Annotated in this window: 40 protein-coding genes (1 of these 40 running past the window's edge); 17 read left to right on the forward strand and 23 right to left on the reverse strand. The window is 71.2% G+C overall.

Translation table 11 applies throughout. From position 1 onward, the window contains the following. The first annotated feature begins 213 nt into the window (after positions 1 to 213). The gene (locus IG88_RS0127360) at positions 214 to 1,188 is read left to right on the forward strand and encodes a DUF4349 domain-containing protein (protein WP_031046630.1); all 975 of its coding nucleotides are present in this window, start codon (positions 214 to 216) and stop codon (positions 1,186 to 1,188) included. Between the two features lie 58 nt (positions 1,189 to 1,246). Next, positions 1,247 to 2,644, forward strand: coding sequence for an FAD-dependent oxidoreductase (locus IG88_RS0127365; RefSeq protein WP_031046633.1), 1,398 nt, complete (start codon positions 1,247 to 1,249; stop codon positions 2,642 to 2,644). A 42-nt stretch (positions 2,645 to 2,686) separates the two neighbouring features. Here IG88_RS0127365 and IG88_RS0127370 read toward each other — a convergent pair whose 3' ends face one another. Continuing rightward, positions 2,687 to 3,031: a hypothetical protein gene (locus IG88_RS0127370; protein ID WP_031046635.1), complete on the reverse strand. Its 345-nt coding sequence runs from the start codon at positions 3,029 to 3,031 to the stop codon at positions 2,687 to 2,689. Positions 3,032 to 3,165: 134 nt separating this feature from the next. On the opposite strand from IG88_RS0127370, the gene IG88_RS0127375 reads away from it, so the two are divergent. Continuing rightward, positions 3,166 to 3,984 carry a rhomboid family intramembrane serine protease gene (locus IG88_RS0127375; protein WP_031046638.1) on the forward strand — a complete coding sequence of 273 codons (819 nt, stop codon included), beginning with the start codon at positions 3,166 to 3,168 and terminating at the stop codon, positions 3,982 to 3,984. A 7-nt stretch (positions 3,985 to 3,991) separates the two neighbouring features. Here IG88_RS0127375 and IG88_RS0127380 read toward each other — a convergent pair whose 3' ends face one another. The 5 genes from IG88_RS0127380 to IG88_RS0127400 are packed head-to-tail and all read right to left on the reverse strand — an operon-like array spanning position 3,992 to position 9,387. Continuing rightward, positions 3,992 to 5,191, reverse strand: a complete 1,200-nt coding sequence (locus IG88_RS0127380) for an MFS transporter (protein WP_031046640.1) — start codon at positions 5,189 to 5,191, stop codon at positions 3,992 to 3,994. Between the two features lie 6 nt (positions 5,192 to 5,197). Continuing rightward, complete coding sequence (locus IG88_RS0127385) at positions 5,198 to 5,776, reverse strand: GNAT family N-acetyltransferase (RefSeq protein ID WP_031046642.1); 579 nt, start codon at positions 5,774 to 5,776, stop codon at positions 5,198 to 5,200. Beyond that, positions 5,769 to 6,989 carry a type III PLP-dependent enzyme gene (locus tag IG88_RS0127390; RefSeq protein WP_234332319.1) on the reverse strand — a complete coding sequence of 407 codons (1,221 nt, stop codon included), beginning with the start codon at positions 6,987 to 6,989 and terminating at the stop codon, positions 5,769 to 5,771. Before IG88_RS0127390 ends, IG88_RS0127385 begins: the two co-directional genes overlap by 8 nt. Continuing rightward, positions 6,986 to 8,311 carry a DUF6271 family protein gene (locus tag IG88_RS0127395; protein WP_031046647.1) on the reverse strand — a complete coding sequence of 442 codons (1,326 nt, stop codon included), beginning with the start codon at positions 8,309 to 8,311 and terminating at the stop codon, positions 6,986 to 6,988. Before IG88_RS0127395 ends, IG88_RS0127390 begins: the two co-directional genes overlap by 4 nt. After that, positions 8,293 to 9,387, reverse strand: coding sequence for a phytanoyl-CoA dioxygenase family protein (locus IG88_RS0127400; protein WP_031046650.1), 1,095 nt, complete (start codon positions 9,385 to 9,387; stop codon positions 8,293 to 8,295). Before IG88_RS0127400 ends, IG88_RS0127395 begins: the two co-directional genes overlap by 19 nt. A 460-nt stretch (positions 9,388 to 9,847) precedes the next feature. Here IG88_RS0127400 and IG88_RS0127405 point away from each other — a divergent pair, with 460 nt between their 5' ends. Further along, complete coding sequence (locus IG88_RS0127405) at positions 9,848 to 11,368, forward strand: glycoside hydrolase family 3 protein (protein ID WP_031046653.1); 1,521 nt, start codon at positions 9,848 to 9,850, stop codon at positions 11,366 to 11,368. Positions 11,369 to 11,852: 484 nt separating this feature from the next. Here IG88_RS0127405 and hemE read toward each other — a convergent pair whose 3' ends face one another. Next, a complete protein-coding gene (gene hemE, locus IG88_RS0127410; RefSeq protein ID WP_031046656.1) occupies positions 11,853 to 12,920 on the reverse strand; it encodes a uroporphyrinogen decarboxylase in 1,068 nt (355 codons plus the stop codon). A gap of 150 nt (positions 12,921 to 13,070) precedes the next feature. Here hemE and IG88_RS0127415 point away from each other — a divergent pair, with 150 nt between their 5' ends. The 5 genes from IG88_RS0127415 to IG88_RS0127435 all read left to right on the forward strand — a co-directional run bounded on the left by IG88_RS0127415 (position 13,071) and on the right by IG88_RS0127435 (position 19,735). Beyond that, a complete protein-coding gene (locus tag IG88_RS0127415) occupies positions 13,071 to 13,769 on the forward strand; it encodes a DUF3000 domain-containing protein (protein ID WP_037836809.1) in 699 nt (232 codons plus the stop codon). Positions 13,770 to 14,059: 290 nt separating this feature from the next. Further along, on the forward strand, positions 14,060 to 14,722 hold the full coding sequence (locus tag IG88_RS0127420; protein WP_003972894.1) for a response regulator transcription factor: 663 nt from the start codon (positions 14,060 to 14,062) through the stop codon (positions 14,720 to 14,722). A gap of 178 nt (positions 14,723 to 14,900) precedes the next feature. Then, positions 14,901 to 16,187: a ribonuclease D gene (locus IG88_RS0127425; RefSeq protein ID WP_031046663.1), complete on the forward strand. Its 1,287-nt coding sequence runs from the start codon at positions 14,901 to 14,903 to the stop codon at positions 16,185 to 16,187. A gap of 204 nt (positions 16,188 to 16,391) precedes the next feature. Beyond that, on the forward strand, positions 16,392 to 17,609 hold the full coding sequence (locus IG88_RS0127430; RefSeq protein WP_031046666.1) for a thiolase family protein: 1,218 nt from the start codon (positions 16,392 to 16,394) through the stop codon (positions 17,607 to 17,609). After that, the gene (locus IG88_RS0127435) at positions 17,606 to 19,735 is read left to right on the forward strand and encodes a 3-hydroxyacyl-CoA dehydrogenase NAD-binding domain-containing protein (protein ID WP_031046669.1); all 2,130 of its coding nucleotides are present in this window, start codon (positions 17,606 to 17,608) and stop codon (positions 19,733 to 19,735) included. Before IG88_RS0127430 ends, IG88_RS0127435 begins: the two co-directional genes overlap by 4 nt. A 63-nt stretch (positions 19,736 to 19,798) precedes the next feature. Here IG88_RS0127435 and IG88_RS0127440 read toward each other — a convergent pair whose 3' ends face one another. Next, positions 19,799 to 21,310: a hypothetical protein gene (locus IG88_RS0127440; protein WP_031046672.1), complete on the reverse strand. Its 1,512-nt coding sequence runs from the start codon at positions 21,308 to 21,310 to the stop codon at positions 19,799 to 19,801. A 45-nt stretch (positions 21,311 to 21,355) separates the two neighbouring features. After that, complete coding sequence (locus IG88_RS0127445; protein WP_031046674.1) at positions 21,356 to 22,828, reverse strand: hypothetical protein; 1,473 nt, start codon at positions 22,826 to 22,828, stop codon at positions 21,356 to 21,358. A 71-nt stretch (positions 22,829 to 22,899) separates the two neighbouring features. Here IG88_RS0127445 and IG88_RS0127450 point away from each other — a divergent pair, with 71 nt between their 5' ends. Continuing rightward, positions 22,900 to 23,808 carry an endonuclease/exonuclease/phosphatase family protein gene (locus tag IG88_RS0127450; protein ID WP_031046677.1) on the forward strand — a complete coding sequence of 303 codons (909 nt, stop codon included), beginning with the start codon at positions 22,900 to 22,902 and terminating at the stop codon, positions 23,806 to 23,808. A gap of 80 nt (positions 23,809 to 23,888) precedes the next feature. On the opposite strand, the gene IG88_RS0127455 is transcribed toward IG88_RS0127450, so the two are convergent. Further along, a complete protein-coding gene (locus tag IG88_RS0127455) occupies positions 23,889 to 27,737 on the reverse strand; it encodes a bifunctional glycosyltransferase family 2 protein/CDP-glycerol:glycerophosphate glycerophosphotransferase (protein WP_234332320.1) in 3,849 nt (1,282 codons plus the stop codon). Between the two features lie 404 nt (positions 27,738 to 28,141). Between IG88_RS0127455 and IG88_RS0127460 the strand changes: the two genes are divergently transcribed. Continuing rightward, positions 28,142 to 29,230 carry an LCP family protein gene (locus IG88_RS0127460; RefSeq protein ID WP_031046682.1) on the forward strand — a complete coding sequence of 363 codons (1,089 nt, stop codon included), beginning with the start codon at positions 28,142 to 28,144 and terminating at the stop codon, positions 29,228 to 29,230. Between the two features lie 161 nt (positions 29,231 to 29,391). Here the strand turns inward: IG88_RS0127460 and IG88_RS0127465 are convergent, their stop codons facing one another. Then, the gene (locus IG88_RS0127465; RefSeq protein WP_031046684.1) at positions 29,392 to 30,516 is read right to left on the reverse strand and encodes a hypothetical protein; all 1,125 of its coding nucleotides are present in this window, start codon (positions 30,514 to 30,516) and stop codon (positions 29,392 to 29,394) included. Between the two features lie 129 nt (positions 30,517 to 30,645). Beyond that, a complete protein-coding gene (locus IG88_RS0127470) occupies positions 30,646 to 31,674 on the reverse strand; it encodes a hypothetical protein (RefSeq protein WP_031046687.1) in 1,029 nt (342 codons plus the stop codon). Positions 31,675 to 31,753: 79 nt separating this feature from the next. Here IG88_RS0127470 and IG88_RS0127475 point away from each other — a divergent pair, with 79 nt between their 5' ends. Next, positions 31,754 to 32,131: a hypothetical protein gene (locus IG88_RS0127475; protein WP_031046689.1), complete on the forward strand. Its 378-nt coding sequence runs from the start codon at positions 31,754 to 31,756 to the stop codon at positions 32,129 to 32,131. A gap of 50 nt (positions 32,132 to 32,181) precedes the next feature. On the opposite strand, the gene IG88_RS0127480 is transcribed toward IG88_RS0127475, so the two are convergent. After that, positions 32,182 to 33,693, reverse strand: coding sequence for an amino acid permease (locus IG88_RS0127480; protein WP_031046693.1), 1,512 nt, complete (start codon positions 33,691 to 33,693; stop codon positions 32,182 to 32,184). 151 nt (positions 33,694 to 33,844) lie between these two features. After that, positions 33,845 to 35,773 (reverse strand): 1-deoxy-D-xylulose-5-phosphate synthase, encoded by a 1,929-nt coding sequence (dxs, locus tag IG88_RS0127485; RefSeq protein WP_031046696.1) that lies wholly within the window; start codon positions 35,771 to 35,773, stop codon positions 33,845 to 33,847. Between the two features lie 382 nt (positions 35,774 to 36,155). Here dxs and IG88_RS0127490 point away from each other — a divergent pair, with 382 nt between their 5' ends. Further along, on the forward strand, positions 36,156 to 37,679 hold the full coding sequence (locus IG88_RS0127490; protein WP_031046698.1) for a chitinase: 1,524 nt from the start codon (positions 36,156 to 36,158) through the stop codon (positions 37,677 to 37,679). Between the two features lie 115 nt (positions 37,680 to 37,794). On the opposite strand, the gene IG88_RS0127495 is transcribed toward IG88_RS0127490, so the two are convergent. From IG88_RS0127495 to ngcE, 7 genes are all read right to left on the reverse strand, one after another. Beyond that, positions 37,795 to 39,087, reverse strand: coding sequence for a sugar ABC transporter permease (locus IG88_RS0127495; protein ID WP_031046700.1), 1,293 nt, complete (start codon positions 39,085 to 39,087; stop codon positions 37,795 to 37,797). Next, a complete protein-coding gene (locus tag IG88_RS0127500) occupies positions 39,084 to 39,875 on the reverse strand; it encodes an ATP-binding cassette domain-containing protein (protein ID WP_031046702.1) in 792 nt (263 codons plus the stop codon). The genes IG88_RS0127495 and IG88_RS0127500 overlap by 4 nt, the downstream gene beginning before the upstream one ends. Before the next feature lie 159 nt (positions 39,876 to 40,034). Beyond that, positions 40,035 to 41,138 carry a sugar ABC transporter substrate-binding protein gene (locus IG88_RS0127505; protein WP_031046703.1) on the reverse strand — a complete coding sequence of 368 codons (1,104 nt, stop codon included), beginning with the start codon at positions 41,136 to 41,138 and terminating at the stop codon, positions 40,035 to 40,037. A 133-nt stretch (positions 41,139 to 41,271) separates the two neighbouring features. After that, the gene (locus tag IG88_RS0127510) at positions 41,272 to 42,483 is read right to left on the reverse strand and encodes an ROK family transcriptional regulator (protein ID WP_031046706.1); all 1,212 of its coding nucleotides are present in this window, start codon (positions 42,481 to 42,483) and stop codon (positions 41,272 to 41,274) included. A 212-nt stretch (positions 42,484 to 42,695) separates the two neighbouring features. After that, the gene (locus IG88_RS0127515; RefSeq protein WP_031046708.1) at positions 42,696 to 43,619 is read right to left on the reverse strand and encodes a carbohydrate ABC transporter permease; all 924 of its coding nucleotides are present in this window, start codon (positions 43,617 to 43,619) and stop codon (positions 42,696 to 42,698) included. Positions 43,620 to 43,622: 3 nt separating this feature from the next. After that, complete coding sequence (locus tag IG88_RS0127520) at positions 43,623 to 44,549, reverse strand: carbohydrate ABC transporter permease (protein WP_031046711.1); 927 nt, start codon at positions 44,547 to 44,549, stop codon at positions 43,623 to 43,625. An 85-nt stretch (positions 44,550 to 44,634) separates the two neighbouring features. Beyond that, a complete protein-coding gene (gene ngcE / locus IG88_RS0127525) occupies positions 44,635 to 46,083 on the reverse strand; it encodes an N-acetylglucosamine/diacetylchitobiose ABC transporter substrate-binding protein (protein ID WP_031046713.1) in 1,449 nt (482 codons plus the stop codon). 445 nt (positions 46,084 to 46,528) lie between these two features. Here ngcE and IG88_RS0127530 point away from each other — a divergent pair, with 445 nt between their 5' ends. Next, positions 46,529 to 50,335 (forward strand): GH92 family glycosyl hydrolase, encoded by a 3,807-nt coding sequence (locus IG88_RS0127530; protein ID WP_031046716.1) that lies wholly within the window; start codon positions 46,529 to 46,531, stop codon positions 50,333 to 50,335. Between the two features lie 230 nt (positions 50,336 to 50,565). Continuing rightward, a complete protein-coding gene (locus IG88_RS0127535; protein WP_031046718.1) occupies positions 50,566 to 51,495 on the forward strand; it encodes an FG-GAP repeat domain-containing protein in 930 nt (309 codons plus the stop codon). A gap of 87 nt (positions 51,496 to 51,582) precedes the next feature. On the opposite strand, the gene acnA is transcribed toward IG88_RS0127535, so the two are convergent. Next, positions 51,583 to 54,300 carry an aconitate hydratase AcnA gene (gene acnA / locus IG88_RS0127540; RefSeq protein ID WP_031046720.1) on the reverse strand — a complete coding sequence of 906 codons (2,718 nt, stop codon included), beginning with the start codon at positions 54,298 to 54,300 and terminating at the stop codon, positions 51,583 to 51,585. A 318-nt stretch (positions 54,301 to 54,618) separates the two neighbouring features. Between acnA and IG88_RS0127545 the strand changes: the two genes are divergently transcribed. Next, positions 54,619 to 56,148 (forward strand): helix-turn-helix domain-containing protein, encoded by a 1,530-nt coding sequence (locus IG88_RS0127545; protein WP_030404418.1) that lies wholly within the window; start codon positions 54,619 to 54,621, stop codon positions 56,146 to 56,148. Positions 56,149 to 56,245: 97 nt separating this feature from the next. On the opposite strand, the gene IG88_RS0127550 is transcribed toward IG88_RS0127545, so the two are convergent. Beyond that, positions 56,246 to 57,412, reverse strand: a complete 1,167-nt coding sequence (locus IG88_RS0127550; RefSeq protein WP_031046722.1) for a DUF6183 family protein — start codon at positions 57,410 to 57,412, stop codon at positions 56,246 to 56,248. Positions 57,413 to 57,476: 64 nt separating this feature from the next. Between IG88_RS0127550 and IG88_RS39140 the strand changes: the two genes are divergently transcribed. Continuing rightward, positions 57,477 to 57,671: the beginning of a DUF6531 domain-containing protein gene (locus tag IG88_RS39140; protein WP_234332322.1), read on the forward strand. It continues 3,744 nt past the right edge of the window; 195 of the gene's 3,939 nt are visible here — the first part of the coding sequence; it begins with the start codon at positions 57,477 to 57,479; its stop codon lies beyond the right edge, outside the window.

Below are 57,671 nucleotides of genomic sequence, written 5' to 3' on the forward strand. Positions count from 1 at the left end.
GCCCCGAAGCCCGCCCGCACGCGCCCCCGCCCCCGAGCCGTCCCGGCGCCCGCCCTCCTGCCCTGCCCGGCCCGGCATCCGCACCGGCCCCGGTCTCGCCCCCCGGGGGCCGTGAGTCCGGACCGTGATCTGTTCGGAACCGTTCCGCGCCGTCCCGGGGGCGTCTTCGTGCGTCGTAGAGACATCAGTCGCCACGAACCCGGGGGTCCCACGATGCAGGCACGACGACAGGAACCGAGAAGACCGGCGGCCCGGGGGCCCGTTTCGCGTGCCCGTGCCGTGAGCGGTCTGCTGCTGGTCGCCGCGCTCGCCCTCAGCGGCTGCAGCGCCTCGGACGCCGGCTCCGACTCCGGCTCCCACGCGGGCGGCAGGGCCGAGGCGGCCGCGCCGCAGAAGGACTCGCAGGGGACCGGATCGCGGGCCGACGGCCGGGCCGGTGCCGCCGGGAGGGGTGCGAGCGCGCCGTCGGAACCCGTCCCGAACCACATCGTCCGCACCGTCTCGCTGAGCGTGCAGGTCGAGGACACGCCGAAGGCGCTCGCCGCGGCCCGCACCGCGGCCGAGGACGCGGGCGGCTACGTCGGTGACGAGTCCACCACCCGCGACGCGGAGGGCCACGAGCGGACCCGGGTGACACTGCGCGTGCCCGTGGAGCGCTACGAGGGCGTGCTCGACGAACTGGCGGGCGCCGGGAAGCTGCTCAGCCGCGAGGCCAAGGCCGAGGACGTCACCGACCAGGTGGTGGACGTGGACAGCCGCGTCAAGTCGCAGCGCGCCAGTGTGGCCCGTGTCCGGGAGCTGATGGACCGGGCGACGGAGCTGGACGACGTGGTGACCCTGGAGGGCGAGCTGAGCACCCGTCAGGCGGAGCTGGAGGCGCTGCTCGCCCGGCAGGCGTCCCTGAAGGACCGCACGAGCCTGGCCACCGTCACCCTCTCCCTGTCGGAGACCCCGGTGCAGCGCGCCGGGGAGAAGGAGGACGAGGACCCCGGGTTCCTGGACGCGCTGGCCGGCGGCTGGCACGCCTTCGTGACGATGCTGCGCTGGCTGGCGGTGGTGCTCGGCGCGGTGCTGCCGTTCGCGGCGGTGGCGGCGCTGCTGGCGCTGCTGTGGCTGCGGGTCGTACGCCCCCGGCTGCCGCGCAGGCCGGAGACACCGCGCGGCGGGGAGACCGGGGCGCGGGACTGAATCGCACGCGGAGGGTGCCGAAGGGCCGTGAGGGGTCCCGTCCACGTAGCGTGTGCGCATGGACATGAGCACCGGGGGCGGGAAGCGGGAACGGCTGGTCGTGATCGGCGGGGACGCCGCGGGGATGTCCGCGGCGTCCCAGGCGCGCCGGCTGAAGGGCCCGGACGAGCTGGAGATCGTGGCCTTCGAGCGCGGGCACTTCGCCTCGTTCTCGGCATGCGGCATCCCCTACTGGGTCGGCGGCGACGTGGCCGGCCGGGACGACCTGATCGCCCGTACGCCCGAGGAGCACCGCGCCCGGGACATCGACCTCAGGATGCGCACCGAGGTCACGGAGATCGACGTGGCCGGCGGGCGGGTACGCGCGCGTGACGTCGATTCCGGGGACGAGTCCTGGACGTCGTACGACAAGCTGGTGATCGGGACCGGGGCGCGGCCGGTCCGGCCCGAACTCCCGGGCGTCGACGCGCCCGGCGTGCACGGGGTGCAGACGCTGGACGACGGGCAGGCGCTGCTCGACACGCTGGCACGCACGCGTGGCCGCCGCGCGGTGGTCGTCGGCGCCGGGTACATCGGCGTGGAGATGGCCGAGGCGCTGATCAACCGCGGCTACGAGGTGACGGTCGTCAACCGCGGCCGGGAGCCGATGGCGACCCTGGACCCGGACATGGGCCGTCTGGTGCGCACGGCCATGGAGGGCCTCGGCATCACCATGGTGAACGGCGCCGAGGTCACCGAGGTGCTGACCGGGGACGACGGCCGGGTCCGGGCGGTGGCGACCCGGGACGACGAGTTCCCGGCGGACGTGGTGGTGCTCGGCATCGGCGTACGTCCCGAGACCGCGCTCGCCCGGGCCGCGGGGCTGCCGCTCGGCGCGCACGGCGGGCTGCTGACCGACCTGGCGATGCGGGTGCGCGGCCACGAGAACATCTGGGCGGGCGGCGACTGCGTGGAGGTGCTGGACCTGGTCTCCGGGCAGGAGCGGCACATTCCGCTGGGCACGCACGCCAACAAGCACGGGCAGGTGATCGGCACCAACGTGGGCGGCGGTTACGCCACCTTCCCGGGCGTGGTCGGCACGGCGGTCAGCAAGGTGTGCGACCTGGAGATCGCGCGGACCGGCCTCAGGGAGAAGGACGCGCTGCGGGCGGGCCTGCGGTTCGTGACGGCGACCATCGAGTCCACCAGCCGCGCGGGCTACTACCCGAACGCCTCCCCCATGACGGTGAAAATGCTGGCCGAGCGGCGCACCGGGCGGCTGCTCGGGGTGCAGATCGTCGGCCGCGAGGGCGCGGGCAAGCGGGTCGACATCGCCGCGGTGGCCCTCACGGCCGGGATGACGGTCGAGCAGATGACCGCCCTGGACCTCGGTTACGCGCCGCCGTTCTCCCCGGTGTGGGACCCGGTGCTGGTGGCCGCCCGCAAGGCGGTCCGGGCAGTGGAGCAGCGGGGCTGAGCGGGCGCCGGGCGCGCGGGCCGCGGGTGCGCCGACCCGTGGTCAGGCCGTCCCGTTGATGCGGTCGATGGCCTGCCGCGCCTGCTCGGCCGGGGGCCGGGCGGGCAGTGAGGACACGGGGGCCGGGCCGGTCGTCGGCGCCGGGGCGCTCACCGCGGGCGGCTGCTCGCCGGCCGGCCTGGCGTGGGTCGCGGCCCGCGTGGTGCGCAGCCGGCGGCTCACCGCCTCGTCCAGCGTGACCGGCCGCTGCGTCTGCGCGGCCAGCCTCCCCGCCTCCTGACCGAGCCGGGCGACGTCCTCCCAGGGCAGCCGCAGCACGAGGGCGACCTCGGCCTCGCCGTCGGGCAGGGCGTGCAGGGCCGGAGCCGGTGTGACCCGTTCGTTCATCGCCTGTTCCTCACGTCGTCCCCGCGTCCCGCCTTCCCGGGACCACGGGCGGTTGAGAGGGCATACGTACACACGGACGGAGGCGTTCAGCGGGCGAACCGGTTCACCGTCCGCCGGGCGGGCAGTAGTGACTCGTGGTCATCCCCGTCCATGACGTGAACCCGGCGCGCCGCACCCCGTGGGTGACGTACGCGCTGATCCTCGCGAACGTCCTGGTGTTCCTGTTCACCCCCGGCATGACCGGGTCGGTGACGGGTGGCGGCAGCCTGGCGCAGATGTGCGACCAGCAGGCGTTCCTGGACCACTGGGCGGCCGTGCCGCAGGAGCTGCTCCAGCACCGGATGCCGCGCCTGGTGCCCACCGGCGCGGTGGGGATCGGCCCGCAGGGACCCGGTTGCGTGGTCGCGCCGCCGGGTTACGACAAGTCGCCGGAGCTGAGCGTGCTGACGGCGATGTTCCTGCACGGCGGCTGGCTGCACCTGCTGGGCAACATGCTGTTCCTGTGGATCTTCGGCAACAACGTCGAGGACCGGATGGGCCACCTCCCCTTCCTGCTCTTCTACGGCGTCTGCGGCTACGCGGCGACGTACGGCTTCGCCCTTCTCAACGCGGACTCGGCCGAGCCGCTGATCGGTGCGTCGGGCGCGATCGCCGGGGTGCTCGGCGCCTATCTGGTGCTGTATCCCCGGGCCCGCGTGTGGGTCCTGGTGCCCTTCCTGATCTTCCTGCCGCTGCGGCTGCCGGCCTGGCTGGTGCTGGGCTTCTGGTTCGTGCTGCAGGCGGTCTACTCCTCCGGCGGCGCGGTCTCCGACGCGGGCACGGTGGCGTACGTGGCGCACGTCGTCGGCTTCGTCGTCGGCATGCTGATCGCCTGGCCGCTCAGGCGGGGCACGCCGCCCCCGCCCGAGCCGCGCGGGCTGCTGTTCGGCAGGCGGGCGCGTCCCGGGTGGTGAGCGGCCCTCAGGCGGGGGTGGTCGCCTCGCCCTGGGCGACGGGCTCGGGGGCGGTCCAGCGGATGCGGGTGCTGCACAGCGCGACGGCGCCCGCCGACGCGGCCACGGCGCCCATGCCCCACGCCAGGTCGCTGGCGCCGGCGATGAAGCCGATGAGCGGCGGACCGGCCAGCAGTCCGGTGGTGCCCATGGCGGCGACCAGCGTCAGCGCGTCCGAGCCCTGCCGGGCGGCGGCGGCGTAGACGCAGGGGGTCACGGCGGCGATGCCCAGGCCCATGCAGGCGAAGCCCGCGAGCGCCGGTGCGACCCCGCCGCTGACCAGGGCGAGGGCGAGGCCGGTGCCGGCGACGGCGCTGCCGAGGAGGACGACCCGTCCGTCGCCCCAGCGGCTGCGCCAGCCGTCGGCGAAGAGGCGGGCGACGACCATCATCCCGGACACCACGGCGATGCCGAGCGGGGCGAGTTCCGCCGACGCCCTGGCGATGTCCTTGAGGTACAGCGCGGACCAGTCGTTCATGGCGCCCTCGGCCACGGTGCCGAAGACCATGGCGCAGCACATCCACAGGGTCAGACGGGAAGGGAGCGTCCAGCGGCGGCGGTCCGGCTTCGGCTCGGCGGGGGTCTCCGCGGGGGCCGGGGCGTCCTCGTCGAGCAGCCCGGTGCGCGCGGCGGCGCCCAGCGCGAGGAGCAGGACGGCGGCGGCGGCGAAGTGCGCCGCGACCGATCCGGTGGCGGCGGTCATGCCGGAGGCGAGCAGCGCCGCGAGCAGGGAGCCCGCGCTGAAGACGGCGTGGAGTCTCGCCATCGTGTTGCGTTCGTGCCGTGCCTCCAGGGCCGCGCCCTGGGCGTTCATGGCCACGTTCAGGCAGCCCACGAGGACGCCGTCGGCGCACATCACCAGCAGGGCGACGGGGTAGTTGGGTGCCGCCGCCAGGGCGAGCAGCAGCAGGGCCAGGCCCAGTTGGGACAGCAGCGCGAGGCGGCGCGAGCCGATGCGGCGCATCAGCCAGGCGACCGCCGGGAAGGACACCGCGGCGCCGACCCCCGCGGCCATCAGGAGCACCCCGACCTCGGCCGCGCTCAGGTCCAGGTCGGTCTTGATGGCCGGGATGCGCGCGGCCCAGGTGGCGTACTGGAAGCCGAGGGACAGGAACAGCGCGGCGATCGCCAACTGGCCGCGCAGGAAGGGGTCGTGGAGACGGGACACGCGCAATCAGCTCACTTCGCGCAGGATGGGTGCGGGCGGGAGGGCGGAGGGACGGTCACGGGCCGGGCGGGCGGCGGCGACCGCCCGGGACATGTAGACGGCACCGCCGCCGTACGCGTCGTCGGGCACCACCCCCGGCTCGGGCACGAAGCCGCGGGCCGACCAGAACCGCTCGGTGCCGCCCACCGCGACCAGGGAGATCCGCCGGTCCCCGCGAGCCCGGGCGGTGCCGGTGAGGTGGCGCAGGAGGTGCCGGGCGAGTCCTCGGCGGCGCAGGCCCGGAGCGACCACGATGTCGTGCAGGTGGAGGTTCCCGAGGTTGCCGGGCGGGACGGCCTCCCGGACCGCCTCCGTCCGCGTCAGGTCCGGGTAGCGGTGCGGCGGGTACGGCAGCGCGAGCAGGTAGCCGGCCGTGCGGGCGCCGACGTCCACGACGAAGCAGGTGTCCGGCGACGCCGCCGCCCTGGACTGCAGCGCGGTCCGGCCCTCCGACAGGCCGAGGCCGCCGTAGGCGTCCCGCTCCAGCGTCACGACCGCGTCCCAGTCCCCGTCGGCGAGGGGGCGTACGCGCACGGTGTCAGTCATCGGCTCCGGTTCCCTCCGGGCGGTCCGCGAAGGCGTGCGGGAGCGGGGCGAAGCCGTTGAAGCCCAGGGTCGTGTAGCTGGTCGCGTACGCGCCGCAGGACAGCACCCAGACGGGGTCGCCCGAGGCCAGCGCCGCGGGCACCCGGACGAGCCCCGCCTCGTGGGAGTAGGCGTCGTCGCTGTCGCAGGTGGGTCCCGCGACCACGGCCGGGACGTGCGGACCGTCGGGGTCGTGGCCCGGGAAGACCAGCGGGTACTGGAGGGCGTCCATCTCGTACAGGCCGTTGAACTTGCCGCAGCTCAGGTACAGCCAGTGCTGCCGTTCGCCGTTGGCGGCCCGGCGTTCGGCGAGGCGGGTGACGTGGGCGCGGATCGCGCCGTGGTCGGCGACCAGGTGCCGTCCGGGTTCGACGACGAAGTCCAGGGGGCCGCCGTGGATCCGGCGCAGTTCGTCCATGCCCTCCCGGACCACCGCGAAGATCTTGTCGAGCGGTGGGTCGAGGCGGGCACCGCGCCGGTCGTGGTAGCCGAGGGCGGGCAGGCCGCCGCCGAGGTTGACGTGGTCGACGCGGATGCCGCGGCGGCCGAGGGCGCGCAGGACGTCGCCCAGGTCCTCGACGGCGCCGTGCCACGCCTCCCCGGTCATCTGCTGGGAGCCGACGTGCACGGACAGGCCCGCGGGTACGAGCCCGGCGTCCCGGGCCGCCGCCAGGACGCGGACGGCGTCGCCGGGCGGGCAGCCGAACTTGTTGCTCAGCCCCCACACCGCGCCCGCCCCGCCGGTCGCCACCCGGCAGAACACGCGGGCGCCGGGGGCGTGTTCGGCCAGGGCGGCCACGTCCTGGAGGCTGTCGGTGGCGAAGGTGCGCACGCCGAGCCGGTACGCGTCGGCGATGTTCCGGTCGGACTTGACGGTGTTGCCGTAGTGCACGCGGTGGGCCGGCATCCCGGCGCGCAGCGCCTGCTCGACCTCGCCGGGGCTCGCCGCGTCGGCACCGGCACCCCGGCGGGACAGCGCGGCGAGGACCCCGTCGAGCGGGCAGGCCTTCACCGCGAACCGCACCTGTACGCCGGGCAGTTCACGGCGCAGGGCGTCGAGACGGCTCCCGATGCCGGCCAGGTCGTACACGATCCGGTCGCCGGTGGCGGCGGCGAGGGCCGCGGCAAGCGGCTCCCCGAGGTCTGTACCGGGCACCGTGCTCGCGGCGCTCACCGCAGCGGTCCCGAGGGCGCGGCGAGGGGGGTGGCCCGGGCCGCGGTCACCAGGGTCTCCCACGCCTCCGTGAGGAGGGCGAAGTCGGCCATGTCGTCGCGTGCCTCGGCCAGGAGGCGGGCGCGGCGGCCGGACAGGTGGTCGGCGACGTCGGCGTACCGGCCGCCGAGCCGCCGGTAGGCGGTGTCGAGGGCGTCGAGCCTGCGGGTGTTCTCCGCGGTGTCGAGGCCGGTGCTCTCGCGGGCCAGGGCGGCGACGGCGTCGGGGCGGGCCCGGCCGTGCTCGTCCAGCAGCGTGTCCCCCGCCTCGGCCATGCGGTCGTAGACGTGGTGGAAGTAGAGCATCGACAGCAGGAACTTGGCGAAGCGGGTCTGGTAGGCGAGGAAGCCGGGGCCGGTCCTGCGTTCTCCGGTGTAGTAGTTGACGATGTTGCGGTTGTGCAGCACGCCGGGCAGCCCGGCGTCGTGCACGAGGTGGATGAGGAAGTAGTCACTGCCGATGGTGTCCCGGGCGGGCGGCAGCGGCACGCGTTCGCTGACCGTCGGGCCGTGGAAGGCGATGTTGCACATGTCCACGCGCATCGGGTCGACCACCGTCAGCAGCGCGTGGTCGGCCGTGAAGGGTTCCGTGCCGGCGCCGGCGAAGGACTCCTCGACCAGCTCCCGCTTCCGTTCGCCGGACCAGTGCTCGGGCGCCCAGAGGGAGACGACGTCGTGGTAGACACCGGGGTCGGCGTCCCGTATCTGCGCGATGTCGACGGAGAGTTCCCCCACGAAGGAGCCGCCCACCATGGCGACGCGGCGTTCGAGGAGCGGGGCCGGCAGCCGCGACTCGGTGACGCGGGGCACGGCGTCGGCGGCGCGCGCCCCGAGGGAGGCCAGTTCGTGGTGGACGGGGAAGACCGTACGGCCGTCCACGCGCTGGTAGCGGCTGTCGGAGTCCCTGCGGTGGACGGAGTCGCAGCCGAGCGCCGCCGCGATCAGGAAGGCGCGGTTGGTGCAGGCGCCGTAGGACAGTCCGTCGGGGAGCATCAGGTCGAGGAGCAGCCCGGGTTTGGCGTTGCCGGAGCGCGCGATGGTCCGGGTGAGGAAGTCGCGCTGGGCGGCCTCGTCGAGGTGGTGCGCGGTGACCCGGGGGTGGTCCGGCAGCCGCCGCAGGACCTCGGCGTGGGCGGCGCGGTCCGCGGGCGGGCAGGAGTCGAGGACCAGGAGATGGACATCGATGTCGAAGTGGCCCGCAGCGTAGGCGGCTTCCTCGCCCAGGGCCGCGACGGTGTCCGGGCAGCGCCGGTTGGTGGGGAGGGTCAGGCAGATACGGCGCATGCGGCGTCCCCGGTGGCTTCGTCGTTCGCCTCGTCGGTGTCGCCGCCGTCGGTGCCGGCGTCCGTGTGCCAGGACTCCAGGCCCAGCAACTTCGCCCCCAGCTCCGTCAGTTCGGCGGGGCCGTAGCGCTCGGACTCGGGCCGGCGGGCGTCGCCGAGGAGGGTGGCGTTCCAGTCGGGGGTGGCGAGGGTGCGCCAGGAGTCGACGCGGGAGTCGCGCAAGGTGCGGTGGGTCTCCAGCGCGGGCATCATCGACAGGTACTGCACCGCGCGGACGCCCTCGCCGGAGACGTTGGGGGCGACGCCGTGGGCCAGCAGGCCGTTCCAGATGAGCAGGTCGCCGGCCTCCAGGTCGGGCCGGACGACGGGCATGTCCTCGCGGTCGATCGCGGGGCGGATGGGGTCGCGGTCGTCGGGCTGGAGGGCCTTCCAGCGGTCGAAGCGCCGGAACAGCTCGGGGCAGCACTGGAATCCGCCGTGGTCCGGCTTGGTGTCGTTGAGCGCGATGATGCCCTGGACGCGCTGCGGCAGGACGCCCTGGGAGGTGTCGACGTCCCAGTGCAGCTCGATGTCGAAGCCACGGTCCGGCTTGTCGATCAGCGCGCGGTCGCGGTTGCCCACGTTGGGCGGGTTGAGGTTGAGCCGGTCCAGGGTGACCCACAGCTCCTCGCAGTCCCACACGTCGACGAAGGCGTCGTATACGCGCTGCGTCTGGCGGCTGTCCCAGATGAGCTGGTGGTGGTACGCCTCGACGAAGCCGTAGATGTGCAGTTCCCGGTCGAGGTCGGAGCGGTACTCGCGGTCCTGGTACCAGGTGTCGGGGCGGTCGGGGTCGAGCCCCTGGAACTCCCAGGCGAAGTCGAGCAGTCGGCGTGCGGAGCCGGCGGGTATCGCCTCCTTGACGACGACGTAGCCGTACGTCTGCCAGTGGGCGAAGTCCTCCTCGGACAGCACCCGCAGCGGACGCGTCTTGTCGAGGTCGCGCAGTTGCGTGCGGGCCAGGTAGGTGTCGGCGTCCGCGCTGAAGTAGGGGCGGTCGCAGGGGGCTCGGTGGAGGAAGGAATCGGGCGTTGCCATGCGGTGCTCCAGATCCTCGCCGTCGCCCCGTGCGGGCAACGGCGGTGCGTGCGACGGTGGTCGGCCGTCGCACATGAGGTCGGTGGTGGCAGCGGGTGCCCGCTCGCGGCACGGGGCGGGAGCGGGGGGACGGGGCGGATCGGACGGGGTGTTCCCCGGTCCGCGCCCCCGTCCGGAAATGGTCGTCTCGTCCGGGGTGGTCGTCACGGAAGTCGTCGCCACGACGGCGGTCTGCGCAGTCCGGTCGCGGCTGGTGTCCGGCGCGGTAACTGGAGTCGCATGGGCCCCTCGCCGAACTTGCGCCTCACAATGGACTAGACCAAGGGAAGGTGTCAACACCCCTCCGGAGCGGCGGAGTTGTTACTTCCGAGTTCGATTACCGGCACCCTTGACACGTCTGGTTAACCTGAACGCGCACCCGCTTGGTCTATACCAAGAGTCCATCCGAAAGGCGCGGCCGATGTCCTCCAGCAAGCACAGCAACGAGTTGCGCCGGCTCGCGCTCTCCGTCCTGCAGCCGGGTTTCGTGGGCACCGAGGCGCCCGACTGGATCCTGCGCGACATCGGCGACGGGCTGGCCTCCGTCGTGCTGTTCTCCCGCAACATCGTCTCCATCGAGCAGGTCGCCCGGCTGACCGCCCGGCTCCGCGCGGAGAACCCCGACCTGATCGTCGCGATCGACGAGGAGGCGGGCGACGTCACCCGTATCGAGTCGGCCACCGGCTCCTCCCGCCCGGGCAACTTCGCCCTCGGCACCGTCGACGACGCGGAGCTGACCGGGGCGGTCGCCGCCGACCTCGGCCGGCAACTGCGCGCCGCCGGGGTGAGCCTCGACTACGCGCCGAGCGCGGACGTCAACTCCAACCCGGACAACCCGATCATCGGCGTACGCTCCTTCGGTTCGGACCCCGACGTGGTCTGCCGGCACACCACCGCGTGGATCCGCGGCCTCCAGTCCTCCGGCGTCGCCGCCTGCGCCAAGCACTTCCCCGGCCACGGGGACGTCGCCGTCGACTCCCACCACGACCTGCCCGCGTACACGGCGGGGTTGGACGAGATCGCCGCCCAGGCGCTGCCCCCGTTCCGGGCCGCCCTCGCCGCCGGGGTGCGCGCGGTGATGAGCGGCCACCTGCTGGTGCCGGCCTACGACCCCGACCTCCCGGCCACGCTGAGCCCGCGGATCCTCCAGGGCCTGCTCCGCGAGGAGTTGGGCTTCGACGGCCTGATCGTGAGCGACGCCATCGAGATGGGCGCGGTCACCCGCCGGTACGGCATCGACGGCGCCACGGCGAAGGCCGTCGCGGCGGGGGTGGACGCCGTCTGCGTGGGCGGCGAGAGCGCCGAGGAGGCGACCGTCGCGCTGCTGGTCAAGGCACTGGTCACGGCGGTGACGGGCGGGGAGCTGCCCGAGGAGCGGCTGGCCGACGCGGCGGGCCGGGTACGGGAGTTCGCGCGCTGGTCGGCCGGGCTGCGGGTGGCCGGGGCCGCCGGGGATCCGGCCGGGGACGGCATCGGGCACGTCGCCGCGCGCCGGGCCGTGCGCCTCACCGGCGCCGCGCGGGCCGCGCTCCCGCTGACGGCACCGCCGCACGTGGTCGAGCTGGCCCCGGTGACCAACATGGCCATCGGCCAGGAGACCCCGTGGGGCGTGGCCGGCCCGCTGCGGGAGCGGCTGCCCGGCACGACCTCCGTGCGGGTGCGCGGGCAGGAGCTGGAGGAGGGGACGGTGGCGCTGGAGAGCTGCGCCCTCGAACCGGCCGCGGGGCGCCCGCTGGTGATCGTCGCCCGCGACGCGGCCCGGCACGCCTGGATGAGCCGCGCGGTGACCGGTCTGACCGCGGCCCGCCCGGACGCGATCGTCGTGGAGATGGGCCTGCCGGGCACCACCACGGCCGCACCGGCCCAGATCTTCACCCACGGCGCGAGCGCGGCCTCCGGCGTGGCCGCGGCGGAGGTCCTCACGGGGGCGAGCGCGAGCTGAGCGCGGCACTCCGGGAGATCGCACCCCGGTGGCGGCCGACCACACCGGACCCCACCCGCGGACCGAGCCGCAGCACCCACCGACCGGCACTCCCCGCCACGCCCGGGCGCCGAGCCGGGGCGGCCGCGGCGACGTGGCCACCCCACGGAACCGCGCGGGCGGTCCCGGATTCCCACGACTCCGGGCGTGGCCGCGCCGGAAGCCCTCACCGGGGCGACTGGAGGCCGAGCCAGGTCGGCCACCGACCACCGATCCGGTGCCTCCGGAAAACCGGACCCCGGTGGCCGACCACGCCGGACCCCACCCGCGGACCGAGCCGCAGCACCCACCGACCGGCACTCCCCGCCACACCCGGGCGCCGAGCCGGGGCAGCGGGCCGGGTCAGGTGGGCCGCAGAGCAGCGCGCCGCGTCACGCCCCCGCAGCCGCCGGGCCGGACGCGGGTGGCGTGGTCGCCCCGGGATGTCACACGGGTGGGCCCTGAATCAGCGGGCGGTCCGGGTGTGGACGTACTCCACGAGGCGGGTCAGCGTGTCCGGGTCGGTGGTCGGCAGGACGCCGTGGCCCAGGTTGAAGACGTGGCCCTCCAGGCTTGCCGCCGCGTCCAGGATCTCGCGGGTCTTGGTCTCGACCGCCTCCCGGCCGGCGAAGAGGACGGCCGGGTCCAGGTTGCCCTGGAGCGCCTTGCCGGGCCCGACGCGGCGGGCCGCCTCGTCCAGCGGGACGCGCCAGTCGACGCCGACGACGTCCGCCCCGGCCTCGCCGAGGAGGCCCAGCAGCTCGCCGGTGCCGACGCCGAAGTGGATGCGCGGCACCCCGTACCCGGAGACGGCCTCGAAGACCTTGCGGGAGGCGGGCAGCACCGAGCGGCGGTAGTCCGCCGGGGACAGCGCGCCGACCCAGGAGTCGAAGAGCTGGACGGCACTCGCGCCCGCCTCGATCTGCACCTTCAGGAAGGCGGCCGTGATGCCGGCCAGCCGGTCCAGGAGGTCGGCCCAGAGCTGCGGGTCGCCGTACATGAGGGCCTTGGTGTGCTCGTGGTTGCGGGACGGGCCGCCCTCCACGAGGTAGCTGGCCAGCGTGAACGGCGCGCCCGCGAAGCCGATCAGCGGGGTGGCGCCCAGCTCGCGGGTGAGCAGGCCGAAGGCCTCGGTGACGTAGGTGACGTCCTCGGGGGTGAGTTCGCGCAGCCGCGCCAGGTCCGCGCGGGTGCGGATCGGCTCGGCGACGACCGGGCCGACGCCCGGCTTGATGTCGAGGTCGATGCCGATGGCCTTGAGCGGGACCACGATGTCGCTGAAGTAGATCGCCGCGTCCACGCGGTGGCGCCGCACCGGCTGGAGGGTGATCTCGGCGACCAGTTCCGGCCGCATGCAGGACTCGAGCATCGGGACGCCCTCGCGCACCTTCAGGTACTCCGGCAGCGAGCGCCCGGCCTGCCGCATGAACCACACGGGCGTGTGCGGCACCGGCTCACGCCTGCACGCCTTGAGGAACGCGGAGTCGTACGTGGCGGTCGGCTGCATGCCCGCGGGGCTCTGGTTGGCACTCACACCGGCAAGTCTCGCATGTCCCCCGCACCGCACCGGACCTCGGGTGGGACGGCTTGCGCACGCCGCGCGGGACCGCGTGATCCGGACATCGCGCCCGCACGCGGGTGTCCCTCCCTGCGCCGGGCCGCCGTTCCGCTTAATGTTCCCCGCATGGCTGCGGCTCAGGGACGACTGTCGGACGGCGCTGGCGGAATGGACGACGCGAGGGGGGCCGAGGAAGAGGCCCGGCACAAGGGGAGTCACGACGGGACCGGCGGGAGCACGGTACCGCCGGCCTTCACGGCCGCCGTGGAGGCGCTGCGCGCCGCGCGGCTGCGGCCGCAGATCGAGGTGGAGGCGACCCGCGCACCGCAGCGGCTCGCGCCCCACGCGTACGCGCTCGAAGCGGCGGTCGTCGACGGCGACGAGGACCTGGCGGACGGGCGGCTGGTGCTGCTGCACGACCCGGCCGGGCACGACGCCTGGCACGGCACCTTCCGGCTGGTGACGCTGGTGCGGGCGGAGCTGGAACCGGAGATGGCGGCGGATCCGCTGCTGCCGGACGTGTGCTGGTCCTGGCTGACCGGCGCGCTCCAGGCGCGCGGGCTGACATACGGCGAGCCCAGCGGCACGGTCACGCGTGCGAGTTCCCACTACTTCGGAGGGCTCTCCGCCCGCCCGTCCGCCTCGCAGATCGAGATCCGGGCGTCCTGGACCCCCCGCGAGGGCCTGGGCGGCGTCCCGGACACCGCGGCGCACCTCGCCTCGTGGTGCGACCTGCTGGCCCAGGTCGCGGGCCTGCCGCCGGCCGCGCCGGGCGACGCCTCGGTCGTGACGCTGCCGCAGCGGCGCGGCCCGCAGTCCCGCTGATCGCACCAGCTCCCGTTCATGTGTCCGGGTGTGGCATCCGCATGCCCGGAGGAGGTTCCGTCACTTTGTCGATACGGCCACTTTCGGGCTCGTTATCGACAAAGTGCGAAACCGTTCGATCTTCGAATGATCGACAGCGTGTCCGAATTGCTCGGATTGTTACTCACCAGATCGTGATCATTCTCTAAAGGCGGACGCCTCCGGTGCCGAAGACGACTGTGACCTTGAAAGCACGGTTCGTCCCGGCTTCCCCCATGAGCCGGCCCCGTCCCCGCACCCCAGGAGGCCTGGTGTCCGTTCTCCTCGAGCAGCCTGCAAGCCTGGTCGCCTACCGCCCGAACAAGCCGACCGCCATGGTGGTCGTGGCCGACCCCCGCGTCCGTTCCACCGTCACCCGCCACCTGTGGGCGCTCGGTGTGCGCGACGTGATCGAGGCCTCGTCCGTCGCGGAGGCTCGTCCCCGCATCGGCAACCCCCGCGACATCTGCGTCGCCGACGTCCACCTCCCCGACGGCTCCGGCCTGACCCTGCTGTCGGAGACCCGCGCCGCGGGCTGGCCCAACGGGCTCGCCCTGTCCGCCGCCGACGACATCGGCGCCGTGCGCAACGCCCTGGCCGGCGGCGTGAAGGGCTACGTCGTCACCGGCACCCGCACCAACGTCGGGCTCCCCACCCGGCCGGGTGCCGCCCCCATCGGCGCCGCCGCCGCCCGTCTGCACCGCCGTCCCCCGGGCGCCCCGAGCCACCCGGGCGGCTACCGCGAGCTCTCCGGCCGCGAGGTCGAGGTGCTGCGGCTGGTGGCGGAGGGGCAGTCGAACAAGGCGATCGGCGTCTCGATGGGCCTGTCCGCCCTCACCGTCAAGAGCCACCTGGCCCGCATCGCCCGCAAGCTGGGCACGGGCGACCGCGCCGGGATGGTCGCGGTGGCCCTGCGCACGGGCATCATCCACTGACCGCCCGGCCGATCCCCCGCCCGCACTGTTCCCGCTCTCCCCTCCCCCTCCCCACCGCTCCGGAATCGCCGCTCATGAAGCCGATGATTCACTGACCTGACTGGTTTACGACCCCCCGGCGCCCGCCGACGGAACGTTCCGTCGGCGGGCGCCGTCGATCCACCGATACCCTTGACAGGTGACCGACGCCCACGAAACCGCAGCAGACCGTCCACTGCGAACCACCGGAGGCGCCCCTCCGGACGACGCCGGATCTTCTGTGAGCCGGGCGCCGATCCCCCTGCTCGAACCCCGCGAGGGCATTCCGCCGGTGATCGCCGACGCGGACGCCCTCGCCGAGGTGACCGCCGCCTTCGCGGGCGGCAGCGGCCCCGTCGCCGTCGACGCCGAGCGCGCCTCCGGGTACCGCTACGGGCAGCGCGCGTATCTGGTGCAACTGCGCCGCGAGGGCGCGGGGACGGCCCTGATCGACCCGGTGGCCTGTCCCGACCTCTCCGGTCTCGGCGCCGCGATCGCCGACGCGGAGTGGGTCCTGCACGCCGCCACCCAGGACCTGCCGTGCCTGCGGGACATAGGGATGGTCCCCGCCCGCATCTTCGACACCGAGCTGGCGGGCAGGCTCGCCGGGTTCCCGCGGGTCGGCCTCGGCGCGATGGTGGAGAACGTCCTCGGCTTCGTCCTGGAGAAGGGCCACTCGGCCGTCGACTGGTCCACGCGCCCGCTGCCCGAGCCGTGGCTGCGCTACGCGGCGCTCGACGTCGAGCTGCTGGTCGACCTGCGGGACGCCCTGGAGAAGGAGCTGGACCGCCAGGGCAAGCTGGAGTGGGCCCGTCAGGAGTTCGACGCGATCGCGTCGGCCCCGCCGCCCGAGCCGCGCAAGGACCCGTGGCGCCGTACGTCCGGCATGCACAAGGTGCGCCGGCGCCGCCAGCTCGCCGTGGTGCGGGAACTGTGGCAGGCGCGGGACCGGATCGCGCAGCGCCGGGACGTCTCCCCCGGCAAGGTGCTCGGGGATGCGGCGATCGTCGAGGCCGCGCTCGCCCTGCCGCCCAACGCGCACGCGCTGGCCGCGCTGAACGGCTTCGGGCGGGTCAACCGCCGGCAGCTCGAGCAGTGGCAGATGTCGGTGGACCGGGCCAGGTCGCTGTCCGAGTCGCAGTTGCCGCAGCCCGGTCAGCCGGTCACCGGCCCGCCGCCGCCGCGGGCCTGGGCCGACAAGGACCCCGCCGCCGCGGCCCGGCTGACCGCGGCACGCGCGGGAGTGACGGCGCTGGCGGAGCGGCTGAACATGCCCCAGGAGAACCTGATCACGCCGGACACCGTGCGCCGGGTCTGCTGGCAGCCGCCCGAGACGGTCGACGCCGAGTCGGTGAGCGCGGCCCTCGCCGGACACGGGGCCCGTCCCTGGCAGGTGGAGCAGGTGACGCCGGTCCTGGTCGCCGCGCTGAGGGGCGAGGGGGCGTAGGCGGCGCGACGGCGGTTTCCGGCCGGAATCCGAGGTGGCGCCCGGCCGGGCGGTGCTCCGGTGGTGTGACGGGCGGTGTGACCTTCGCCGCTCCGGCCGGGGGGACTGGGCAGCTACGTTACTCATAAGTAGCATGGGGCTGAGCGCGCGCTCAGTGCATGCGTGCCGCAGCAGTGCCATCCCGCACCCTGGAGGAGAGCCATCGTGCCTCGTACCGTCAGGGACGTCGTCTTCGTCGACGGCGTCCGCACCCCGTTCGGCAAGGCGGGCCCGAAGGGCATCTACCACGAGACCCGCGCCGACGACCTGGTCGTGAAGGCGATCCGGGAGCTGCTGCGCCGCAACCCCGGTCTCGACCCCAAGAAGGTCGACGAGGTCGCCGTCGCCGCGACCACGCAGATCGGCGACCAGGGCCTGACCATCGGCCGCACCGCCGGCATCCTGGCGGGCCTGCCCACCTCGGTCCCCGGCTACTCCATCGACCGCATGTGCGCGGGCGCCCTGACCGCCGTCACCACGGTGGCCGGATCGGTCGCCTTCGGCGCGTACGACGTCGCGATCGCGGGCGGTGTCGAGCACATGGGCCGCCACCCGATGGGCGAGGGCGTCGACCCGAACCCCCGGTTCGTCAGCGAGAAGCTGGTCGACGAGTCCGCCCTGTTCATGGGCATGACCGCCGAGAACCTGCACGACCGCTACCCGAGCATCACCAAGCGGCGCGCCGACGAGTACGCGGTGCGCTCGCAGGAGAAGGCCGCCAAGGCCTATGCCAACGGCCAGATCCAGGCCGACCTGGTGCCGGTCTCGGTGCGCCGCACCAACGAAGAGGCCGGCGAGACGGGCTGGGGCCTGGTCACCGCCGACGAGCCGATGCGTCCGGGCACCACGCTGGAGAACCTGGCGGGCCTCAAGACGCCGTTCCGCGTGCACGGCCGGGTCACCGCGGGCAACGCGGCCGGTCTGAACGACGGCGCGACCGCGTCCCTCATCGCGAGCGAGGACTTCGCCCGCGAGAACGGCCTGCCGGTCAAGATGCGCCTGGTCTCCTACGCCTTCGCGGGCGTCGAGCCCGAGGTCATGGGCTACGGTCCGATCCCGGCCACGGAGAAGGCCCTGGCCCAGGCCGGTCTGTCGATCTCCGACATCGGCCTGTTCGAGATCAACGAGGCCTTCGCCGTCCAGGTCCTCGCGTTCCTGGAGCACTACGGCATCGCCGACGACGACGCCCGCGTCAACCAGTACGGCGGCGCCATCGCCTTCGGCCACCCGCTGGCCTCCTCCGGCGTGCGGCTGATGACGCAGCTCGCCCGCCAGTTCGAGGAGCAGCCGCACGTCCGCTACGGCCTGACCACCATGTGCGTCGGCTTCGGCATGGGCGCGACGGTCATCTGGGAGAACCCGCACTTCGAGGGGGACAAGTGAGCACCACCGCCAAGCTGCTGAAGGGTGCGGCCGAGCTGTTCCCGGGCGAGGTCGTCACGCAGGCGCACGTACGCCACTTCGACCTGCCCCTGGGCGCGGGCCGGTTCGCGCTGATCACCCTGGACAACGGCCACGACCACACCAAGCCGACCACGCTCGGCCCGCAGTCGCTGGCGAACATCGACGCCGCGATCGACCAGGTCGAGAAGGAGGCCGCGGACGGCGACATCGTCGGCGTCGGCGTCACCGGCAAGCCGTTCATCTTCGCGGTCGGCGCCGACCTCAAGGGCGTCGAGCTGCTGAAGCGGCACGAGGACGCGCTGGCCATCGGCAAGGGCGGCCACGACGTCTTCAAGCGGCTGGCGGGCCTGGCCGTGCCGACCTTCGCGTACTACAACGGCGCGGCGATGGGCGGCGGCGTCGAGATCGGCCTGCACTGCGCGTACCGCACGGTGTCGGCGGCGCTCCCCGCCTTCTCGCTCCCCGAGGTCTTCCTCGGCCTGGTTCCCGGCTGGGGCGGCTGCACGCTGCTGCCGAACCTGATCGGGGCCGACAAGGCCGTCTCGGTCATCATCGAGAACAGCCTCAACCAGAACAGGCAGCTCAAGGGCCAGCAGGTCTTCGAACTCGGCATCGCGGACGCGATCTTCGAGGGCGCGGACTTCCTGGAGCAGTCGCTGATCTGGACGGCGTCCGTCCTCAAGGGCGAGATCGTCGTCGAGCGTCCCGTGGTCGACCGCGGCGAGGCCTGGGACGAGGCCGTCGCCAAGGGCCGTTTCCTCGCCGACGGCAAGGTGCACGGCGCGGCCCCGGCCGCCTACCGCGCGCTGGACATCATCGCCGCCGCCAAGAACGGCGACCTCCAGCAGGGCTTCGACGCCGAGGACCAGGCCCTCGCCGACCTGATCATGGGCGGCGAACTCCGCTCCGGCATCTACGCCTTCAACCTGGTCCAGAAGCGCGGCAAGCGCCCCGCGGGCGCCCCGGACAAGTCGCTGGCCCGCCCGGTCACCAAGGTGGGCGTGGTCGGCGCCGGTCTGATGGCCAGTCAGCTCGCGCTGCTCTTCCTGCGCCGCCTGGAGGTGCCGGTCGTGCTGACCGACATCGACCAGGAGCGCGTCGACAAGGGCGTGGGCTACGTCCACGCCGAGATCGACAAGCTGCTCGGCAAGGGCCGCGTCAACCAGGACAAGGCCAACCGCCTCAAGGCCCTGGTGACCGGCGTCCTGGACAAGGCCGAGGGCTTCGCCGACGCCGACTTCGTCATCGAGGCCGTCTTCGAGGAGATGGGCGTCAAGCAGAAGGTCTTCGCGGAGGTCGAGGCGGTCGCCCCGGCGCACGCGATCCTCGCGACGAACACCTCCTCCCTCTCCGTCTCGGAGATGGCGTCGAAGCTCAAGCACCCCGAGCGGGTCGTCGGCTTCCACTTCTTCAACCCGGTCGCGGTCCTCCCCCTGCTGGAGATCGTCCGCGGCGAGCAGACCGATGAGGCCTCGCTGGCCACGGCGTTCGGCGTCGCCAAGAAGCTGAAGAAGACCGCGGTCCTGGTCAAGGACGCCCCGGCGTTCGTCGTGAACCGCATCCTGACCCGCTTCATGGGCGAGATCCAGAACGTCATCGACGAGGGCACCCCGGTGCCGGTGGCGGAGAAGGCGGTGGAGCCCCTCGGCCTGCCGATGTCCCCGCTGGTCCTCCTCGAACTGGTCGGCCCGGCCATCGGCCTGCACGTCTCGGAGACCCTCAACCGGGCCTTCCCCGAGCGCTTCACGGTCTCCCCGAACCTGAAGGCGGTCGTCGAGGCGGGCAAGCGCGGCTTCTACGTCTACGACAGCGGCAAGCCCGAACTGGACCCGGAGGTCGCCGCCCTCCTCAAGCAGGGCGACACCGTCCTGACCGAGGAGCAGGTCCGCGACCGCGTCCTGGACGCGGTGGCCCAGGAGATCGGCCTGATGCTCGACGAGGGCGTCGTCGCCGAGGCCCAGGACATCGACCTCTGCCTGATCACCGGCGCCGGCTGGCCCTTCCACCTGGGCGGCATCACGCCGTACCTGGACCGCGAGGGCGTCTCGGAGCGTGTGAACGGCAAGCGGTTCCTGGAGGCGGGGGTGGCGTCGGTTCCGGCGTAGTCCCCGTACCCCGGCGAAGGGCCCCCGCCGTCCGGCGGGGGCCCTTCCCGTGTCCCGGCCCGGTCAGTAGCCGTACGGCGTCGCCCCCGCGGGTGCGTGGACGACGGCGAAGGGGATCTGCGCGGCGGGTGACTCGTTCCCGACGGCGTCCACGGCGAACACCTCCACCGCGTGCCGGCCCTCCTGCCACGGCCACCCCGGGTCCCAGGCCCAGCGTCCGTCGGCCGCGACGGGCGTCCCCCCGAGCAGCGTGCCGCCCGCCCGGAACCCCACCTGCGCGGCGCCCCGGGCCAGGCCGGTGAAGCGCACCGCCGGGGTCGCCAACTGCTCGTACGCCACCGGGGAGTGGACCATCGGCGCGGGCAACCGCCCGAGCGGGGAGGAGACCGCGTCGACCGGTGCCGCGCCCTGCGCCGGGACCCCGCCCGCGCCCGGGCCCGCGTCGACGGCGAGGGCGGTGAACGGGACGACGGTCCCCTTGGTCTTGCGTCCCTCCGCGTCCCACGCGACGGCCTTGACCAGGTGCTTGCCCTTGCTCCACGGCTTGTCCCGCTGCCAGGACCAGGTGCCGTCCGCGGCCACGGCCGGCGACGCCAGGAACTTCCCGTGCTCCCACAGGCTCACCCGTACGGCGCCGGGCGCGGACCCGGTGAAGTACACGCCGTTCACCGGCACCTCGGAGTCCACCGCCGGATGGGTCACCACCGGCATGGCGATGGTGCTGGGCCGCTCCGTCGAAGTGGCGGCGAGGTAGGTCTTGATGGCCGAGGTGTCCCGCTGCGGCTCCTCGTAGCCGTTGCGCACCATGCCCAGCCGCGGGGGCAGCCCGTCGGCGAGCATGTTGATGAGCCCCATGAGGAAGGGGACGTTGCGCCTGGTGACGTCCGAGTGGCGGGTGATGTGCGGGGATTCGCTGTAGATGAAGTTGAAGTTGTCGTACCCCTGGAAGAGTCCGAGGAACGGCTCCACCTGTTCCTTGTACTGCTCGTCCTGGGGCGAGGAGAGCAGGTAGATGTTGGCCTGCCGGCCGACGCCCGAGCGCACCAGGTCGGGCAGGAGCGCGTCGACCGCCCGCACGTTCTCCTCCGGGACCCCTTCCCCCAGCATGAACCGGGCGACCTTGGGGTGCACGGTCTTCACGTAGGTGCCGATCAGGAACTGCGGGACGATGGAGACGATGTTGCCGAAGCCGTAGCGCAGGCCGAAGTAGAGCGCCGCGCTGCCGCCCTTGGAGCCGCCCCACAGCGTCACGCGGTCCGGGGTCAGCTCCAGCGCGTTCATCACCTTGGAGATGACGCCGATCACGGACTGCTCCAGGGAGAAGTCCATTCCCTCGCACAGGTAGTAGCTGCGCATGCCGCGGAACCGGTCGCGGATCCAGAGGATGTTGGCCCGCACCGGGTTGAGGACACCGTTCGACCAGCCGTAGTCGTCGGGCACCCCGAAGTTGGAGAACACGACGACGAGATGGCGGTTCCCGCCCTTCCCGTGGGTGAACCGGTACTCGACGGGATACGCGCCCGAGGTGTCGGTCCCGCTGAGCAGCTCGCGCGCTTTCGACGGTGCGTTCGGCATGTGTGGCTTCCAGTCGTGAGGTGTTCGTCGTGAGTGGCCGTCGGTTCAGTACCGCGGCGGGAGGTGACCGGCGGGCACGAGGGGGCCGACGACCGTGAACCCGGCCGGGCCGGGCGCGGACTGCGCACCGTGCGCGTCCACGGCGACGGCCTCCACCAGGTGCGGCCCCTGCGGCCAGGCCCAGCCCGGGTCCCAGCTCCAGAGCCCGTCCGGCGCGACCGCCACCGCGCCCAGGAAGACGCCGTTCTCCTGGAAGCCCACCCGCACCGCGCCGGGGGCGGTGCCGTGGAACACGAAGGACGCGCCCACCTGCTGCTGCGGCGCGGGCACGGAGACGACCGGCGGGGCGGGCACGGCCGGGGCGACCGGGGCGGCCGCGGGCGCGGTCACCACCGTGAAGGGCACCTCGACCCGGCTGGAGTGGAAGCCCGCCGGGTCCACCCCGAAGACCTTGACCACGTGCTTGCCCGTGGCCCACGGCTTGGCCGACTGCCAGGACCACGTGCCGTCGGCCGCCACGTCCGGCGAGGCCACGAACTTGCCGTTCTTCCAGATGCTCACCCGGACCGCTCCCGGGGCCAGCCCCTCGAAGCGGACGCCGCCGTCCGGGAGTTCGCCGTTGTAGGGGGGCACGGTGACCACGGGGGGCGCGAACGCGTCGGTGTCCTGCACCTTCGAGGTGGCCGAGAGGTAGGCGGAGATGTCCGACTGGTCGCGGTCGAACTCCTCGGCCGCGTGCCGCACGAACCCCAGGCGCGGGGCGTAGCCGTCGGCCAGCAGGTTCAGCAGACCCACCAGCGCGGGGACGTTGCGCCGCGTCACCGTGGCGTGGCCGGTGATCGTCGGGGACTCGCTGTACAGGAAGTTGAAGTTCTCGTAGCCCTGGAACATCCCGAGGAACGGCTCCACCTGCACGGTGTAGTGCTCGTCCTGCGGCGAGGAGAGCACGTAGATGTTGGCCCCGGGGTTGGCCCCGGCGCGCACCAGGTCGGGCAGGAGGGCGTCCAGGACCCGGGCGTTGTGCGGCGCCTGCGGTCCCTCGCCGAGCATGTAGGCGCCGACCTTGGGATGCCGCTTCTCCAGGGCGTCGCCGACGAGGAACTGCGGGACGATCGCCACGATGTTCCGGTAGCCGTACCGCAGCCCGAAGTAGAGTGCGGCGCTGCCGCCCTTGGAGCCGCCCCACAGCGTGACCTGGTCCGGCGTGAGCCCGAGCGACCGCATCACGTTCGAGATGAGCGTCTGGACCGAGTCGGCCAGGCCGAAGTCCATGTTCCGGCACAGGTAGTAGGCGTTCGTGCCGTCGAAGCGGTCGCGGATCCACAGGATGTTGGCGCGCACGTTGTCGAAGACCCCGTTGGACCAGCCGTAGTCCTCGGGTGCCGAGAAGTTGGCGAACACCACGACGAGGTGGCGGTTGCCGCCCTTGGCGTGCGAGAACCGGTACTCGACCGGGAACGCCCCCGACGCCTCGATCCCGTTGAACAGCTTCCGGCCGCTCGTGGGTGCTTTCGCCATGTACGGAACTCCAGTCTCAGGGGCAGATCGTCGGATTGGCTCCGAATCATCTGATCGGACATGATGTCGGGATGCCTCCCGTGGCTTCCCCGCCCGCGCCCCGCCGTCGTCCCCGCCCCGGGCTGACCGCCCTGGCCTCGGTGCTCGCGGTGACGGGCGTCCTCGCCGTGCTGCTGAGCCCGGCCGTCACGCACAGCGCGCGGCTGCGCCCTTCCGAGAGCACCCTGACGGTGGCCACCTGGAACATGTGCGGCGTCCGGCAGTGGGGCTGCGCGGACACCGGCGGGGCCGACGAGAAGCGGCGGGCGGTGGAACGGCTCGTGCGGGCCGGGGCCGGCGTCGTGCTGCTCCAGGAGGCCTGCGCCACGCACGCCGAGTCGGTGCGCGCCGCGCTCGGCGGCTCCTGGCGGCTGGCCTTCCGGCCCTACACCTGGCGCACCGGCGCCGGGCACGAGGGAAGGGTCCGCTGCGAGGGGCGGGGCCTGGGCACGGCGGGCATCGCGATCCTCTCGTCCCGCCCGCTGTCCTCGGTACGGCAGGTCCCCTCGCCCCAGCCGGAGGCCGGGGTGCGGCGCGGCATCCTGTGTGCGGACGTCGAGGCCGTCGGCGTCCGGGTGTGCAACGCCCATCTGAGCCTTCCCGGCTCCGACCGCGCGCACCCCGGACGGGAGTACCGGGACGCCCAGTTGAGGGCGTTGGCCGGGGCGGTGCCGGGGCGGCGCGTCGTGTTCGGCGGCGACTTCAACCTGAACCCGCCGGGCGCCCGCAATCCGGCTTCCCGGGTGTGGCCGTCCGTCGTCTACGACGTGTACCGGGAGTGCGACCAGGGCGACGCCGCGGACCGGTCGGCCCGGCCGACGCACGTGTCCGGTCACAAACTCGACTACCTGTTCACCGGGTTGCCCGTCGCCGCGTGCACGCTGCGCGACACCGGGGTCTCCGACCACCGCGCGCTGCTGATGCGGGTGGCCGCCCGCTGAGGCGACGCCGGAAGGGCGCCCGGCCGCCGCCCCGGGAACGGGGTGCGGGCCGGGCGCCGGACGCGCGGACGACGGGGTGGTCATGGGGCGCAGGCCGGCTGTTCGGTCCTCGCCGGTCCGGCCCAGGCGCCGGCGGCGTGTTCCGCGCCGGGCGGTGCGGGCAGCGCGGCCAGCGTGTTCACGACCTGGGCCGGAGCGGTCTGCGCGGGCACCGGCCGGCGCGGTGCGGAGAACCAGTTGCTCGTGCGTCCCCGCACCGGTGTCATGGGGCGCCCCGACTGCCTGGTGCCGACGGTGCCGACGGCCGGCGCGAGGGCCTGCCCGGGCGCGAGGTCCCCGCCCGCCACGAGCATCCGGTCGGCCAGGCGCGCGGAGGCGTGGCCGTCGTCCAGGTCGCAGAACTCCCGCTGGAACCATCGGTACCGCTCGGCGTAGGCCTCCTGGACGCGGTCGATCTGCTCCACCGCCGACACCAGGACCTCGGAGGTGTCCAGCAGGGGACCGGGGGCGCTGCTCGCGAAGTCGAAGTAGAAGCCGCGCAGGGTGTCGCGGTAGTGCTCCAGGTCGTAGGTGAAGAAGAGGATGGGGCGGCCGGTGTTGACGAAGTCGAACATGAGGGACGAGTAGTCCGTGATCATGATGTCGGTGATCAGGGAGAGGTCGGCCATGTCCGGGTAGTCGGAGACGTCGAAGACGAACCCGTCGCCCGCGCCCGGCACCGGGTCGACGACGTTGGGGTGACGGCGGACCAGCAGGACGTGCTCCTCGCCGAGCCGGGCGCGGGCGTCGGCGAGGTCGATGCGGAAGTCCAGCTTGTACTTGCCGGGCGCGTAGTACTGGTCGTCGCGCCACGTGGGGGCGTACATGACGACCCGCTTGCCCTCGGGCAGGCCGATCCGGGCCCGGATCTCGCGCTCGCGCTGCTCGGTGCCGGGCAGCCGCAGGATGTCGTTGCGCGGGTAGCCCGACTCCACCATCTCGCCGGGGAAGCCGAAGGCGCGCTGGAGGATGGGGGTGGAGAAGCTGTTGGGCGACACCAGCATGTCCCAGTTCTGCACCTCCTTCTCGACCCGCTCCAGGTAGCGCTGGTCGGCGAAGTGGATCGACTCGATGTCGTGGCCGATCTTCTTCAGCGGGGTGCCGTGCCAGGTCTGGACGACGATCTGGCCCTCCCGCTTCTGGAACCAGTCCGGGAGGTGGTTGTTGGCGACGATGTACCTGCTGGTGGCGAGGGCTTCGTACCATTCGGGCGACCACATGCGGATCGGGATCGCGGTGTCCGGCACGTCCACCTGGTCGTCCCGCACCACCCACAGGTGTTCGAGGTCGGTGCCGCGCCGCAGCAGCTCCTCGTGCAGGGCCCGGGGGCTGTCCGAGTACTGGGTGCCCTTGAAGGCGTCGAAGAGGACGGCGGGGCGCACCCGCTGCCGGCGGGCCGCCGGGTACGCCTTGGTGCGCAGCAGTTTCTGCCGGTAGGGACCGCGGGCGTGGTCGGGCATGGCCGAGTGGACCAGCAGGGAGAGCCGGTCGTACGCCTCGGCCTGGAGTTCGTAGCGGCGCTCGTTCTCCTCGTACTCCTCCGGGAAGGCGGGGACGAGGTCCTGCTCGATCTTGACCATGAGGTCTTCGAGACGGTCCTCCCTGGCCACGGACGACAGGTCCTGGCGGCGCAGGAAGAAGTCCCAGCGGCCGGCCGCGAGCGGGATGTCCCCGGCCAGGGTCCGCATGGCGGCCGGGGTGAAGAGGCAGCGGAAGCCGTTGCCGTTCCACTCGATCGGGATCTCGCGTTCGGCGCCGTGCGCCCGGGAGCGGACTACCAGGTGCGCGTCCTGGTACTCCCGCGGCGACAGGCGGTCGGCGGCCAGGTACTGGCCGTGGATCTCCAGCATGCCGTCGGCACGCCAGGTGAACGCCGTCGCCGTGGGCAGGGTGGCCCGTTCGAAGAGGACCAGGTAGCCCGAGCCGTTGCGGTGGACCACGACCTCGCGGTCGCCCTCCCGGGTCTGCAGCGCGTCGGGCATGCGGTAGTGCCCGTCCGGGGTGCCCTCGGCCATGACCGGGTAGATGGTCATCTTGCGGCCCTCCACGTGGAGGGTCGTCTTCCAGCCGTTGCTGCCCATGCTCCAGGACTGCGGGACGTCCGCGTCCGCGTCGGCGTCGGCCCGGAAGGAGGGCACCAGGGAGCGCAGCGGAAGCCGGGCCGCGAAGGTGCACCAGCCGTCGCCGCCCGCGGTGAAGTAGACCTTGCCGTCGTGCTGTCCCGAGCCGCTCAGGCTGGTGACGCGCAGCTTGCCCCACTCGGGCACGCGCGGGCCGAGGTACACGCCGCGCAGCTCGAGCTGGTCGCCGACCACGCGGTGCGCGGTGATCCGGCAGCGCACGACCTCGACCCGGAGCTTCAGCTTGCCCTGGAGGAAGAGCGGGAGGATACGGGTGTTCTTGTCGACGTAGCGGTACGGGGGGTTGGCCGCGGTTCCGGCCCCGCCGCGGTCGATGCCCCGGTACCGGAACAGTCCGCGGCTGAGGACGCCGGTGGCCACGTCCCAGGTTCCCTCGACCCACTGCCCCTTGCGCTTGAGACGGGTCGTGTCGATCCGGGCCTCGAAGCCGGCCCAGTCGTAGCAGTAACGATTCTGGTTGGAGTGTTCGGTGGCCTGGGGCGCGTAGGTGGTCTTGGCCGTGGTGATCACCATGCGCCCCTGCTTCTTGTTGCGCAGGGCGATCGCCTTGACCGACATGTGCCGCTTGTGCACGTTGATGAAGCGCACGTACGCGGTCCCCGTCAGGGTCAGCAGGTGGCCGTTGGTGCTCCAGCGGGCGCCGCCGAGCGTGCCGTGCAGGGAGAGTTCCTTGTCGAGCCGGAACGCCTTCTTGTCGAGCCCGACGCCGCGGTCGCCGAGGTAGGGGTACTTCAGGTAGCGGTGGAACCGGCGCTGGACGGGCATCGGGCCGCCGCGGCGCTCGAACTCGATGACCTCCAGGAGCTCGGCCAGCCGCCACTCGCGCACCAGGAGCCACTTGACCCGGGCGTCCGCGGGCAGTTCGTCGATGATGGTGAGGTCGGCCTCGTCGAGGAACTCGTTGGCCCACTGCATGAACGACTGGCGGTACTCGTCGTCCGCGTCCGGCAGCACCTTGAGGTGCAGCATCAGGTCGGACTTCAGGCAGGCCGTGTCGTACTTGCGCTTGCTCTCCTCGTACTGGCGCGAGCGCCGGTCCGCGAGGAAGCGGCTGACCGACTGCACCGCTGCGACCCGGTCGCGCAGGTTGGACAGTTCGGTGTGGCGCTGGGTGATGGACGGCGCGGCCCCGCCGTCGCGCCGGCGCCAGAAGTAGACGATGTCGGTGATCACGTCGACCTTGGCGGCCCGGAAGTGGGCGTACATGTTGACCCAGGAGTCCTCGTACATGACGCCCTCGGGGAACGCGATGTAGTGGTGGTCCCAGAAGGACCGCCGGAACATCTTGTTCCAGACCGTCCGGTCGTAGATCAGCGCCTCGAACCTGGTGATGTGGGTGCCGCGCCGGTTCTTCTGCATCGGGCCCTTGTGCAGCGGCGACTGCCACTTCTTCGTGGAGTTCATCATCTGCACGTTGCCCGACACGAAATCCGAGTCGGACCCCTCCAGGGTGCGCACCAGCAGCCCGTAGGCGTACTCGGGGATGACGTCGTCCCCGTCCACGAAGGCGAGGAACTCGCCCTGGGGGTGCATGGCCCGCAGGCCGGTGTTGCGCGCGTGCCCGGGGCCGTGCGGCTCCTGGCGGATCAGGCGGAAACGCGGGTCGGCCGCGCAAAAGTCGGCGGCGATGCGTGACGAGCCGTCGGTGGAGCCGTCGTCGACGAGGATCACCTCGAAGTCGCGGAAGGACTGCCGTGCGATCGACTCCAGGCACTCGGCCAGGTAGGTCTCGACATCCTGAAAGGGCACGACAATACTCAGACGCGGATGTTCCACCAACTCGCACTCCTACCAAGACATTTCGCCCAGCGGGCTGCTGTCAGTCCACACTGGGCAATCCCCACCCCTGACCGGTGCCGGCCCGCGGCCCCTCAACCGCCTCATGCGTCACCGGGAACACCCCGGACGGCCGGAAAGCCCCCCTTCACAGCCGTCACAGGTTCGCCACATCTTATGTCACTCTTATGGGCGGTCAAGACCAGTTAATGTGGCGTACATCGCTGTTACCCGCTATGGTTCCCCGCTCGTCAAATCCCAGTGTGCGGGTGCATATAGTTCTCGCACTGACACGACCGCACAGCGGGCCGGCCTCCCCCCACCCGGGCCCTGCGACTCCGCCTCCGCGGAGCCCGTGAGGAGAGGAACCGAACACCATGTCGCACAGCGCCACGACGGAGCCCCGGCGTGCCCGCCGGGCCGCGCCGGACGGCGGCCGTCGCACCCCGCGCCGCCGCAGGCGCTGGGGCCGGATCGTCCTCCTGTCCCTGGTGGTGCTGCTGCTCGCCGTCGGCGGCACCGGCTACTGGCTCTACAGCAGCCTGAACGGCAACATCGACGGGGTGGACCTGGACAAGGCCCTCGGCGACGACCGCCCGGAGAAGCTGCCGACGTCGGGACAGAACCTCCTCGTCCTGGGCTCGGACTCGCGGGCCGGGGACAACGCCTCGCTCGGCACCGGCAAGGTCGCCGGGGCGCGTTCGGACACCGCCCTGGTGGTGCACATACCCGAGGGGCGCAAGGAGGCCGTCGCGATCAGCATCCCGCGCGACACCCTCGTCACCCGCCCGGAGTGCACCAAGTCCGACGGGTCCGACCTCCCGCAGGCGGAGCGGGTGATGTTCAACTCCGTGTACTCGCTGGCCGGACCCGCCTGCGTGGTCAAGACGGTCGAGAAGATGTCCGGGATCCGCATGGACCACTACATGGAGATCGACTTCGCCGGCTTCAAGGGACTGGTCGACGCCATCGGCGGGGTGCCCGTCACCATCGACGAGCCCATCAAGGACAGTTCCAGCGGCCTCGACCTGAGCGCCGGCACCCACACCCTCGACGGCACCCAGTCCCTGGCCTTCGTGCGGACCCGGCACGGGGTGGGCGACGGCAGCGACCTCGGCCGCATCGGACTGCAGCAGCAGTTCCTGATGGCGCTGCTGAGCGAGGTCAAGAAGCAGGACCTGTTCGGCAGCCCCACCAAGACCTACAAGATCGCCGACACGCTCACCGCGGCCCTCACCACCGATTCCGACCTGGCGTCGCTGACCAGCCTGGCGGACTTCGCGCGCAGCATGAACGGGGTCGACCCCGCGACCATGGAGACGATCATGCTTCCGGTGGCCTACGACAAGGTCGACCCGAACCGGGTCGTGGCCGCCGAGCCCCAGGCGGGCGACCTGTGGAAGGCCGTGCGCTCGGACTCCGAGATCCCCGAGTCCGCGAAGAAGTCGCCCGCGACCGGCGGCTGACGCCCACGCGGTGGCAACGGCCCGCACGGTCCGGCCCGCGCGGGGCCGCCGGACCGGTCCGCGCGGGCCCGTCGGGCGTACGGGCCCGTCGGGCGTACGGGCCCGTCGGGCGTACCGTACGGGCCCGGCGGGTGAGCCGTGCGGTACGCGGTGACCGCCGCTCAGCCGTCCAGAGCCTGCCAACGGGTGAGGGACAGGCCGCTGCCGGCGTCCTGACGGGCCACCTTCGGCACGCCGTCCCCTCCGATCAGCGCCATCACCACCCGCCCGTGGCCGTCCCGGGCCAGCGCGGGGACGCCCCGGCAGGACTCGCCCAGGGCGTACCACCAGAACCCGGCGGCCTCGTTCTCCGTGCCGCCCACGCCGACCACGGCGGAGCCGTCCCGGTCCCGGCCGGCGAGGACGACGCTGTCGTAGCCGTCCACCACCGCGCGCAGGCGGGCGCAGGGCTCCCCGGTCGGCGCACCGCCCAGCGCGACGGGCCAGTCGCCCTCCCGCCAGGCGCCGACGCCGCCCGTGTCGGCGTCGGTCCAGAAGAACGTGACGCGCTCCGGCCCCGTCTCCAGCGCGCCGACCGTGCCCGGCACCGGTCGCAGCGCCAGGCCCCGTGGACCTTCGAAGTCGCCGCCGGGCGCGGCCTGGCGCCACAGCAGGACACCGGACGCGGTGGCGGCACAGAACTCCACCCGTCCCCCCGCGAGGGAGACGGTCGCGGGCGGGGCGTCGATCCCGGTACCGGACAGGTCCTCCCAGGCACGCCACTTGCCGTTCGGGGCCTCCCGGCGCAGCGCGAGACCTCCGTGCGCGTCCGGCACGAGGACGTGCACGGTGCCGTCGGTCGCGACGGCACCGACGGGGCGGCCCAGCGCCCGGCCCTGTACGGGGTCGCGGTGGGGGTTGCCGAGGGAGCGCCACTCGGTGAAGGCGAGTCCGGTCTGGTACTGGATGGCGTGCACGACGTCGACGGCGGTGCCGCCGTCGGCCCGCTCGCGCTCCCTGCGGCCGAGGAAGTGGACGTAGGTGTCCGCCCCCTGAACGACCGTCAGGTCGGTCAGTCCCCGGGCGGGGACGAAGTGCGGTCCGCTCCACGCGGGGCCGCCCACGGCGGTCTCCGTCCAGCGCAGCAGGCCGCCGTCGGTGGGCGCGTAGAGACTGAGCCGGCCGTCCTTGCCCAGGGTGAGCCAGTCGCCGTGGGCCGGTGCCGGCGCGACGCCGGGCTCCCGCCCCGCGTCACCGGGACCGGTCCGGCGGACGGCGCCGACGGGGCCTGCCGACCTTTTCCGCATGGCCTGCTGCACCTTCCTGAAGCCCGCCCCACCTCGGACAGGGACCGTCGAACGCCGAACATCATATGCCGTTCGTTCACCAGTTCCCCATGAGCCGGTCACCGGGCGGCCGGGACGGGGACGGACCGCTCAGACCGCTTCCCACGCCCCCAGCGCCAGCCCTGCCTCGTTCTTGCGCCGGCTCAGCAGCAACTGGCCGCTCGACGGGGACAGGGACGCCGCCACCAGGCGGCCGCCGGCGTCCAGGGTCAGGGAGACGGTGGCGTCGGCGGGCAGGGCGGGGCCCGACTCGGTCCAGGACGCGCCCATCTCCTCCAGTTCCGAGGGGTACGCGGCGAAGGCGACGCGGCCGCTGCCCGCGGCGCGCTGGGCGACCACAGTGCAGTCGTGGCCGTCTATGACGGTGCGCACGGCGGACACGGGCCCGGGGCCCGCGGCCGAGACCAGCGGGACCGGTTTTCCGCCGGGGCGCCAGGCGCACAGCTCCCCGGTGCCGTCGTCGGTGTAGAAGACCGTGGTGTGCTCGGCGGAGGTCGCCAGGGCGCGCAGGGTGCCCGGGCGGACCGCCGCGTCGAGGCGCTCCCCCAGGACCGGCCGGGCACCCGGCTTCCCCTGGCTCCAGTGCGCGATGCCGCCCTCGACGGGCGCGTACGCCTCGACCAGGCCGGAGTCGGCCGTCACGGCGGTTGGCGCCTCCTGGACGCCGCGGCCCTTGAGGTCCCGCCACGGGTCCCAGCCGCCCTTCTCCTGCTGGGCCACCATGCTCAGGCCGCCGCCGCCGTTGCGGACGAAGACGTGCGCGCGTCCCTGCGCGTCGACCGCCACGGCGGGGGTCCCGGTGCGGTCGCCCTGCTTGTTGGGGTGGCCGGCGGGCTGCCAGTCCAGGGGCGCGAGCCGCGGCCGGAAGTGCGTGGTGTGCACGAGGGCGCAGCGGCCGGCGCCGGTGGGGCGCCAGGCGACCAGGTGGGCGTAGCCGTTCGCCCCCCGGCCGGCCGCGAGGCCGCCGTCCGGGCGCAGTTCCTGGTCGCCGCCGATGCGGCGCGGGGCCTCCCAGGGGCCTTCGGGCGTGCGCTCGGCACGCCACAGGGCGGCGTCGTTCGACGGGAGGTAGACACTGAGGCGGCCGTCGCGGCCGGTAAGGAGCCAGTCGCCATTCACCGGATCACTCTAAGCGGGGCCGTCGGCTCCGCGTCGGCCGGGTGCGGATGCGGCGGGTGGGCCGTGCCACCCTGGCGGGATGGACCACAACGCATCCCCGCTGGTGATCGTCGACGCCGCGAACGTCGTCGGCTCGGTGCCCGACGGCTGGTGGCGGGACCGGCGCGGTGCCGCCGAGCGGCTGCGGGACCGGCTGGCGTCGGACGGGGTGCCGGGGCGGGCGGGACCGTTGGAGGTCGTGCTCGTGGTCGAGGGCGCGGCCCGCGGGGTGGAGTCCGTGCCCGGCGTACGGGTCGAGTCCGCGCCCGGCAGCGGGGACGACCACATCGTCGAGCTGGTCGCGCGGGCGGCGGGCGGCCGTGCCGTCCTCGTGGTGACGGCCGACCGCGGGCTGCGCCGCCGGGTGGCGGAGCTGGGGGCGGAGGTGGCGGGCCCCCGGACGGTACGGCCCGTGTGACGGCCGGTACGCGCACACGGGCCGCCGGCGGCCCCACGCCCCCCGCCCGGCTACGGACCGTTCGGCGCGGCCGGCTCGGCCGGGGTGTCCTCGCCGCGGGCCAGGCGGCTGTGGGTGCGGCCGTAGAGGAAGTACACGACAAAGCCGATCGCCATCCAGATGCCGAACCGCACCCAGGTCTCGGCGGGCAGGTTCAGCATCAGCCACAGCGACGCGGCCACGGAGACGACGGGCAGCAGCGGGACCAGCGGGGTGCGGAAGGCGCGGGGCAGGTCGGGGCGGGTCCTGCGCAGGATGATCACACTGATCGCGACGACGACGAAGGCGAAGAGCGTGCCGATGTTCACCAGCTCGGCCAGTTCGCTGAGGCTGGTGAAGCCGGCGACGACCGCGATGACGACGCCGAGCAGGATGGTCGGCCGGTAGGGGGTGCGGAACCTCGGGTGGACGTGGGAGAAGAAGCGCGGGAGCAGGCCGTCGCGGCTCATCGCGAAGAAGACCCGGCTCTGGCCGAGGAGCAGGATCATGCAGACCACCGTCAGGCCGACGGCGGCGCCGAAGCTGATCACCCCGGAGAAGAACGGGTGCCCGGTGGCCTTGAACGCGTCGGCGAGCGGGGCGTCCACGGAGAGCTTGGTGTAGTGCTCCATGCCGGTGACGACGATCGAGACGCCGACGTACAGCAGGGTGCAGATCACCAGGGAGCCGAGGATGCCGCGCGGCATGTCCCGCTGCGGGTTCCTGGTCTCCTCGGCGGCGGTGGCGACGATGTCGAAGCCGATGAAGGCGAAGAAGACGACCGAGGCGGCCGTGAAGATGCCCATCACGCCGAAGTTCGCCGGCGCCCAGCCGAACATGAGCTGGATCAGTGGTGAGTGCAGTCCCCCGCCCGCCTCGACGGGCTGCGACTTCGGGATGAAGGGGTCGTAGTTGGCGCTCTTGACGAAGAAGGCACCCGCGATGATCACGATGAGGACGACGGCCACCTTGATGGCGACGACGAGCGAGGTGATCCGCGCCGACAGCTTCATGCCGAGCACGAGGATGGCGGTGAGCACCAGCACCAGGGCGGCGGCGAGGATGTCGAAGCCGAAGCCGTCGGCGCCGTCCCGTCCGCCCAGCTCGGCGGGGATGTGCCAGCCGGCGTTGTCCAGCAGCGAGCGGATGTAGCCGGACCAGCCGACGGCCACCACCGCCGTGCCGAGCGCGAACTCCAGGACGAGGTCCCAGCCGATGATCCAGGCGGGCAGTTCGCCCAGGGAGGCGTAGGAGAAGGTGTACGCGGAGCCGGCCACCGGGACGGTGGAGGCGAACTCGGCGTAGCACAGCGCGGCGAGCGCGCAGACGACTCCGGCGACGACGAACGCGAGGGCGACGGCGGGTCCCGCGTTGTTCTTGGCGACGGTGCCGGTCAGTACGAAGATGCCGGTGCCGATGACGACGCCGATGCCGAAGACGGTCAGGTCCAGTGCCGACAGGGATTTCTTGAGCGCGTGCTCCGGTTCCTCCGTGTCACGGATGGACTGCTCGATCTTCTTGGTCCTGAAGAGGGTGTTGCTCACGGGGACCTCCCACGCTTGTCGTCCTCGACATGATCGAGAGGGGGCGTACTGCGTATGCCCCGGCATGGGCGATTTCACGCGGATGGGCCGGTCGCGCCACTGCAACGAGTGGCGCGACCGGCCCGTCCGGCGGAGCGCGGGGTGCGCGGCGTCAGTCGCGCGCGGCCTCCACTTGGTCCACCTCGGCGCCCGCGCGGTCGTACTTGCCGTCGAGCTTGGCGACCAGGCCGGTGACCTGGCGCGCGATGTCGGGCGCGGTGAGCCCGATCTCGGCGAGGACCTCGGCGCGGGAGGCGTGGTCGAGGAAGCGCGGCGGGATGCCGAAGTCGCGCAGCGGCACGTCGACGCCGGCGTCGCGCAGGGCCTGGGCGACGGCGGAGCCGACCCCGCCGACGCGGGAGTTGTCCTCGACGGTGACGACCACGCGGTGGCGCTCGGCGAGCGGGGCCATGGCCTCGTCGACGGGCTTGACCCAGCGGGGGTCGACGACGGTGGTGGAGATGCCCTGCTTGTCCAGGAGGTCCGCCACCTCCAGGCACATCGGGGCGAGTGCGCCGACGGAGACCAGGAGCACGTCGGGGGTCTCGGTCCCGGGGGCGCGCAGCACGTCCATGCCGCCGACGCGGCCGACGGCGGGGACGGCGGGGCCGACGGCGCCCTTGGAGAAGCGGACCACGGTCGGCGCGTCGTCCACCTGGACGGCCTCGCGCAACTGGGCGCGGACCTGGTCGGCGTCACGCGGGGCGGCGAGCCTGAGGCCGGGGACGACCTGGAGGATCGACATGTCCCACATGCCGTTGTGGGAGGCGCCGTCGGTGCCGGTGACACCGGCCCGGTCGAGCACGAACGTCACGCCGCACCTGTGCAGGGCGACGTCCATGAGGACCTGGTCGAAGGCGCGGTTGAGGAAGGTGGCGTACACGGCGAAGACCGGGTGGACGCCGCCGTGGGCGAGGCCGGCCGCGGAGACGGCGCCGTGCTGCTCGGCGATGCCGACGTCGTAGACGCGGTCGGGGAAGGCCTTGGCGAACTTGTCCAGGCCGACCGGCTGGAGCATCGCGGCCGTGATGGCGACGACGTCCTCGCGCTCCTTGCCGAGCTTGAGCATCTCGTCGCCGAAGACGGACGTCCAGTCGGCACCGGAGGTGGAGATGGGCAGGCCGGTGTCCGGGTGGATCTTGCCGACGGCGTGGAAGCGGTCGGCCTCGTCCTGGAGGGCGGGCTGGTAGCCGCGGCCCTTCTCGGTGAGGCAGTGCACGATGACCGGGCCGCCGAAGCGCTTGGCGCGGGTGAGGGCGGACTCCAGGGCTTCCAGGTCGTGGCCGTCGATCGGGCCGACGTACTTGAGGCCGAGGTCCTCGAACATGCCCTGGGGGGCGATGAAGTCCTTCAGGCCCTTCTTGGCGCCGTGCAGGGTGTCGTAGAGCGGGCGGCCGACGACCGGGGTGCGCTCCAGGACCTCCTTGGTGCGGGCCAGGAAGCGCTCGTAGCCGTCGGTGGTGCGCAGGGTCGCCAGGTGGTTGGCGAGGCCGCCGATGGTGGGGGCGTAGGAGCGCTCGTTGTCGTTGACGACGATGACCAGCGGGCGGTCCTTGGCGGCGGCGATGTTGTTCAGCGCCTCCCAGGCCATGCCGCCGGTGAGCGCGCCGTCGCCGATGACGGCGACGACGTGGTCGTCGCGCCTCAGGACCTGGTTGGCCTTGGCGATGCCGTCGGCCCAGCCCAGCACGGTGGAGGCGTGGCTGTTCTCGATGACGTCGTGCTCGGACTCGGCCTGCGAGGGGTAGCCGGACAGGCCGCCCTTCATCTTGAGCTTCGAGAAGTCCTGGCGGCCGGTGAGCAGCTTGTGCACGTAGGACTGGTGGCCGGTGTCCCAGAGCACCTTGTCCTTCGGCGAGTCGAAGACGCGGTGCAGGGCGAGGGTGAGTTCCACCACGCCGAGGTTGGGGCCGAGGTGGCCGCCGGTCTTGGAGACGGCGTCGACGAGGAAGGTACGGATCTCCTCGGCCAGCCGGTTCAGCTCTTCCAGGCTGAGCCGGTCCAGATCGCGCGGTCCCGTGATGCGGGTCAGCAGCGGCACCCGTGCCTCCTTGCAGTAGAGCTGTTGCCGGGCTCGTCGAGTCTAATGTTCCGCTCCGGCGGAACGTGTCCGGGCGGTGCGTCGTACGTCACGCGTTCGGCCTTACCCACGGGCGGGCCGTTCTACGTGTCACGGACCACGTCTTCCCCGTCCGCGCCTTCCGGCACGTCCCGTCCGGCTTGGGGACACCTTTACCCGGGTGGTCCAGTCCGTTCCACCGCACGGTGTCCAGGCCCGGTGCGACCCGCCCGGGCATATTGGTCTAGTCCCATTCTGGTCCAGACCATTGCGTCCCCCGGCGCTCCGGCGATATCCCCGTACCCGGCAACACCCCAGCACAGCACGGGAATCGACGTTCCTCCCCACACACACCGGGACTGACATGAGACGCATGCGTTCCTTCCGCGCGGCCCTCACCGCGGCCGCCACCACCGTGGCCGCGGTGGGCCTCGCCCTCTCCGGCACCGGCGCCGCCGAGGCGGCCACCCCGCTGCCGGAGAGGGTCTTCGCCCCGTACTTCGAGGCCTGGACCGGCGAGAGCCCGGCCGCGCTGTCCGCCCAGTCGGGTGCCAAGCACCTGACGATGGCCTTCCTGCAGACGGCGACCGCGGGCTCCTGCACGCCGTACTGGAACGGCGACACGTCGATGCCGGTCGCGCAGTCGACCTTCGGTGCCGACGTCGACACCATCCAGGCGAACGGCGGCGACGTCATCCCCTCGTTCGGCGGCTACACGGCCGACACCACGGGCACCGAGATCGCCGACAGCTGCACCGACGTCCAGCAGATCGCCGCGGCCTACGAGAAGGTCATCACGACCTACGACGTCACCCGGCTCGACATGGACATCGAGATCGACTCGCTGGACAACACCGCGGGCATCGACCGCCGCAACAAGGCGATCAAGCTGGTCCAGGACTGGGCCGCCGCGAACGGCCGGACCGTCGAGATCTCCTACACGCTGCCCACCACCACCCGGGGTCTGGCGAGCAACGGCGTCGCCCTGCTCGAGAACGCCGTGAAGAACGGCACGAAGGTCGACGTCGTGAACCTCATGACGTTCGACTACTACGACAACCAGCAGCACGACATGGCCAAGGACACCCAGACGGCCACCCAGGGCCTGCACGACGTGCTGGCCCGGCTCTACCCGGCCAAGTCCTCCGCCGAGCTGTGGCACATGATCGGCGTCATCGAGATGATCGGCGTCGACGACTTCGGCCCGGCGGAGACCTTCACCCTGGACAACGCCCGCACCGTCTACGACTGGGCCCTGAAGCAGGGCATCAACACGCTCTCCTTCTGGGCGCTCCAGCGGGACAACGGCACCTGCGCGGGCGGCGCCGCGGCCGACAACTGCTCCGGCATCCAGCAGAACACCTGGGACTTCTCACACATCTTCGCGCCCTTCACCGGCGGCAGCACCGCCCCGGCCAACGACTTCTCCCTCTCCGCCGCGCCGGCCTCCGGCACGGTGACCGCGGGCGCCTCGGCCACCACCACGGTGAAGACCGCGGTGAAGTCGGGGACGGCGGAGACGGTGCGGTTCAGCGCGAGCGGCGTCCCGGCGGGGGTCACCGCGTCCTTCAGTCCCGCCTCGGTGACGGCGGGCGGGCAGTCGGCGCTCACCCTGTCCACCACCGCGCAGGCCGTGTCGGGGACCTACTCCGTCACCGTCACGGGGACCAGCCCGTCCGGCAGCCACAGCACCACGTACTCCCTCACCGTCACCGGCGGCAGCGGCCACCAGTGCACGGCCGCCCCGTGGGCCTCGGGCACCGTCTACACCGGCGGGCAGCAGGTCTCCCACCAGGGGCACACCTGGAAGGCCAAGTGGTGGACGACCGGCGAGGAGCCCGGGACCACCGGCCAGTGGGGCGTCTGGCAGGACCTCGGCGCCTGCTGACGGCCGCGAGGACCCCGCGGTAGGGCACACGGCCCCGTGACCGAAGCGGTCCGCCCGCCCGCCCAGGGCTCAGCCGGGCGGGTGGACGGACCGCAGTCGGCCGTGCGGGGCGGTGCTACGCGCGGCCGGCCGTCTTCTGCGTCTTGCGGGTGATCGCGTCGATGACGACGGTCGCCAGCAGCACGCCACCGGTGATCATGTACTGGACCGGCGAGGCGATGCCCTCCAGGGCGAGGCCGTACTGGATCGAGACGATGACCATCACGCCGAGCAGCGCGTCCCAGGTGCGGCCGCGGCCGCCGAACAGGGACGTGCCGCCGATCACGGCCGCGGCGATGACGTTCATCAGGAACTCGCCGGTGCCCGCGCCCTGGTTGGCCGCGGCGATCTTCGACGCCACGAAGAGACCGCCGATCGCGGCGAAGCCGCCGGCGATCGCGAAGACCGAGATCCGGATCAGTTCCACGTTGATACCGGCCCGGCGGGACGCCTCGACGCTGCCGCCGAGCGCGAAGATCTTGCGACCGTAGGCGGTGCGGCGCAGGACGAAGTCCGTGAGCAGCAGGAACGCCAGGAAGATCACCACGGCCAGCGGCAGGCCCTTGTACTGGTTGAAGACGATCGCCACGGCGAAGGCCAGGACCGCGAGCAGCACCGTGCGCACGATGATCTCGTTCAGCGGCCGGGAGGGAACCCCGACGGCCTCGCGGCGGCGGTTGTCGAAGAACGCGGTGAGGAAGTACCCCGCGGTCACCACGACCGCCAGACCGTAGGCGGCGGCCACGTCGCTGAAGTAGTAGCTGGTCATCTTCACGACCACACCCTCGGAGTCGAGGTTGATCGTGCCGTTGCTGCCCAGGATCTGCAGCATGAAGCCCTGCCAGAACAGCAGGCCGGCCAGCGTCACGGCGAAGGCCGGCACGCCGATGCGGGCGAAGACGAAGCCGTGGATGGCGCCGGCCACGGTGCCGGTGAGGACGGCCAGCACCAGGGCGAGCCACTCGTTCATGCCGTGGGTGACGCTCAGGACCGCGAAGGTGGCGCCCGCGACACCGCTGACCGAGCCGACCGACAGGTCGATCTCGCCGAGCAGCAGGACGAAGACGATGCCGACGGCGATCATGCCGGTGCCGACCATCGCGACCGACATGTCGGAGAAGTTGCCGGCGGTGAGGAAGTTGGAGTTCAGGCTGGTGAAGATGGCCCAGATGATCAGCAGGCCGACGACGACCGGGATGGACCCGAGGTCACCGGCCTTCATCTTCCGCTTGAACTCGCCTATGTAGCCCGCGAGGCCCTGCTCGCGCACCAGCAGCCGCGGGTCGACCACGGTGGCCGCGCCGGAGGCCGCGGCCGGGTTCTCGACCGCGTTGTCCTCGGCGGGGGTGGAGGTCTTGTCGATGCTCACTTCTTGATCTCCCCATTGGTGCGCGCCGCACGACGGGTCACGGCGTTCTCCGTGGCGCCGGTGATGGCGGAGATGATCTCTTCCTGCGAGGTCGACTTGACCTCGAAGATGCCGTTGTTGCGCCCGAGGCGCAGGACGGCGACCTTGTCGGCGACCGCCTTGACGTCGGCCATGTTGTGGCTGATGAGGATGACGGCGTGGCCGCGCTCGCGCAGCCGCTCCACGAGGTCGAGGACCTGCGCGGTCTGCTCGACACCCAGGGCGGCGGTGGGCTCGTCGAGGATGACCAGCTTGGGCTCGCCGAGCATGGACCGGGCGATCGCCACCACCTGGCGCTGACCGCCGGACAGCGAGGCGATCGGGATGCGGACGCTGGGGATGCGGATGGACAGCGTGTCCAGCAGCTCGCGGGAGCGGCGCTCCATCTCCACCTCGTCCAGGACGCCGCGGCGGCGGATCTCCCGGCCGAGGAAGAGGTTGCCGACCACGTCGATGTTGTCGCACAGCGCGAGGTCCTGGTAGACGGTCGCGATGCCCAGGTTCTGGGCGTCGTGCGGCTTGTTGATCGTGACGGACCTTCCGTCCCACTCGATGGCGCCTTCATCGATGGGGTGCACGCCGGCGATCGTCTTGACCAGCGTGGACTTTCCGGCACCGTTGTCGCCCACCAGGGCGACCACCTCACCGGCGTGGACCTCAAGCTCGACGTCGGTGAGCGCCTGGACGGCACCGAATCGCTTGGAGACCCCGCGCAACGCCAGCACGGGCGTAGCGGACACGTGAACCATCTCCTTCGCCGCCTGACCCGGCGGGAGGTTGTGCAGAAGTTTGTTGGGGGGTGTTCCGTCCGGCGCCCCGCGTAGCTTGCGGGGCTGATGTCTGCGGGGCGCCGGAGGAGCCGGGGCGGTCGGTCCGGGCCGCTCACGCGGCGCGGGACGCGGGTCCGCTTACTTGAGGCCGATCTTGTCGCACGCGGCCTTGTACTTGTCCGTGCAGATCTCGTCCACCGTGTAGAAGCCGTCCTTGATGACGGTCTCCTTGATGTTGTCCTTGGTCAGCGCGACGACCGGGACGATGACGGTGGGGATGTCCTTGGTCGTGGCGCTGTCGACCTTGTCGTTGGCGATGGAGTCCAGCGACTCGCCCTTGGCCAGCGCGACGGCCATCTCGGCCGCCGTCTCGGCCTCCTTGGGGTAGGACTTGAAGACGCTCATGTACTGCTCACCGGTGACGATGCGCTGCACGCCCGCGAGTTCGGCGTCCTGGCCGGTGACCGGGATGTTCGTGATGCCGGCGCGCTTGAGGGCGGTGATGGAACCGCCCGCCATGCCGTCGTTGGCCGAGTAGACGCCGTCGATCTTGTCCTTGCCGAGCGCGGAGATCGCGGCGTCCATGTTGGCGTTGGCGTTCTCCGGCTTCCACTCCTTGGTGTCGTACTCGCGGCCGATCTTCACCTTGCCGTCGAGGACGGAGTGGGCGCCCTCCTTGAACTGGGCGGCGTTCGGGTCCGTGGAGGAGCCGTTCATCATGACGATCTGGCTGTCCTTGGCCTTGTCGCCGAGCGCCTTCAGGAGGGCCTCGCCCTGCGTCTTGCCGACGGTCACGTTGTCGAAGGACGTGTAGGCGTCGATCGGGCCCTCGGCCAGGCGGTCGAACGCGACGACCTTGATGCCCGCGTCGTGGGCCTTCTTCACCGAGCCGGCGATGGCCTTGAAGTCCACCGCGTCGATGATCAGCACGTCCACCTTGTTGGTGATCATCGTCTCGACCTGCTGGTTCTGCAGGCTGGCGTCCTGCTTGGCGTTGTTGTAGACGACCTTGCCCTTGTTGTTCGTGAGCTCCTTGACCTTCTTCTCGATCATGGGCTTGTCGAACTTCTCGTACCGCGCGGTCTGGTTCTCCGGAAGGAGCAGACCGACCGTGATGTCGTCGCCCTTCTTCGCGGCCGAGTCGGACGAGTCATTGCCGTCGCCGGACTCCTTGGCGCTGCCGCAGGCGGCGAGGGACACGGCCATGGCACCAGCGGCGAGAGCAACGGCGGCACGACGCATACGCGTGTTCACTTCACAAACCTCCCTGACGAGGCCGCGTCGTTGCGGCCGAGGTGGCTGGAAGTCAACTCGGCCACACGTGCGACGTCAAGAAGTAAATCCTTAACGAGATGACAACGGTGCCATCCGTGCTCTAAGTGAAGGCAGGCGTCGCCGTCGGCAGCGCGCCGGTCGCAGATCCGTCCAACAGCGTCGAATCGCCCATCTCGCTCAGGGCCAGGGCGAGCGCCCCGAGCACCTCCGCGCGGCCCCCAAGGGCCCCCGGAAGTACGGAGAGTTGGCGCGCCGCGCTGGGGATGGCGTAACGGCCGACGGACTCCCTTATCGGCCCGAGCACCAGCTCCCCGGCCTCGGCGAGATCACCGCCGAGGACGACTCGGCTCGGGTTGAGCAGATTGCAGAGGTTGGCGACTCCACTGCCGACGTGGCGGCCGACGTCGGCGATCACCCGACGGCAACCGGGGTCACCGTCCCGGGCCAGCCGCACCACGCCCTCCATCGTGAGATCGGTGCCGTGGCTGGGCTGGAGGAGCGGCAGCACATAGCGTGCTGCCGCGAAGGTCTCCAGGCAACCCCGGTTTCCGCACCGGCAGACGGGGCCGGCCTCGTCGAGCGTGATGTGCCCGATCTCGCCCGCCGTGCCGCCGGGTCCGCGGTAGATCTTCCCGTTGATCACCAGACCGGCGCCGACGCCGCTGGCGACCTTGATGTACGCCAGGTCCCGCACGCCCCGGCCGCTGCCCCAGACCAGCTCGCCCAGGGCGCCGAGGTTGGCGTCGTTGTCCACGTGCACCGGGACGCCGAGCCGCCCCCGCAGCTCCTCGGCGGGGCGGGTCCCGCCCCAGCCGGGCAGGATGGCGGTCGAGCCCAGCGTCCCGGACTCCACGTCGATCGGGCCGGGCACGCCGAGGCCCACCCCGGCGATCTTGGCGCGGTCCACCCCGGTGGCCGCGATCAGGCGGCCGACCAGTTGTTCCGCCCGGTCGAGGCCCTGGGCCGCGGACGCGTCGACGTCCAGTGGCTCGGACTCCTCGGCGAGCACCTGGTGGGCGAGGTTGCCGACGGCGACGCGCAGGTGGGTGTGGCCGAAGTCGACGCCGATGACGATCCCGGCGTCACCGCTCAGCGAGACGCTGCGGGCCCGCCGGCCGCCCGCGGAGGTGGGCGTGACCTCGACCGTTCCGCCGTTCTTCAGCTCCCGGACGATGTTGGAGACCGTGGCCGCGGACAGGCCCGTCGTCCTCGCGATCTCCGCCTGCGTGAGCGAACCGGCGAGCCGTACCGCCCGTACGACGCGTTCCAGGTTGGCTCGGTGCAGCGACGACTGCGACCCGGGAGTCTCCACGACGACCTCCTGCGCGCGGGGCCGCTTCGGCGAGGCCCCTTCCATGTGCAACTAGTGAACCCTAAGCAGAGCCGTTCGGGTCACCTACCGTCAAGAGGTTGAACGGCATCCGGGTACCCCGTGAGTGCGGCCCCGCACACACGAGCATGCCGCCCCCGGCCTGCGGGAGCGGCATGCTCGTGAGGTCCCGGGGCCCGGGACCTGCCCGGGCGCTACTTCAGCGCGCCCGCCGTGAGCCCCTGGACCACCTGGCGCTGGAAGATGATGTACGCGGCCAGCACCGGCAGCATCGCCATGACCAGGCCGGCGAACAGGCCCGACCAGTCGCCCTTGTACCCCTGGCTGACCGCGAGCTGCACCAGGCCCTGGGTGAGGACGTGTTTGTCCGGGTCCGTGTTCAGCACGGTCGGCAGCATGTACTGGTTCCACTGGCCCAGGAAGTTGAAGATCCCCACGCTGATCAGGCCGGGCTTGGCCATCGGCAGCATGACCTGGAAGAACGTCCGGGTGTGCGAGGCCCCGTCGACGAACGCGGCCTCCGCCACCGAACTGGGCAGGCTGCGGAAGAACCCGGTCAGGAAGAACACCGTGAAGGGCAGCGAATAGGCGATGTAGACCAGGATCAGCCCGTGGATGGTGTTCAGCATTCCCATGTTGTCCACGACGTAGAACAACGGGACCAGGGCGAGCATGATCGGGAAACTCATGCCGGCGATGAACAAGTAATAGATGAACCGGTTTCCCGGAAAGTCGAACCGGGCCAGCACGTAGGCCGCCATGGAACCCAGCACCAGGGTGCCGATGAGCGAACCGCCCACCACCAGGACGGTGTTGAGGAAGTAGTCGCTCATGTGCGCCTGGGACCAGGCCCGCGACCAGTTGTCGAAGTGCAGCTTGTCGGGCAGCGACCAGGGCGAGCCGAAGATGGAGGCGTCGTCCTTGAAGGAGGTCATCACCGCCCACACGAGCGGCATGCCGACCATGATCGCCCAGATGACCAGGACGGCGTGGGAGAAGACGTTGAGGGTGGTGCCCTCCTTCTTCGCCTTCTTCGGTCCGCCGGGGGCGGCCCGGGTCTTCAGGACGGGCGTGCCGGGCTCCGCGGGCACGGGGGCGGGGGTCTCGGTCGTCTTCATGGATCAGAACTCCAGCCGCTCGCGCCGGCCCAGCCGCGTCACGACGGCGGCGAAGGCCAGCGTGACGACGAGCAGGGCGACGCCGATGGTGGTGGCGTAGGCGGCCTGGCCGTCACGGAACGCCTTCTGGTACACGTACAGGACCATGACGGTGGTCGAGTAGTCGGGTCCGCCGGGTCCGGTCGTCATGATCTGCACGACCGCGAAGGACTCGGCGCCCAGCGCGAGGATGCCCATGTAGACCCAGCCGGACTGCACGGTGTCCCACAGCAGCGGCAGGGTCACCTTGAAGAAGGTGGTGGCGCGGTTCGCCCCGTCCAGCAGCGCGGCCTCGTACAGCTCCGCCGGGATGGAGGCCATGCCCGCGGAGAAGAGCACCACGAAGAAGCCGACCGTCGACCAGACGAGCACCGCCATCACGCACCACAGGGCGATGCTGGGGTCGCCGAGCCACAGGGGCTGGAGGGAGTCCAGGCCGATCCCGCGCAGCAGGGAGTTGATGGCGCCGCTGTCCGGGTTGTACGCGAACTGGAACAGCAGGGCGACGATCGCGATGGAGAGCACCTGCGGGAAGAAGTACACGATCTTGTAGAAGCCGGAGCCGCGCACGCCGGAGATCGCCGGCCCGCCCCGGCGGCGGCGTCCGCCCACGTTGATCATGAAGGCGAAGAACAGCGCCAGACTGAGTGTCACCAACGGCACCAGCAGGGCGAAGATCACGCTGTGCTGCAACGACTTCCAGAAGATGGTGTCGTCGAGCATCCGCGAGTAGTTGTCGAAGCCGACCATCTTGAACTCGGGACTCAGCCCGGTCCAGTCCGTGAAGGAGTAGTAGATGGACTGGATGAACGGCCAGATGACGAAGAGCGCGTACAGTCCCAGGGGTACCGCCAGGAACCCCACGATGAACCGGTACTTGCCGTGCTGCATTGCTACCGACCCCGATCTGCGCGCGGGCGGCGCCGCCAGGGCCCGCCCGGCGCGGTGGCGCCGGACAGGCCCTGGTGACGCGTCCTCACTGGTGCTTGTAGTGCTTGATCGACGAGTCCTTGGCGGCTTCGTCCGCGTAGCCCTGGATCTTCTTGATGGTCTCGGCGGGGGTCATCCGGCCCGCCATCATCTCGCCCAGACAGGAGACGCCGATCTTCTCCTTCTGGAGCTGCACGTACCAGTCCTGCATGCGCGGGTTCACCACGTTGTCGCCGGCCAGTTCCAGCGCCGCGACACCGGACTTGAGACCCGGGGTCAGCTCGATGCCGTCGGTGCCGCCGTTGTAGGCGCTCAGCGACTTCACCTTGCTGGTGAAGTTCTTGGAGGACTCCTCGCTGAGCATGATGCGCAGTTGCTCCATGCCGCCGGAGCCGTTGGCCGCCTTGGCGGGCACGATGAAGGGCTCGCCGCCGGAGGCCCAGATGGTGCCGAAGGGCATCTTGTCGCCGTCGTCGATGCCGGGCGGGGCGGAGACGGCGAGGCCGAAGTCGCCGGGGATGACCTTGGCCGACTCGTTCTCCACCCAGGAGCCGTTGGGGATGAACAGGGCGTCGCCCTTGGCCCACGCGGTCTGCGACTGGATGTGGTCCAGACCCGGGGTGCCCTTGAGGATGTAACCGCCCTTGTACAGCTCGTACCAGGCCTCGAAGACCGTCTTGACGGCCGGGTGCTTCCAGGCGTTCGGCTCCAGGTTGTCGATGGCGTCGAGCACCTCGCGGCCGCCGACCTTGCCGATCATCGGGGACATCGAGAAGGGGATGTAGTACGGGTACTTGCCGGCGTAGGTCCAGCCGGCCATGCCCTTCTTCTTGGCCTTCTTGCAGACCGCGATCATCTCGTCCCAGGTCTTGGGGTACTCCGCGTCCAGGGAGTCCAGGGCCTTCTGCGAGTACCAGTTCCCGTAGACCGTGTAGGCGTAGTACAGGATCCAGACCGGGTCGCCGTCGAACTGGCCCATCTCCACGATGCCGGGGCGCAGCGTGTCGCGGACCTTCTTGTTCGGGTCGTCGTAGGACGGGGCGTCCAGCAGCGGGGTGAGGTCGGCGAGCTGCTTCTTGCCGACCAGGACGCCCATGTCCATCTGCTCGGCGCCGGAGTTGTCGACGAGGTCGGGCGGGTTGCCGCCGTTGAAGCGGGGCTGCAGGGTGGACTGGATCTTCTGGGTGGCGGCGAACTTCACCTTGGCCTTCGGGAAGGCCTTCTCGTACAGCTTCACGGCGTCCTCGGCGTACTCCTTGCCGAAGCCTCCGTCGAAGAGGACGAACTCCATCTGGGCGCTGTCGTTGACCGCCAGCGGGTTCTTGGCGGACTTCTCGCCCGCCTCGGCCTTCTTCTGGTCGTCACCGCCGCCGCTCGCGCAGGCGGACAGGAAGCCCATGGCGGGTACGGAGACCAGGCCGAGCGCGGCGGACCGCTTGATCAGATCGCGGCGGCCGACGCCCGTACCTTTGTTCTCGGCGGAAGTGGATCCCATGCTCAAGTCCTCGCCTTCTCCAGGACTCAGGCGGTGAACCGGATCCTCCCCGGCACCGCGATCGGGTCGTGCTGGTTCGTGCTGGGCCGTGCTGGAAACGCGGGTACTGCTGTGCAGTCACCGATGCTCTCATCGCTGTCACTGCTGTTCGGGCGCTTGGGCGGTTCCTCGTCGCGGTTCCCCCCGTATCCCCCGGTGGCCGACAGGTATAGTCCACTTTCCGTTGGCGGAGCAAGATCGAATGCATGGTTCCCGGCACGTCTTTTCCGAGTTGAGACCTCCCGGAAATATGAGTGCCCCGCGTATCGCATGCCGGAGGAATCCCCGCCATAACCCCCGAACGCCACATCCAACACCCTTGACATCACTTGCCACTTGACCCCTACTGGTCCTTGCGCAGTTGAATTGACAACGTTGTCCCCAGCGCTGGGAGGGTGGCCAGGACATGCAGTACAGAGTTCGGCACAGATGGGGTCCGGCGGTCGTGACGGCGACCGCCTTCGCTTTGGCGATGGGCTCTCAGGGCGCGGCGGTCGCCCTGCCCGGCGCACCCGCGAAGGCCGACCGGGAGTTCGCGTCCTCGTTCGAGGCGGGCGACCCGGCTCCGGACTGGACCGACACCGTGGACACCGGCGCGGACGGCGGCAAGCGCGCCTCCGGGGTGGACGGCGGGTTCAGCACCGGCATACCGGGCAACGTCACCGAGAAGGTCACCGGGGTGCGGGCCAGCGCCGAGAACACGGGCGGCGGGGAGGTGAAGGAGAACCTCGTCGACAACGAACCGGGCACCAAGTGGCTGACCTTCGCCCCGGCCGGCTGGGTCGAGTTCGACCTGGACACCCCGCAGAAGATCGCCAAGTACGCGCTCACCTCGGCCAACGACCACGACGAACGCGACCCGAAGGACTGGACGCTGAAGGGCTCGTCGGACGGCGAGAACTGGCAGACGCTGGACACCCGCTCGGGGGAGTCCTTCGGCGAGCGTTTCCAGACCAAGACGTACGAACTGGCACAGACCGCCGAGTTCCAGCACTTCCGGCTGGAGATCACCCGGAACAACGGGGCGGGCGACGCCCTCCAGCTCGCCGACGTCCAACTGGCGACCGGCGACACCGAGGTCCCCGTCCCCGAGGACATGCTGACCTCCGTCGACGACGGCCCGGCGGGCTCGCCCACCGCCAAGGCGGACGCGGGCTTCACCGGAACCCACGCGCTGCGCTACGCGGGCCGCCACACCGCCGACGGCCGGGCCTACTCGTACAACAAGGTCTTCGACGTCGACGTCAAGGTCGACCGGCGCACCGAACTGTCGTACAAGATCTTCCCGTCGATGGCGGACGGCGACCTCGACTACGACGCCACGAACGTCTCCGTCGACCTCGCCTTCACCGACGGCACCTACCTGAGCGACCTCAAGGCCACCGACCAGCACGGGTTCCCGCTGACGCCGCGCGGTCAGGGCGACGCCAAGGTCCTCTACGTCAACCAGTGGAACAGCGTCGAGTCGGGCATCGGCTCGGTCGCGGCGGGCAAGACCGTCGACCGGATCCTGCTGGCGTACGACTCCCCCAAGGGCCCGGCGAAGTTCCGCGGCTGGCTGGACGACGTCGAGATCAAGCGGGCCGCGCCGGAGCGGCCCGAGGCCCACCTGTCCGACTACGCGCTCACCACCCGCGGCACCAACTCCAGCGGCAGCTTCTCGCGCGGCAACAACTTCCCCGCGACCGCCGTGCCGCACGGCTTCAACTTCTGGACGCCGGTGACCAACGCCGGTTCCCTCAGCTGGCTCTACGAGTACGCGCGCGGCAACAACGACGACAACCTGCCCACCCTGCAGGCGTTCAGCGCGAGCCACGAGCCGAGCCCGTGGATGGGCGACCGGCAGACCTTCCAGGTGATGCCCTCGGCCGCCTCCGGCACCCCGGACACCGGCCGGGAAGCCCGCGAGCTGGCCTTCCGGCACGAGAACGAGACCGCCCGGCCGTACTACTACGGCGTGCGCTTCGAGAACGGCCTCAAGGCCGAGATGACGCCGACCGACCACGCGGCGATGATGCGCTTCACCTACCCCGGTGACGACGCGAGCGTGATCTTCGACAACGTCGAGGACCAGGCCGGCCTGACCCTGGACAAGGAGAACGGCACCTTCACCGGCTACTCGGACGTCAAGTCCGGCGGCTCCACCGGCGCCACCCGCCTCTTCGTCTACGGCGAGTTCGACAGCAGGGTCACCGGGGGCGACTCCGACGGCGTCAAGGGCCACCTGCGCTTCGACGCCGGCCGGGACCGCACCGTGACGCTGCGCATCGCGACCTCGCTGCTGAGCGTGGACCAGGCGAAGGACAACCTGCGCCAGGAGATCCCGCGGCGCACCTCCTTCGACAAGGTCAAGCGCGACGCCCAGAAGCAGTGGGACCGCATCCTCGGCAAGGTCGAGGTCGAGGGCGCCACGCAGGACCAGTTGACCACGCTGTACTCCAGCCTCTACCGCCTGTACCTGTACCCGAACTCGGGCCACGAGAAGGTCGACGGGAAGTACCGCTACGCCTCCCCGTTCTCCAAGGCGGTGAAGGAGGACACCCCGACCGAGACCGGCTCGAAGATCGTGGACGGCAAGGTCTACGTCAACAACGGCTTCTGGGACACCTACCGGACCACCTGGCCCGCGTACTCCTTCCTCACCCCCACCCAGGCCGGTGAGCTGGTCGACGGCTTCGTGCAGCACTACAAGGACGGCGGCTGGACCTCGCGCTGGTCCTCCCCCGGCTACGCGGACCTGATGACCGGCACCTCCTCCGACGTGGCGTTCGCCGACGCCTACGTCAAGGGCGTCGGCTTCGACGCGAAGGCGGCGTACGACGCGGCCCTCAAGAACGCCACCGTCGTGCCCCCGTCCTCCGGCGTGGGCCGCAAGGGCATGGCGACCTCCCCCTTCCTCGGCTACACCAGCACCGAGACCCACGAGGGCCTGTCGTGGGCGCTGGAGGGCTACCTCAACGACTACGGCATCGCGAAGATGGGCGAGAAGCTCTACGAGGAGACCGGCGAGAAGCGCTACAAGGAGGAGGCCGCGTACTTCCTCAACCGCGCCCAGGACTACGTCAACCTCTTCGACGCGAAGGCCGGCTTCTTCCAGGGCAAGGACGCCAAGGGCAACTGGCGCGTGGACTCCGAGAAGTACGACCCGCGCGTGTGGGGCTACGACTACACGGAGACCAACGGCTGGGGCTACGCCTTCACCGCCCCGCAGGACAGCCGCGGCCTCGCCAACCTGTACGGCGGCCGCAAGGGTCTCGGCGACAAGCTCGACACGTACCTCGCCACCCCGGAGACGGCCTCCCCGGAGCTGAAGGGCTCCTACAACGGCGTCATCCACGAGATGGTCGAGGCCCGGGACGTCCGCATGGGCATGTACGGGCACTCCAACCAGGTCGCCCACCACGCCCTGTACATGTACGACGCGGCCGGACAGCCCTACAAGGCGCAGAAGAACATCCGCGAGGTGCTCCAGCGGCTGTACACCGGCAGCGACATCGGCCAGGGCTACCACGGCGACGAGGACAACGGCGAGCAGTCGGCCTGGTTCCTCTTCTCCTCCCTCGGCTTCTACCCGCTGGTGATGGGCAGCGGCGAGTACGCCGTCGGGTCCCCGCTGTTCACCAAGGCGACGGTGCACCTGGAGAACGGCCGCGACCTGGTCGTCAAGGCGCCGAAGAACAGCACGAAGAACGTCTACGTGCAGGGCCTGAAGGTCAACGGCAAGCGCTGGACCTCCACCTCGCTCCCCCACTCGCTGCTCGCCAGGGGCGGCGTCCTGGAGTTCGACATGGGCGCGAAGCCCTCCTCGTGGGGCACCGGCGAGGACGCGGCGCCGCCGTCGGTCACGAAGGGCGACGAGGTGGCCACCCCGCGCACCGACGCGATCACCGGCGCGGGCGCCCTGTTCGACAACACGTCGGGCACGGAGGCGAGCGTGACCTCCGTGGACCTGCCGGTGTCCGGCCAGGGCGTCAAGGCGGTCCAGTACACGCTCACTTCGCCGGCGGACCGGACGAAGGCGCCGGCCGGCTGGAAGCTCCAGGGCTCGGCCGACGGCACCACCTGGCGGACGCTGGACGAGCGCTCGGGCGAATCCTTCGCCTGGGACCGGCAGACCCGGGCATTCTCGGTGAAGTCGCCGGGCTCGTACGCCAAGTACCGGCTGGTCCTGGACGGCGAGCACACGCTGGCGGAGGTGGAGCTGCTGGCCTGATCCCGGGGGCGGGCACGGAATGACACTGCGGGGTACGCCGGTGACCGGCGTACCCCGCAGATGGTTGCACGTCCCACGTTGCGCTTGCGTACCTGTTCTGTACCGCTCTCGTCCCCGGCCGTAAATCTGATTGACCTGTGAACGACATGTGTAAGGATCACGAAGTATCCCGGGATCTTGCGGACTTATCCGTTCGTGGTCCCTTCCGCATGACCAAATGGAGGACCCACGTGGCCAAAACCTCCGGCCCGAACACGCGTCGCACCCTGGCACGTGCCACGGCTGCGGCGCTCACCGCCGCGCTGGTGGCGACCGGTGCGGGCAGCGCCGTCGCCGCGGACGCCCCCGTGCCGTCCGCGTCGAAGGCACCCCTCGACGTGAAGCCGTCGGACGCGTCGAAGTTCAGCACGGCCGACGCGCGGGGCTACGCCCCGATCAACGGCCTGTACGGCATGAACAGCGGCGGCTACCTGAGCAGTTACGCCCCCGACGGGTACGGCGGGCTCACCGGACGGTCCAACGCGGGCCAGGTCTCCCCGGACACCAAGTTCATCACGCAGGTGGACCACAACGCCGACGGCGAGTCCGACGGACTGTGGATCGTGGTCGACGGCCAGCTCCGCTACCTGAAGTGGGACACCACCGGCTCGACGCTCATCGGCAAGGGCTGGGGCATCTACGACCGGCTGCTGTCGGCCGGCAACCTCGGCGGTGCCGCGGCGGACGACCTGATCGCGCGGGACAAGTCCGGCGTCCTGTGGCTGTACCTCGGCTACGGCAACGGCAAGCTGACCCAGCGCTACAAGGTCGGCGGCGGGTGGAACGCGTACACCCACATCGCCGGCAAGGGCGACCTGACCGGTGACGGCAAGGACGACATCGTCGCCAAGGACAAGTCCGGCGTGCTGTGGCTCTACAAGGGCACCGGCAACTACAAGGCGCCGTTCACCTCCCGCACCCGCATCGGCGGTGGCTGGAACACGTACAACGACCTCGTCACCGTCGGCGACATCGACATCGACGGCATCACCGACCTGGTCGCGCGCGACAAGGACGGCGCGCTGTACGTGTACAAGGGCACCGGCAAGGCCGCCTCCCCGTACAAGTCCCGCGTGAAGATCGGCAGCGGCGGCTGGAACACGTACCGCATCCTGTTCTGAGCCGTACGCGGCGCCTCGTGAGGGGCGAGCGCGAGGGCCGCACCCCCGTCACCGGGGGTGCGGCCCTCAGCCGTTGTGCGCCGCCGCCTACTTGCGGATCAGGCTGCGCAGCACGTACTGCAGGATGCCGCCGTTGCGGTAGTAGTCCGCCTCACCCGGGGTGTCGATGCGGACGACCGCGTCGAACTCGACGCCGGTGTCGGTGGTGACCTTCACCGTGCGCGGGGTGGTGCCCTCGTTCAGCTCGGTCACGCCGGAGACGGAGAAGGTCTCCTCGCCGGTCAGGCCGAGGGACTCGGCGGTGCGGCCCTCCGGGAACTGCAGCGGCAGGACGCCCATGCCGATGAGGTTCGAGCGGTGGATGCGCTCGTAGGACTCGGCGATGACGGCCTTGACGCCCAGGAGCGCGGTGCCCTTGGCGGCCCAGTCGCGGGACGAGCCGGAGCCGTACTCCTTGCCGGCCAGGACGACGAGCGGGATGTTCTGCTCGATGTAGTTGCGGGAGGCGTCGTAGATGAACGACACCGGACCGCCGTCCTGGGTGAAGTCGCGGGTGTAGCCGCCCTCGGTGCCCGGCGCGATCTGGTTGCGCAGGCGGATGTTGGCGAAGGTGCCGCGGATCATGATCTCGTGGTTGCCGCGGCGCGAGCCGTAGCTGTTGAAGTCGCGGCGCTCGACGCCGTGCTCCGTCAGGTACTTGCCGGCCGGGGTGTCGGCCTTGATGGCACCGGCGGGCGAGATGTGGTCCGTGGTGACCGAGTCGCCCAGCTTGGCGAGGACGCGGGCGCCGGAGATGTCCTCGACCGGGGCCGGCTCCATGGCCATGCCCTCGAAGTACGGGGGCTTGCGCACGTAGGTGGACTCGGCGTCCCACTCGAAGGTGTCGCCGGTGGGGATCGGCAGTGCCTGCCACTGGGCGTCGCCCGCGAAGACGTCGCTGTAGGACTTGGAGAACATGTCCTCGCCGATGGCGTTGGCGACGACGTCGTTGACCTCGGCCTCGGAGGGCCAGATGTCCTTCAGGAAGACCGGGTTGCCGTCCTGGTCGGTGCCCAGGGCCTCCTTGGTGATGTCCACCTTCATGGAGCCCGCGAGCGCGTAGGCGACCACCAGCGGCGGGGACGCCAGGTAGTTCATCTTGACGTCGGGGTTGATCCGGCCCTCGAAGTTCCGGTTGCCGGAGAGCACCGAGGTGACGGCCAGGTCGTGCTCGTTGACGGCCTTGGAAACCTCGTCCGGCAGCGGGCCGGAGTTGCCGATGCAGGTGGTGCAGCCGTAGCCGACGAGGTTGAAGCCGACCTTGTCGAGGTAGGGGGTCAGACCCGCCTTCTCGAAGTAGTCGGTGACGACCTTGGAGCCCGGGGCGAGGGTGGTCTTGACCCACGGCTTGCGGGTCAGGCCCTTCTCGACCGCCTTCTTGGCCACCAGGGCGGCGGCGACCATGACGTACGGGTTGGAGGTGTTGGTGCAGGAGGTGATGGCCGCGACCGTCACCGCACCGTGGTCCAGCTCGTAGGCGGTGCCGTCGGGGGCGGTCACGCGGACCGGGTTGGACGGGGCGCCGTTCGGGGTGACGGCCGGGGAGTCGGAGGCCGGGAAGGACTCCTTGCCCGCCTCGTCCACGACGTCCACGTAGTTGAGGACGTCGGTCTTGAACTGCTGGGCGGCGTTCGCGAGGACGATGCGGTCCTGCGGGCGCTTCGGGCCGGCGATGGAGGGCACGACCGTGGAGAGGTCGAGCTCCAGCTTCTCGGAGAAGTCCGGCTCGGCCTTCGGGTCCAGCCAGAGGCCCTGCTCCTTGGCGTACGCCTCGACGAGGGCGACCTGCTGGTCGCTGCGGCCGGTCAGGCGCATGTAGTTCAGCGTCTCGTCGTCGACCGGGAAGATCGCGGCGGTGGAGCCGAACTCCGGCGACATGTTGCCGATGGTGGCGCGGTTGGCGAGGCTGGTGGCCGCCACGCCCTCGCCGTAGAACTCGACGAACTTGCCGACGACGCCGTGCTTGCGCAGCATCTCGGTGATGGTGAGCACCAGGTCGGTGGCGGTGGTGCCGGGCTGGAGCTCGCCGGTGAGCTTGAAGCCGACGACGCGCGGGATCAGCATCGAGACCGGCTGGCCGAGCATCGCGGCCTCGGCCTCGATGCCGCCGACGCCCCAGCCGAGGACGCCGAGGCCGTTGACCATGGTGGTGTGCGAGTCGGTGCCGACCAGGGTGTCGGGGTAGGCCTTGCCGTCGCGGGTCATGACGACGCGGGCCAGGTGCTCGATGTTCACCTGGTGGACGATGCCGGTGCCGGGCGGGACGACCTTGAACTCGTCGAAGGCGGTCTGGCCCCAGCGCAGGAACTGGTACCGCTCGCGGTTGCGGCCGTACTCCAGGTCGACGTTCTGCTTGAACGCGTCGTTGGTGCCGAACTTGTCGGCGATGACGGAGTGGTCGATGACCAGCTCGGCCGGGGCCAGCGGGTTGATCTTCGCGGCGTCGCCGCCGAGCTCCTTGACGGCCTCACGCATGGTGGCGAGGTCGACGACACAGGGCACGCCGGTGAAGTCCTGCATGATCACGCGGGCCGGCGTGAACTGGATCTCCTGCGACGGCTGGGCCTGCGAGTCCCAGCCGCCGAGGGCGCGGATGTGGTCGGCGGTGATGTTCGCGCCGTCCTCGGTACGGAGCAGGTTCTCCAGCAGCACCTTCAGGCTGTAGGGAAGGCGCGCGGAGCCCTCGACCTTGTCCAGCCGGAAGATCTCGTACGACTCGTCGCCCACCTGCAGCGTGCTGCGGGCGTCGAAGCTGTTCGCCGACACGACAGTCTCCTTCATTCATGTGCGCGTACCACCGCATCCTGCCGCCACGCCACCCCGGCCGATCCGCTAAGGTAAGGCTAAGTTAGGTAATCCTTACCACCAGACCCGAAACAGCGTGCGGCTGCGGTACGCCTCGGCAGATATCTCGATGTCGAGATAACTCTAGTACATGAGGGCGGTCCGGTCATGTCCGGGCGCCGTGTGGCGTGCGCCCGGACACCGTGCGCCCGCTCCGGGGTACCCGTGGCACCTGACCCCGCATCACCCGAACGGACCCCCCGAGAGGCGCGATCTCATATCTGAGATAGCCTCAACCCCATGGCAGACGACTACCTCGTACGCATCGGCAGGCTCATCCGTGACGCCCGGCAGCACCGCGGCTGGACGCAGTCACAACTCGCGGAGGCGCTCAACACCAGTCAGAGCGCCGTCAACCGCATCGAGCGCGGCAACCAGAACATCAGCCTTGAGATGATCGCCCGCATCGGCGAAGCGCTGGACAGCGAGATCGTCTCCCTGGGCTACTCGGGTCCGATGCACCTGCGCGTGGTCGGCGGCCGTCGTCTGTCCGGTGCGATCGACGTCAAGACCAGCAAGAACGCCTGCGTGGCCCTGCTGTGCGCCTCGCTGCTCAACAAGGGCCGCACGGTACTGCGCCGGGTCGCCCGCATCGAGGAGGTCTACCGCCTCCTGGAGGTGCTCAACTCCATCGGCGTGCGCACCCGCTGGGTCAACGACGGCACCGACCTGGAGATCGTGCCGCCGGCCGAGCTGGACATGGAGGCCATCGACGCCGAGGCCGCCGTGCGCACCCGCTCCATCATCATGTTCCTCGGCCCGCTGCTGCACCGCATGGACCGCTTCCGGCTGCCCTACGCCGGCGGCTGCGACCTCGGCACCCGCACCATCGAGCCGCACATGATCGCGCTGCGCCGCTTCGGCCTGGACGTCGCCGCGACCGAGGGCCACTACCACGCGGTGGTCGACCGCACCGTCCGCCCGGACCGCCCGATCGTCCTGACCGAACGGGGCGACACGGTCACGGAGAACGCGCTGCTGGCCGCCGCCCGCCACGACGGCGTCACCGTCATCCGCAACGCCTCCTCCAACTACATGGTCCAGGACCTCTGCTTCTTCCTCGAAGCCCTGGGCGTCCGCGTCGAGGGCATCGGCACCACCACCCTCACCGTGCACGGCATGCCGGTCATCGACGCCGACGTGGACTACTCCCCCTCCGAGGACCCGGTCGAGGCGATGAGCCTGCTGGCCGCCGCGGTGGTCACGGAGTCGGAGCTGACGGTCCGCCGGGTCCCGATCGAGTTCCTGGAGATCGAGCTGGCGGTCCTGGAGGAGATGGGCCTCGACCACGACCGCACGCCGGAGTACTTCGCCGACAACGGCCGCACCCGCCTGGTGGACCTGACGGTGCGCCCCTCCAAGCTGGAGGCGCCCATCGACAAGATCCACCCGATGCCCTTCCCCGGCCTGAACATCGACAACGTCCCCTTCTTCGCGGCCATCGCGGCCTCGGCGCAGGGCCAGACCCTCATCCACGACTGGGTCTACGACAACCGCGCCATCTACCTCACCGACCTGAACCGCCTCGGCGGCCGCCTCCAGCTCCTGGACCCGCACCGCGTCCTGGTCGAGGGCCCCACCCGCTGGCGCGCCGCCGAGATGATGTGCCCGCCGGCCCTGCGCCCCGCGGTCGTCGTCCTCCTGGCGATGATGGCCGCCGAGGGCACGTCGGTACTGCGCAACGTGTACGTCATCAACCGCGGTTACGAGGACCTCGCGGAGCGGCTGAACTCGATCGGGGCACAGATCGAGATCTTCCGGGACATCTGAAGCTTCTTAAGTAGGAGCAGCGCGAAAACCCCTCCTGACCTGGACAGATGCGGGACAGGAGGGAACTCGTAGGTGCCCCTGGGACTTCGACTTCCCGCTACCCGAGGGCGCCGCGGTGGATATCGGTATCGGTCGCCGCCAGCACCGCGACCCGAGTCCGGGTGGGATCGAGCACGGCGAAAGCCAGGTCCGAGGTGTCATGGTGGAACCAGTCCGTGAACGCCATGAACCGCAGCCACCGGTGGTCCGCCGCGCGCCTCACCGCTTCCAAGAGGGGTACGCCGGTGGGCAACCCCATGAGCGCGTAGAAGCTCTCCCAGGCATACAGCCGCGCGTACGCACCGCCCTGCCCCTGGCCGTTCACTCCGCCGACGTAGGAAGTCGAGAAGAGTTCGTTGAGAACATCGTCGGGTGTCGTCGCGCAGGCGAGAGCGCTTCCCCGGCGGCTGCCCTCACCTGCCAGGCAGCGCAGGGGAAGTTCTTCGATGAAGGAGATGCCGAAGTCGTCGGGGCTGAGCGGGCTCGACAGCGTGAAGAACCGCGCCTCGGGCTCACGGGCCCATCCGCCGGCACGGAAAGGTCGGACGGCCGTGTTCGCCCGGACGTCGTCTCGGGCGTCCCTGGCACCGCGGCCGGCGACCGCACCGCCGTCGGTCGAGGGAGCCTCCGGGAAACGCGACCGGAGCTGCTTCGCGGTCTTGATCGGCCCCAGTCCCCGGACGCGAACGGTGAACCGGTGCTCGATGTCCAGTCGTGTCCCGGGCAGCCGAGCCAGTGGGTGCCCCAGCTCACGCAGCTTTTCGGCGTACATCTCGAGGGACCGACGGCCACCCCCCGAACCGATCAGCGCCAGCTCTCCGAGGAGACAGGCCCGTAGGTCGACTGCCGGAGCCGAAATCCCGTCGGGCAACTCGCGGAACAAAGGCTCGATGTCGCGCAGGTGCTGAGCCTTGACCAGCTTCGCAGCTACGGAACGCAGCAATCGATCACCTTCGCCGTGGGACATGACCCCGCCGGGCAGCAGCCGGCCCACGATGTCCGCCGCAAACATCACACAGTCCCGTGAACGCGTGTCGGCGAGGGTCTCGGCGATCCGCGCGACGGTTCGCGCCGCGGAGGCTCCATGGGACCCGTCGCCGGCCGTGCAAAGCCGCACCGCCGCCTCATACATTGCTTCCGGTGCGAGCTCGGCCTGATACTGCGACTCCTCCCGGCGATGCCGATCGGGACAGCTGTCGCCAGGCGTCTCTTGGTTGTGACTCACGCCCCGAGTCTACGAGCAGGGGATCAAGTAACTTTGCTGAGGCATACGTGCCTTGAGTGAGACCGTGCGACGGGGGAAGAACGTGGGAAACCGGCCGGGGGATTGGCATGTCCTGGACCTGGACAAGGACCCGACGCCGGGTGATCCGCAGCGGGTGCGCACGCTCGCGAAGACGCTGCACGACTTCGCCGACGACGTCTCGGAGGCGTTGCGTCTGGTGAAGGGCATGGCGGGGGAGTCGACCCTGGCCGAGTGGGCG

It is taken from the genome of Streptomyces sp. NRRL F-5650 (assembly GCF_000721365.1).
Classification (GTDB): domain Bacteria; phylum Actinomycetota; class Actinomycetes; order Streptomycetales; family Streptomycetaceae; genus Streptomyces; species Streptomyces ardesiacus.

What these genes read in the sequence shown, in the direction of transcription:
- IG88_RS0127450 (WP_031046677.1), top strand. Translation starts at nt 22,900, where the DNA reads ATGCCTCCCGTGGCTTCCCCGCCCGCGCCCCGCCGTCGTCCCCGCCCC.
- IG88_RS0127515 (WP_031046708.1), bottom strand. Translation starts at nt 43,619, where the DNA reads ATGAAGACGACCGAGACCCCCGCCCCCGTGCCCGCGGAGCCCGGCACG.
- IG88_RS0127505 (WP_031046703.1), bottom strand. Translation starts at nt 41,138, where the DNA reads ATGCGTCGTGCCGCCGTTGCTCTCGCCGCTGGTGCCATGGCCGTGTCC.
- IG88_RS0127460 (WP_031046682.1), top strand. Translation starts at nt 28,142, where the DNA reads ATGTCGCACAGCGCCACGACGGAGCCCCGGCGTGCCCGCCGGGCCGCG.
- IG88_RS0127395 (WP_031046647.1), bottom strand. Translation starts at nt 8,311, where the DNA reads ATGCGCCGTATCTGCCTGACCCTCCCCACCAACCGGCGCTGCCCGGAC.
- IG88_RS0127365 (WP_031046633.1), top strand. Translation starts at nt 1,247, where the DNA reads ATGGACATGAGCACCGGGGGCGGGAAGCGGGAACGGCTGGTCGTGATC.
- IG88_RS0127500 (WP_031046702.1), bottom strand. Translation starts at nt 39,875, where the DNA reads ATGGTTCACGTGTCCGCTACGCCCGTGCTGGCGTTGCGCGGGGTCTCC.
- IG88_RS0127490 (WP_031046698.1), top strand. Translation starts at nt 36,156, where the DNA reads ATGAGACGCATGCGTTCCTTCCGCGCGGCCCTCACCGCGGCCGCCACC.
- IG88_RS0127405 (WP_031046653.1), top strand. Translation starts at nt 9,848, where the DNA reads ATGTCCTCCAGCAAGCACAGCAACGAGTTGCGCCGGCTCGCGCTCTCC.
- IG88_RS0127385 (WP_031046642.1), bottom strand. Translation starts at nt 5,776, where the DNA reads ATGACTGACACCGTGCGCGTACGCCCCCTCGCCGACGGGGACTGGGAC.
- IG88_RS0127415 (WP_037836809.1), top strand. Translation starts at nt 13,071, where the DNA reads ATGGCTGCGGCTCAGGGACGACTGTCGGACGGCGCTGGCGGAATGGAC.
- IG88_RS0127445 (WP_031046674.1), bottom strand. Translation starts at nt 22,828, where the DNA reads ATGGCGAAAGCACCCACGAGCGGCCGGAAGCTGTTCAACGGGATCGAG.
- IG88_RS0127530 (WP_031046716.1), top strand. Translation starts at nt 46,529, where the DNA reads ATGCAGTACAGAGTTCGGCACAGATGGGGTCCGGCGGTCGTGACGGCG.
- IG88_RS0127465 (WP_031046684.1), bottom strand. Translation starts at nt 30,516, where the DNA reads ATGCGGAAAAGGTCGGCAGGCCCCGTCGGCGCCGTCCGCCGGACCGGT.
- IG88_RS0127370 (WP_031046635.1), bottom strand. Translation starts at nt 3,031, where the DNA reads ATGAACGAACGGGTCACACCGGCTCCGGCCCTGCACGCCCTGCCCGAC.
- IG88_RS0127440 (WP_031046672.1), bottom strand. Translation starts at nt 21,310, where the DNA reads ATGCCGAACGCACCGTCGAAAGCGCGCGAGCTGCTCAGCGGGACCGAC.
- IG88_RS0127545 (WP_030404418.1), top strand. Translation starts at nt 54,619, where the DNA reads ATGGCAGACGACTACCTCGTACGCATCGGCAGGCTCATCCGTGACGCC.
- IG88_RS0127520 (WP_031046711.1), bottom strand. Translation starts at nt 44,549, where the DNA reads ATGCAGCACGGCAAGTACCGGTTCATCGTGGGGTTCCTGGCGGTACCC.
- ngcE (WP_031046713.1), bottom strand. Translation starts at nt 46,083, where the DNA reads ATGGGATCCACTTCCGCCGAGAACAAAGGTACGGGCGTCGGCCGCCGC.
- IG88_RS0127360 (WP_031046630.1), top strand. Translation starts at nt 214, where the DNA reads ATGCAGGCACGACGACAGGAACCGAGAAGACCGGCGGCCCGGGGGCCC.
- IG88_RS0127400 (WP_031046650.1), bottom strand. Translation starts at nt 9,387, where the DNA reads ATGGCAACGCCCGATTCCTTCCTCCACCGAGCCCCCTGCGACCGCCCC.
- IG88_RS0127475 (WP_031046689.1), top strand. Translation starts at nt 31,754, where the DNA reads ATGGACCACAACGCATCCCCGCTGGTGATCGTCGACGCCGCGAACGTC.